Annotated in this window: 48 protein-coding genes and 2 pseudogenes (1 of these 50 running past the window's edge); 18 read left to right on the forward strand and 32 right to left on the reverse strand. The window is 35.5% G+C overall.

Going from position 1 to position 57,671, the window contains the following annotated elements; translation table 11 throughout:
* A pseudogene (locus ADA55_RS30850) lies at positions 1–421 on the reverse strand (DDE-type integrase/transposase/recombinase); the annotation flags it as partial.
* Positions 422–836: 415 nt separating this feature from the next.
* Between ADA55_RS30850 and mntA the strand changes: the two are divergent.
* The 4 genes from mntA to ADA55_RS25880 all read left to right on the forward strand — a co-directional run bounded on the left by mntA (position 837) and on the right by ADA55_RS25880 (position 3,802).
* The gene (gene mntA / locus ADA55_RS25865; protein ID WP_048689184.1) at positions 837–1,247 is read left to right on the forward strand and encodes a type VII toxin-antitoxin system MntA family adenylyltransferase antitoxin; all 411 of its coding nucleotides are present in this window, start codon (positions 837–839) and stop codon (positions 1,245–1,247) included.
* A complete protein-coding gene (gene hepT, locus ADA55_RS25870) occupies positions 1,237–1,641 on the forward strand; it encodes a type VII toxin-antitoxin system HepT family RNase toxin (RefSeq protein ID WP_048689187.1) in 405 nt (134 codons plus the stop codon). The genes mntA and hepT overlap by 11 nt, the downstream gene beginning before the upstream one ends.
* A 302-nt stretch (positions 1,642–1,943) precedes the next feature.
* Positions 1,944–3,071, forward strand: a complete 1,128-nt coding sequence (xerS, locus tag ADA55_RS25875) for a tyrosine recombinase XerS (protein WP_048689190.1) — start codon at positions 1,944–1,946, stop codon at positions 3,069–3,071.
* A gap of 299 nt (positions 3,072–3,370) precedes the next feature.
* Complete coding sequence (locus ADA55_RS25880) at positions 3,371–3,802, forward strand: ASCH domain-containing protein (RefSeq protein ID WP_048689193.1); 432 nt, start codon at positions 3,371–3,373, stop codon at positions 3,800–3,802.
* 174 nt (positions 3,803–3,976) lie between these two features.
* On the opposite strand, the gene ADA55_RS25885 is transcribed toward ADA55_RS25880, so the two are convergent.
* The 3 genes from ADA55_RS25885 to ADA55_RS25895 form a co-directional block, all read right to left on the reverse strand.
* Positions 3,977–4,300, reverse strand: a complete 324-nt coding sequence (locus tag ADA55_RS25885; protein ID WP_048689196.1) for a hypothetical protein — start codon at positions 4,298–4,300, stop codon at positions 3,977–3,979.
* A 40-nt stretch (positions 4,301–4,340) separates the two neighbouring features.
* Positions 4,341–5,378: an HNH endonuclease gene (locus tag ADA55_RS25890; protein WP_202815375.1), complete on the reverse strand. Its 1,038-nt coding sequence runs from the start codon at positions 5,376–5,378 to the stop codon at positions 4,341–4,343.
* Between the two features lie 514 nt (positions 5,379–5,892).
* The gene (locus ADA55_RS25895) at positions 5,893–7,326 is read right to left on the reverse strand and encodes a sigma-54 interaction domain-containing protein (protein ID WP_065421233.1); all 1,434 of its coding nucleotides are present in this window, start codon (positions 7,324–7,326) and stop codon (positions 5,893–5,895) included.
* A 246-nt stretch (positions 7,327–7,572) separates the two neighbouring features.
* Here ADA55_RS25895 and ADA55_RS25900 point away from each other — a divergent pair, with 246 nt between their 5' ends.
* From ADA55_RS25900 to ADA55_RS25910, 3 genes are all read left to right on the forward strand, one after another.
* Positions 7,573–8,868, forward strand: a complete 1,296-nt coding sequence (locus ADA55_RS25900; protein WP_081088647.1) for a M20 family metallo-hydrolase — start codon at positions 7,573–7,575, stop codon at positions 8,866–8,868.
* Positions 8,869–8,882: 14 nt separating this feature from the next.
* Positions 8,883–10,187 carry an ArgE/DapE family deacylase gene (locus ADA55_RS25905; RefSeq protein WP_048689204.1) on the forward strand — a complete coding sequence of 435 codons (1,305 nt, stop codon included), beginning with the start codon at positions 8,883–8,885 and terminating at the stop codon, positions 10,185–10,187.
* Positions 10,188–10,320: 133 nt separating this feature from the next.
* Positions 10,321–11,637, forward strand: coding sequence for an MFS transporter (locus tag ADA55_RS25910; RefSeq protein ID WP_048689205.1), 1,317 nt, complete (start codon positions 10,321–10,323; stop codon positions 11,635–11,637).
* A 1,015-nt stretch (positions 11,638–12,652) separates the two neighbouring features.
* Here the strand turns inward: ADA55_RS25910 and ADA55_RS25915 are convergent.
* Together ADA55_RS25915 and ADA55_RS25920 are read right to left on the reverse strand one after the other, a co-directional pair.
* Positions 12,653–13,870: a hypothetical protein gene (locus tag ADA55_RS25915; RefSeq protein WP_048689207.1), complete on the reverse strand. Its 1,218-nt coding sequence runs from the start codon at positions 13,868–13,870 to the stop codon at positions 12,653–12,655.
* 337 nt (positions 13,871–14,207) lie between these two features.
* Positions 14,208–14,726: a DUF1643 domain-containing protein gene (locus ADA55_RS25920; RefSeq protein ID WP_048689209.1), complete on the reverse strand. Its 519-nt coding sequence runs from the start codon at positions 14,724–14,726 to the stop codon at positions 14,208–14,210.
* Between the two features lie 92 nt (positions 14,727–14,818).
* Here ADA55_RS25920 and ADA55_RS25925 point away from each other — a divergent pair, with 92 nt between their 5' ends.
* On the forward strand, positions 14,819–15,460 hold the full coding sequence (locus ADA55_RS25925) for a hypothetical protein (RefSeq protein WP_048689212.1): 642 nt from the start codon (positions 14,819–14,821) through the stop codon (positions 15,458–15,460).
* A 358-nt stretch (positions 15,461–15,818) separates the two neighbouring features.
* On the forward strand, positions 15,819–15,977 hold the full coding sequence (locus ADA55_RS29750) for a hypothetical protein (protein WP_153246177.1): 159 nt from the start codon (positions 15,819–15,821) through the stop codon (positions 15,975–15,977).
* Between the two features lie 1,009 nt (positions 15,978–16,986).
* Here the strand turns inward: ADA55_RS29750 and ADA55_RS25930 are convergent.
* The 5 genes from ADA55_RS25930 to ADA55_RS25945 all read right to left on the reverse strand — a co-directional run bounded on the left by ADA55_RS25930 (position 16,987) and on the right by ADA55_RS25945 (position 24,478).
* The gene (locus tag ADA55_RS25930; protein ID WP_048689216.1) at positions 16,987–19,938 is read right to left on the reverse strand and encodes an Eco57I restriction-modification methylase domain-containing protein; all 2,952 of its coding nucleotides are present in this window, start codon (positions 19,936–19,938) and stop codon (positions 16,987–16,989) included.
* A gap of 27 nt (positions 19,939–19,965) precedes the next feature.
* Positions 19,966–20,118 carry a hypothetical protein gene (locus ADA55_RS29755; RefSeq protein WP_153246178.1) on the reverse strand — a complete coding sequence of 51 codons (153 nt, stop codon included), beginning with the start codon at positions 20,116–20,118 and terminating at the stop codon, positions 19,966–19,968.
* An 866-nt stretch (positions 20,119–20,984) separates the two neighbouring features.
* Positions 20,985–22,757: an ATP-binding protein gene (locus tag ADA55_RS25935; protein ID WP_048689218.1), complete on the reverse strand. Its 1,773-nt coding sequence runs from the start codon at positions 22,755–22,757 to the stop codon at positions 20,985–20,987.
* Positions 22,750–23,961, reverse strand: a complete 1,212-nt coding sequence (locus ADA55_RS25940) for a hypothetical protein (protein ID WP_048689221.1) — start codon at positions 23,959–23,961, stop codon at positions 22,750–22,752. The genes ADA55_RS25935 and ADA55_RS25940 overlap by 8 nt, the downstream gene beginning before the upstream one ends.
* A 262-nt stretch (positions 23,962–24,223) precedes the next feature.
* Entirely contained in the window at positions 24,224–24,478 is a 255-nt protein-coding gene (locus ADA55_RS25945; protein ID WP_048689223.1) for a hypothetical protein, read from the reverse strand.
* Between the two features lie 815 nt (positions 24,479–25,293).
* On the opposite strand from ADA55_RS25945, the gene ADA55_RS25950 reads away from it, so the two are divergent.
* Positions 25,294–26,388: a hypothetical protein gene (locus ADA55_RS25950; protein ID WP_048689225.1), complete on the forward strand. Its 1,095-nt coding sequence runs from the start codon at positions 25,294–25,296 to the stop codon at positions 26,386–26,388.
* A 962-nt stretch (positions 26,389–27,350) separates the two neighbouring features.
* On the opposite strand, the gene ADA55_RS25955 is transcribed toward ADA55_RS25950, so the two are convergent.
* Positions 27,351–28,601 carry a helix-turn-helix domain-containing protein gene (locus tag ADA55_RS25955; RefSeq protein WP_142398501.1) on the reverse strand — a complete coding sequence of 417 codons (1,251 nt, stop codon included), beginning with the start codon at positions 28,599–28,601 and terminating at the stop codon, positions 27,351–27,353.
* A gap of 345 nt (positions 28,602–28,946) precedes the next feature.
* Between ADA55_RS25955 and ADA55_RS25960 the strand changes: the two genes are divergently transcribed.
* Positions 28,947–30,104 carry a tyrosine-type recombinase/integrase gene (locus ADA55_RS25960; RefSeq protein ID WP_226990548.1) on the forward strand — a complete coding sequence of 386 codons (1,158 nt, stop codon included), beginning with the start codon at positions 28,947–28,949 and terminating at the stop codon, positions 30,102–30,104.
* Between the two features lie 334 nt (positions 30,105–30,438).
* Here the strand turns inward: ADA55_RS25960 and ADA55_RS25965 are convergent, their stop codons facing one another.
* The 4 genes from ADA55_RS25965 to ADA55_RS25980 form a co-directional block, all read right to left on the reverse strand.
* Complete coding sequence (locus tag ADA55_RS25965) at positions 30,439–30,636, reverse strand: tautomerase family protein (RefSeq protein ID WP_048689228.1); 198 nt, start codon at positions 30,634–30,636, stop codon at positions 30,439–30,441.
* Positions 30,637–30,986: 350 nt separating this feature from the next.
* Complete coding sequence (locus ADA55_RS25970; protein ID WP_065421227.1) at positions 30,987–32,234, reverse strand: iron-containing alcohol dehydrogenase; 1,248 nt, start codon at positions 32,232–32,234, stop codon at positions 30,987–30,989.
* A 437-nt stretch (positions 32,235–32,671) separates the two neighbouring features.
* The gene (locus ADA55_RS25975; protein WP_048689230.1) at positions 32,672–33,460 is read right to left on the reverse strand and encodes an N-acyl homoserine lactonase family protein; all 789 of its coding nucleotides are present in this window, start codon (positions 33,458–33,460) and stop codon (positions 32,672–32,674) included.
* A 420-nt stretch (positions 33,461–33,880) separates the two neighbouring features.
* On the reverse strand, positions 33,881–35,077 hold the full coding sequence (locus ADA55_RS25980) for an LLM class flavin-dependent oxidoreductase (RefSeq protein ID WP_048689235.1): 1,197 nt from the start codon (positions 35,075–35,077) through the stop codon (positions 33,881–33,883).
* 503 nt (positions 35,078–35,580) lie between these two features.
* On the opposite strand from ADA55_RS25980, the gene ADA55_RS25985 reads away from it, so the two are divergent.
* Entirely contained in the window at positions 35,581–37,521 is a 1,941-nt protein-coding gene (locus ADA55_RS25985; protein ID WP_048689238.1) for a sigma-54-dependent Fis family transcriptional regulator, read from the forward strand.
* 210 nt (positions 37,522–37,731) lie between these two features.
* Here ADA55_RS25985 and ADA55_RS25990 read toward each other — a convergent pair.
* The 11 genes and pseudogenes from ADA55_RS25990 to ADA55_RS26035 all read right to left on the reverse strand — a co-directional run bounded on the left by ADA55_RS25990 (position 37,732) and on the right by ADA55_RS26035 (position 47,593).
* Positions 37,732–38,307, reverse strand: a pseudogene (locus ADA55_RS25990) (IS6 family transposase).
* A gap of 147 nt (positions 38,308–38,454) precedes the next feature.
* Positions 38,455–38,985: an NADPH-dependent FMN reductase gene (locus ADA55_RS25995; RefSeq protein WP_048689247.1), complete on the reverse strand. Its 531-nt coding sequence runs from the start codon at positions 38,983–38,985 to the stop codon at positions 38,455–38,457.
* Between the two features lie 175 nt (positions 38,986–39,160).
* A complete protein-coding gene (locus ADA55_RS26000) occupies positions 39,161–39,661 on the reverse strand; it encodes a flavin reductase family protein (RefSeq protein ID WP_048689250.1) in 501 nt (166 codons plus the stop codon).
* Positions 39,662–39,745: 84 nt separating this feature from the next.
* Positions 39,746–40,027 carry a hypothetical protein gene (locus ADA55_RS26005; protein ID WP_065421228.1) on the reverse strand — a complete coding sequence of 94 codons (282 nt, stop codon included), beginning with the start codon at positions 40,025–40,027 and terminating at the stop codon, positions 39,746–39,748.
* 121 nt (positions 40,028–40,148) lie between these two features.
* Positions 40,149–40,307, reverse strand: coding sequence for an aspartyl-phosphate phosphatase Spo0E family protein (locus tag ADA55_RS28980; protein ID WP_081088650.1), 159 nt, complete (start codon positions 40,305–40,307; stop codon positions 40,149–40,151).
* A 762-nt stretch (positions 40,308–41,069) separates the two neighbouring features.
* Positions 41,070–42,530, reverse strand: a complete 1,461-nt coding sequence (gene gucD / locus ADA55_RS26010) for an alpha-ketoglutaric semialdehyde dehydrogenase GucD (protein WP_048689254.1) — start codon at positions 42,528–42,530, stop codon at positions 41,070–41,072.
* A gap of 43 nt (positions 42,531–42,573) precedes the next feature.
* Positions 42,574–43,788, reverse strand: coding sequence for a CaiB/BaiF CoA transferase family protein (locus tag ADA55_RS26015; RefSeq protein WP_048689256.1), 1,215 nt, complete (start codon positions 43,786–43,788; stop codon positions 42,574–42,576).
* An 80-nt stretch (positions 43,789–43,868) separates the two neighbouring features.
* Complete coding sequence (locus ADA55_RS26020) at positions 43,869–44,684, reverse strand: enoyl-CoA hydratase/isomerase family protein (protein WP_048689258.1); 816 nt, start codon at positions 44,682–44,684, stop codon at positions 43,869–43,871.
* 32 nt (positions 44,685–44,716) lie between these two features.
* Positions 44,717–45,781 carry an acyl-CoA dehydrogenase family protein gene (locus ADA55_RS26025; RefSeq protein ID WP_048689260.1) on the reverse strand — a complete coding sequence of 355 codons (1,065 nt, stop codon included), beginning with the start codon at positions 45,779–45,781 and terminating at the stop codon, positions 44,717–44,719.
* Positions 45,778–46,929, reverse strand: a complete 1,152-nt coding sequence (locus ADA55_RS26030; RefSeq protein ID WP_176702864.1) for an acyl-CoA dehydrogenase family protein — start codon at positions 46,927–46,929, stop codon at positions 45,778–45,780. The genes ADA55_RS26025 and ADA55_RS26030 overlap by 4 nt, the downstream gene beginning before the upstream one ends.
* Before the next feature lie 361 nt (positions 46,930–47,290).
* On the reverse strand, positions 47,291–47,593 hold the full coding sequence (locus tag ADA55_RS26035; RefSeq protein WP_048689262.1) for a YciI family protein: 303 nt from the start codon (positions 47,591–47,593) through the stop codon (positions 47,291–47,293).
* Positions 47,594–48,328: 735 nt separating this feature from the next.
* On the opposite strand from ADA55_RS26035, the gene ADA55_RS26040 reads away from it, so the two are divergent.
* The 6 genes from ADA55_RS26040 to ADA55_RS26060 all read left to right on the forward strand — a co-directional run bounded on the left by ADA55_RS26040 (position 48,329) and on the right by ADA55_RS26060 (position 53,296).
* On the forward strand, positions 48,329–49,555 hold the full coding sequence (locus tag ADA55_RS26040) for an LLM class flavin-dependent oxidoreductase (protein WP_048689265.1): 1,227 nt from the start codon (positions 48,329–48,331) through the stop codon (positions 49,553–49,555).
* 87 nt (positions 49,556–49,642) lie between these two features.
* Positions 49,643–50,431, forward strand: coding sequence for an N-acyl homoserine lactonase family protein (locus tag ADA55_RS26045; RefSeq protein WP_048689267.1), 789 nt, complete (start codon positions 49,643–49,645; stop codon positions 50,429–50,431).
* A gap of 203 nt (positions 50,432–50,634) precedes the next feature.
* On the forward strand, positions 50,635–51,612 hold the full coding sequence (locus tag ADA55_RS26050; protein WP_048689270.1) for a 3,4-dihydroxy-2-butanone-4-phosphate synthase: 978 nt from the start codon (positions 50,635–50,637) through the stop codon (positions 51,610–51,612).
* Positions 51,613–51,706: 94 nt separating this feature from the next.
* Positions 51,707–52,018 (forward strand): riboflavin kinase, encoded by a 312-nt coding sequence (locus ADA55_RS26055; RefSeq protein ID WP_048689274.1) that lies wholly within the window; start codon positions 51,707–51,709, stop codon positions 52,016–52,018.
* The gene (locus ADA55_RS31575; protein ID WP_081088783.1) at positions 52,008–52,100 is read left to right on the forward strand and encodes a riboflavin kinase; all 93 of its coding nucleotides are present in this window, start codon (positions 52,008–52,010) and stop codon (positions 52,098–52,100) included. The genes ADA55_RS26055 and ADA55_RS31575 overlap by 11 nt, the downstream gene beginning before the upstream one ends.
* Positions 52,101–52,531: 431 nt before the next feature.
* Positions 52,532–53,296, forward strand: coding sequence for an IclR family transcriptional regulator (locus ADA55_RS26060; RefSeq protein WP_048689277.1), 765 nt, complete (start codon positions 52,532–52,534; stop codon positions 53,294–53,296).
* Positions 53,297–53,647: 351 nt separating this feature from the next.
* On the opposite strand, the gene ADA55_RS26065 is transcribed toward ADA55_RS26060, so the two are convergent.
* From ADA55_RS26065 to ADA55_RS26085, 5 genes are all read right to left on the reverse strand, one after another.
* Positions 53,648–54,535, reverse strand: coding sequence for an NAD(P)-dependent oxidoreductase (locus ADA55_RS26065; RefSeq protein WP_048689279.1), 888 nt, complete (start codon positions 54,533–54,535; stop codon positions 53,648–53,650).
* Positions 54,536–54,639: 104 nt separating this feature from the next.
* Positions 54,640–55,545, reverse strand: a complete 906-nt coding sequence (locus ADA55_RS26070) for a hydroxymethylglutaryl-CoA lyase (RefSeq protein ID WP_048689282.1) — start codon at positions 55,543–55,545, stop codon at positions 54,640–54,642.
* 25 nt (positions 55,546–55,570) lie between these two features.
* A complete protein-coding gene (locus ADA55_RS26075) occupies positions 55,571–56,068 on the reverse strand; it encodes a 3-isopropylmalate dehydratase (protein ID WP_176474466.1) in 498 nt (165 codons plus the stop codon).
* Positions 56,069–57,331, reverse strand: coding sequence for a 3-isopropylmalate dehydratase large subunit (locus tag ADA55_RS26080; protein ID WP_202815376.1), 1,263 nt, complete (start codon positions 57,329–57,331; stop codon positions 56,069–56,071).
* A gap of 253 nt (positions 57,332–57,584) precedes the next feature.
* A protein-coding gene (locus ADA55_RS26085; protein WP_048689289.1) for a CaiB/BaiF CoA transferase family protein crosses the window boundary here: on the reverse strand, positions 57,585–57,671 show its 3' end. Its footprint extends 1,137 nt past the window's final position; the window shows 87 of its 1,224 coding nt (coding positions 1,138–1,224); its start codon lies beyond the right edge, outside the window; its stop codon occupies positions 57,585–57,587.

Here is a 57,671-nt window from a genome sequence, read left to right on the forward strand (position 1 = left end):
ATGAGTCCTAGTTTCTTTACTCGCCGTTGAAACTCAGGGTGTGTATAATGAACGCCTTGATCTGAATGAATCATCGCTTCAGGATGAAGCAGTTCATCTAGTGAATCGGCGAGTTTTTCCAATGTCCGATAGACGATGTCATCTTGAGGCTTCTGGATAAGTGATAGGCAACGATTTCCCGTGTAACAGCGTTTTTGACACAAGAAAGATAAGCTGGCTGTCCAGAACCCCAATAGACGTAAGTGATATCCGTAAGAAAAGTTTTCCTAGGTTCTCCTTGGTTAAATTTCCTGTTTAAGAGGTTTGGAACGACTTTATGCTCATGGGTGGCTTTAGCCATTTTCTTATAGGGATTCGCTTGGCGAATTCTTGCCTTCAGGTTGAACTTATTCATAAGACGCCGAATCTTTTTGTGGTACATCGTGTTATGGGGTCTTGGTAAAGGCTGGCTATCATAACCTATATTGACTGTTTTGAGGAACGCGATTGTATTAGATTAATATAATAGATTTTAACCTTCACTAAAAATTTGGGGCTTACCTTTATGGGTAGCCCTTTTTCAGTAATAAAAAGAAAAAAATATAGGATTCCATATCATGCAGCATATATCTCGTTAGAATATTTATTATAAATAACCACTGTAAATCTAAGAACGGTTCCTTTTGTCCCAAATGTACTGCTACTCATAATTTTCTTGATTCTGTCTAGATTTCATTATGAGGAGTGGGGTGATGGTAAACAACTTATCTTTGCGTAAAATCTCTGTTTTACGAACAAATGGACATAGGAATAGATGTTTGGTATAATATTCATATTATCATTAGGGAGCGTGTCTTATGAAAACAGAGATGTTTCAAAGTATTCAAGAATTCCTAATAGGCAAAATAGACCCTTCTTTTATTATAGTCTTTGGTTCTTACTCGAAGAACACTACACATAGAGACAGTGACATTGATGTGGCGTTCTACAGTCAAGATTCTTCACATTATTTTACATACGAGATATTTTTATTGGCTCAGGAACTAGCTGATATCCTTAAAATAGATGTGGACCTGGTTAATCTGAGGACAGCATCAACCGTTTTCCAGGCACAGATTTATACAACCGGTACTGTGATTTATTCTAAAGACGATAACCTACTTAAAAACCAACAAATGACTGCTCTAAGCATGTACGCTAAATTGAACGAGGAACGCGAAAATATAATGAAAAAAATAGGAGAAAGTGGGACCATTTATGAAGAATGATGTGATATTGAACAAAATCAGTGTAATAGAACGTTGCATGAACCGCGTTTGCGAAGTATATGCCAACGATGCTAGAAGTCTAAAAGACTTTACTAAACAAGACTCCATCATACTCAATATTCAAAGGGCATGCGAAGCGTCAATTGACTTGGCTATGCATATTGTAGCTGAACAGAAATTGGGATTGCCTCAAACCAGCAGAGATGCCTTTGATATGCTTCACAAGGCTTTAATTATTGACGAAAATACTGCCAAACGGTTAAAGGCCATGGTGGGTTTCAGGAACATAGCTGTTCATGATTATCAGACGGTGAATATAGACATTTTGCAGCAAATTGTTGAAAACCATCTTGGAGATTTTACCGACTATACAAAACAAATCCTTAAATTCTAATAAAGGGGTTTTATGATGAAATACAAAATCCGGGTTTATTATCTCCATACAAATAAAGAAACAATCAAGGTAGATGAAGTTTTTGAAACTAAAGATGCTGCTGAAGCTGCTATTGAAAATTAAAAACTTCAAAATCCAGAAAAATATGAGTATGTAAAAATTCCTGTGAAAAATTAATTGTTTTAGTCCTCCCTCACGTATGGGATGTTAATCAATGTAAAAACCATAATATTATTATGTAAACAATTATTCGTAAAAATTGAATTTTACGCATAGATTAAAGTGAAAAAAGGAGTAAAACAATGGCCAATACCAGACAACATCAAGTCCATGAGCAGAAATTGGAACAGCTGGTTAAGTCCATGCCTTTCTATATCGTTGAATATGTTGACAATAAATTGGATACCCGGTCCCCTTCCACCCTCCTGAATTACGTTCTTGATTATAAAATATTTTTGGAGTGGCTGATTGCGGAAGGCATTGCTGAGCAGGAGCATATTAAGGATATTCCCCTGTCCGTGCTGGAAAAGTTGAGGTTGATCGAAGCTCAATCCTTTATCAAATTTTTGGAACGGAGAAACATCCCCATCAATAAGCAGGAAACAAAAAAAGCGGAAAAGGTATCCGTCAATCGGAAAATTTCAGCATTACGTTCCCTTTTCAAATATTTAACGACACAGACAGAAAATGAAGATGGCGAACCCTACTTCTATCGGAATGTCATGTTGAAAATTGAAGTGAATAAAGTGAAAGAAACATTGGGGGCACGTGCTTCCAGAATATCAACAAAGATTTTCCACAATGATGAGGATGCTCGGTTTCTTGAATTCGTGAAGCATGACTATGAAAGAGAGCTACCTGAAAAGTCCAGAAAACTCATATACTTTAAAAGGGACAAGGAACGTGATTTTGCAATTTTATCCCTCTTCTTAGGAAGTGGCATCAGGGTGAATGAGTTATCCAACTTGAGGCTGCGTGACTTGGATTTCGAGGAAAAACAAATACATGTTTTACGTAAGGGTGGAAAAAAGGATGTAGTGGCAGTTTCTCCTCCGTCCATGCAGGACATAAAAGATTACCTAGCTGTGCGAACGGAACGTTATAGTGGTTCAAACGATGATACGGCTTATGTATTCTTGACTAGGGTGAATGATGGAGCGACCCCTCTTTCCAACCGAGCCATAGAGGCTCTAGTAAAGAAGTACACGAAGGCTTTTAAGTCCAATAAATCGATGTCGCCACACAAACTAAGGCATACCTATGGGACGAATTTAATGGAACAATCAGGAGATATTCATTTGCTGATGACTCAACTGGGTCATACGTCGACCACAACGGCTGCCCTCTATACAAACCCTGAACAGGAGAAGGCTAAAAAGGCTGCGAAACAGCTGGGTGAGAGAAGAACCAATTATCGTGAAAAGGATTAAAAAAGGAGAAGATTTCTAGTCTTCGCCTTTTTTTATTTTTCTTTGATTTATTTCATTATCAAGCCAATCTAGATATCCTGAGAAATCGGCATGTTCGGCCGAATTGCCTTCCCTTAAACTAATGGGCAATCGGCTTTTTCTATGTCTTCATACTTCCTAAAACAGCCATTTCACTGGTCATAACTCATGCCTCATAAATTGGATCTCCGTGAACTAATATTCTGCCTTTTGCTCATAATATTCCTTTAAAGGGAAACTCTATAATCAAAATAAACTTCTATAGGTTGGAGGCTGTCAGAATGAAGGTTTTATCAATGATCCAGCCGTGGGCAAGCCTTTTTGTCCTTAGAGAGGCAACATATGAAACAAGGTCATGGAGAACGAATTATCGGGGGCCACTTGCCATTCACACAAGTAAAAAAATAGATAAAGACGTCTCTAACCATATAGCCATAAAGTCGTTGCTTGGTAAGCACGGATACACACCAGAGAGTCTTCCAACTGGCCAGATCATTGCTGTATGCAAACTTGTAGATTGTTTGAAGATAACTGAAAACAATAAGACATGGGCCATTCTGGAGGATGGTCGAATCGTATCAGGGAATGACTATTTTATGGGTAACTTTATAGTGGGAGGTTATGCTTGGGTAGTTGAGGATATGCAGATGCTGGATGAATTTATTCCAGCAAAGGGAAAGCTAGGATTATGGGAGCATGTTTTAATTTTATAGGAGCTGATACATTGCACACGATGCGCTGAATCAGCTCCTTCAGGAACCCACTTGTCTATTTAGAACTTTATTAAACCAGTTATAGTCATTATATAAAGATTGGAATGAATTCCAATAGTGTTTATCTAACCTGCAGTAAAAGCGCTCCAAGTTAAATATAGAACGCTTTTTGATCTATCTGTGTTCTGTTTCTGTGTATTCCTTTTCTAAATCTAAATAAGAATTTATCAGATTACGGTCACCCAATTTAAAAAGAGACATATCAATACGACCATGCTTATTAAACCATTTTTGTACTTCATGGTTTTTTTCAAACTCATCCTCAATTTGGAGAATAATTCTTAGGTCAAAATACATTGACCCTAATATGCCCTCTAAGCTCTCCTTCACCTGAGCATAAAAATTATTAAGCTTATTATTTCTTTTTTTATATAAATATGCTAATGATGCTGCAACAATTGCTACCAATATAGGGAGATACTCTTTAGTTAAGGTCATAAAGTAAAAGCCATCACCTCGTCGCTAGATATTTCTTTATTCATTCTTGTTTAACAAGTTGTAGTTTTTTAATATCTTCCTCTAAAGCCAAGCTGTGCATTTTACGATGACAATTTGGACATAGTGCTACACAATTTTCAATGATATCTAATCCACCTTCTGATAACCATTCAATATGATGGCATTCTAAATAAGGCACACCAAATGAATCCTTAAATGGAGCATCTTGCTCACATAATTGGCATTTTCCATTAGCTAAAAGTTTTATATAAGCTGCTATATACTCATTCCTCTCATATACACGTGTTTTTACTACTTTTCGTTCAGATTGCTGGCCTTTTTTATTATTGTTATTCAGATTTATGTTTCTTTTTGAAGATTCTTCTGCTAATCGCTTAATAACTTCTTCATCAACAATCTGCTGTTTTTTTTGACTTTCTATCTCTGTATTTCGTAAATCAGGCTCTTCAAATATTTTTTCACCATTTACTACTTCCAAAGGAAATTTATAAACTAGACGTCCATTCTCTTTTTCAAAGTATTCAGGACCATTCATTTGAACAATACCTATAAATTTATGTAACTTTAATTTTCTTTTATCACGAATACTCTTATGCGTTTCAAACAGGAACACTTCCGTTAAAGCTTTACTATGGTATGTCTCTGCAAGTACTTTATTAGCATTCCCTTCAAGTATTTGATCACCTTCTTGTCCCATCCCTGTATAATGTAACTTTCCGTTAATCCAACGATCTTGATAAGGGTTACGGGTATTTGTTTTATCTGTGAATAAAGCAAGTGTACCTGTAATATGTGACCTTCTCATACCACCTTGACCTGAGCAACCTAGACGATCGACAATTTCTTGATTCAAATAGCTTTTTCCAACTTCGAATTGTTCTTTTGCTTTTTGCTGACGTTGTTGTTGCCATTCTACAACTCTACTTTTTGGGAAGCTTATTTCTTTTCCTTCTTTATTGTGTGGCATTCCAAACTTCATATATTTATTGACATCTGCACTTTTAATCGTGAATAACTTATAAATTTGTTCTTTTGTTAAATACCTGTTATTACTCACAAATATCATCCTCTTTTATATACTTATATATAATAATATTAACGAAATTCAAGGAAATTTCGCCTAGAATATGAATAAAACTATAAAGGAACTTTTCAAGAAACGAGCTTTCCTAATAGTTACTTATTTAAACAACCTAGTAAAACAAATATGTGGTTAACCTACATTAACCTAGTTAACCACATATCTCCTAATATTTATTTAGTTAACAATCCCTTATCTTATAATTCAAACCTTATAAACTTCAAGGGTTGCAGGGAGTTATTACATCATGCCGCCCATTCCGCCCATGGATTGTGAGGTGTCACGTGAGAACGTCATACAATCTAACCTTAATTAAAACCACATAATAGACCGTTTGTTCCATTCTAAATATTCACTCAACAATATATAAAAATATCCATATCGGTATCGACACCCAGGGTGTTTTCTATTAAACCAATCGTTATTAAAAAGCATTGAGCTTATTACACAAACGCGCCCTTTTCCGGAATACAAAAAAGATTACCACTACCTATTTCACAAAGGTTTTACTTTCTTCAACTACCAGCTGGATATTATACTTTCTTATTCTCCTCATGAGTAATGATTGCGTAACACCTAAAAATTTTGCGGCTTTTCTTGTGGAGTTTCCTTTTTCTATGGCATCTATGATCATCTTCTTTTCCATTTCTTCCAGTATCTCTGGCATAGTCGCTTTATTTGAATGATATGGTACACTGGAAGTGATGTTTTGTTTCATCATTTTCTGGGGTAGGTCTTTATCTTCAATTAACTCGTCCTCTGACAAAATCACAAGACGCTCGATTAAATTTTCCAGCTCACGCACATTCCCAGGCCAATCATATTGCAAAAATGTTTTGACAACCCCATCTGAGAAGTGCTTTTTTTTATTATATTTATCATTAAACAGATTTAAATAATAAATGGCCAGATCCTCAATATCGTTACGGCTTTCACGTAAAGCCGGCATTTTCACTGTTAATACATTCATTCGATAAAATAAATCAGAACGGAAAGTACCTTCAGTTACCATATTTTCCAAATCTCGATTAGTCGCTGCAATAATTCGTACATCCGCATGTTGAGGTTCTCTGGCACCAATCGGCAAATATGTTTTCGATTGAAGAAAATGTAATATTTTTGCTTGCAAGTGTAACGGTATTTCGCCTATTTCATCCAAAAATAAAGTTCCGCCTTCTGCGGCTTTAATTAATCCCGGTTTCCCCTTCGAAGTTGCACCGGTGAAAGACCCTTTTTCATAGCCGAATAATTCAGACTCCAGCAAGGAATCGGGTATTGATGCAGAATTAATCTCTACGAAAGGCCCGGTTCTTCTTTTGCTTAGCGAATGAATCCTTTCCGCCGTAAGACTTTTACCCGAACCAGTCTCACCCACGATTAAGGACATTGTGTCTACTGCGGCAATCTTTTCAATAATTTTATTAGCCGTAACGCGGCTATTGCTTTTCCAACCAAAATTGATATATTCAACTCCTTTCCTATTTTCTCTCACATTTGCAAGCTTTCTAATATAAGTACTGTATTTATCCAATAACTCTTCAATTTCCTGAAGCTTCGTTGCGTTTTTTACTACTTCTGTAATATCTCTGCTATGAGCGACAGCGGCAATGACTCTCCCTTCTTTATTTTTAACCAAATGACCTGTTGCAATATATCGTCTTCCTTCGGCAACTTCTTGTACAACACTAACATTTTTACCTTCTTCCAGGGCCTTACGGATTACAGATGGTTTATATACGCCTTCCCTTTCTAAATCCCTAACATTCCTTCCAATAATTACACTCCTCGGAAGACAGAACATCGTTTCACTCACGGTATTAATCCACAATGTTGTTCCTTCCTGATCTGTAATATAGATTGCATCATTAATAGATTCCAAAATGCCAATAAATAATTCTGGATTTTGATGAAATAAGTCAAACAACCTCTCCAAATCTATTCCTCCATTCCTATTTATTGAGTCTATTTCGATTCGACTATATTAGAATGGCAAAAATATTAAAAATAATCGAGTTGATAACGAATCAGTCGAGTTGATTTGTGAAAATTTTACCCCTTTTTTTCGAAATTTTCTATTAATTTTTCAAAAAAACACATGAAAAAACAGACTTATATCTTCTTTATTTTTGGCATGATTTTTGCATTTTTAAATGACAGGAGGTGATATGTGATGAAAACTGAGAAATTTCCAAATCGCTCAATAAGACCAAACATAAGGGAAGATTTTTACAAAATTAATAAAGAACGGCTCCTTTCCACTATAAATACGAGTGCTAACTATGGGGCTCTACCTAACGGGGGACTATGCAGATTGGCTCTTAGTGAAGATGATCGAAAAATAAGAGATATATTTATGGAATGGATGAAGGAATGCCGACTTGACATCCGCATTGATGATGTAGGCAATATGTACGGACGCCGACCGGGTAAGAATCCCGATGCACATCCTGTTGTATTGGGATCGCATCTTGATACTCAGCCAATTGGCGGAAGATACGACGGAATTCTAGGGGTAATGGGGGCACTCGAAGTAGTTAGGACACTGAATGATTATGGAATTGAGACTGAAAGACCTATTGAAATTGTAAACTTTACAAATGAAGAAGGAGCAAGATTTATACCATCCATGCTCGGATCAGGAATTGTAGCCAATGCCATTACACAAGGTGAAGTATTAAAGATTGTAGATAAAGATCATTTGAAATTTGTAGATGAATTAAAAACAATCGGGTATAAAGGTTCTTCTGAAAATAGGTTAAAAGAAATGTATTGTTATTTTGAACTGCACATTGAGCAAGGTCCTATTCTTGAAGCAAACCGTCAAAGTATTGGTGCCGTCACAGGTATTCAAGGTATCAGTACCCTTGAAGTCGTCATTACCGGTCGGACAAGTCATGCGGGTACGACCCCGATGGAGAACAGGAACGATGCCATGTTGAGTGCGGCAAAGATGATCCAAGATGTTTACAAGTCATATGAAAACTTTCCCGGATCGTTGATTACTATTGGTCAGATTCAGTCTCTTCCAAACGTCACGAATTCGGTAGCGGGTCAAGTGGTTTTCTCAATTGACATTCGTCACCCTGAAGATGCAATCAGGATGCTGATTACAAAGGAACTGAAAGAAAGGCTAAGTACAACGGCACTCATTAATAAGATGGATCTTCTTATCAAAGATCTTATGGAAGTAAAAGCCGAAAAATTTTCTGGAAAAATTGTACGCGAAATCCAATTGGCAGCGAATAAGCTCGGCTATAGTTCAATGAAGTTAATCAGCGGAGCAGGCCATGATGCCAAATTTATGAACCAAATGGCCCCTACGGGAATGATATTCATCCCAAGTATTGGCGGGGTCAGCCATTGTGAAGAGGAATTCAGCACAGATGACGATATAGAAAAAGGAGTACAGGTATTGCTTGAACTAGTACTTCGATTTGCAAACCGGAAAGACAGACTTCAAAGGTAAGGAGAAAGAACGGTATGAAAACAGAAATCGATTTGATATTTGAAAACGTATCCGATCAGATAGATAAGTCATGGGAGGAAGAAATCGGCTTTTTGCAAAAGCTTTGTCAATTCCCCTCAACGCTTGGCAACGAAGCACCTATCCAACACTTCATCGCTGATTTTTTGGAAAAAGAGCTAGATTTATCTGTATCAAAAGTGATTCCCGATCCCGAAAAGCTATCCTCACATCCTGGTTACTCGGAACCTGAATGGACATATGATGAAAGGCCTGTTGTCATTGGAGAATATCGTGCAGAAGGCGACAAGAAAGGTAAAAGTGTTATCTTTCAAGGGCATATAGACGTTGTCAGTCCAGAACCTGTTTCTTTTTGGGAACATGATCCATGGGGTGCCGAAATCGTCGGAAATAAAATGTACGGCCGTGGAACAGCTGATATGAAATCAGGCGTGGCTGCTATGATCTTTGCGTTAAAAGCGGTGCGCGATGCAGGAATCAAGCTTTCATCCAACGTCATTATCAAAACAGTAACAGAAGAAGAGTGTACGGGAAATGGTGCACTTTCAGCGATAGAAGAAGGATTTAAAGCAGATGCCGCCCTTATTCCCGAACCCGTACTTGGACAAAAAGGGCTAATCGCTCAGGTTGGCGTGATATGGGTCAGGGTTAAAGTCAATGGTTTAGGTGCACATACTGAAAAGGCTGACAAAGCTGTAAACTCAATTATTGAAAGTTATAAAATGATCAATGCTCTTCTGGATTATGAAAAAGAATTGAACAGCCAGAAAAGGCACAAGGATTTTGCTGAGCACCCTCATCCATATAACATCAATATTGGAAAAATCCATTCAGGAGATTGGCCTTCAACTGTTCCTTCCGAATGTACTGTTGAAGCAAGAGTTGGATTTCCGCCGGGGGTTAACCCGCAGGATGTAAAGGACAATTTAAAGTCATATTTGTTAGCTGCTGCGGAAAAGGATGAGTGGTTAAGTGAAAATCCGCCGGAAATTACATTTTACGGCTTTCATGCAGAAGGATTTTCAATTGATCCGAATCAAGAGTTATTTGATGTTTTAAACGTGGCGCATATGGCCGTTGAAGAAAAGCCGCTGGAAGTTGGATCCTTCACAGCCACGACTGATGCAAGATTTTATAACCTATACTATGACATTCCTGCCACTTGCTATGGCCCGACAGGAGAGGGGCTTCACGCTCCGAATGAGTGGGTTGACCTTGACAGTGTCAAAAGGGTGACAAAAACATATGCTGCCTTTCTGTTGAAATGGTGCGGTTATAGTAATGTTATTATTGAGAAGTGAGTAGCATCGGAAAGCCGATGAGTTAAGTCTTATAGTATTTAATATATATAGCATGATACTTTAATTGTATACGAACATTGGTATTATGAAATTTTTTGTAATAAAAATTTAAATAAAGTGACGGTGAGAAAAAATGGCAAATGAATTGAATTACGACAATATGACTGAAGAACAGCGAAAGAAGCAAGCTAAAAAAGCTGCCCTTGCCAGCATAGTTGGAACATCTATAGAATGGTATGATTTCTTTCTTTACGGAACGATGGCTGCTTTAGTATTTCCAAAATTGTTTTTTCCGGAATCAGATCCATACATTGGGTTAATACAATCATTCGCTACAATGTTTATAGGATTCCTTGCACGTCCGCTTGGAGCTGCTTTTTTCGGTAGTTATGGGGATCGCATTGGACGAAAAGCAACGTTAGTAACTACTCTTTTGTTAATGGGGATAAGTAGTACGCTCATTGGATTATTACCTACATACGAAAATGCAGGTATTATTGTATCTATTCTGTTAGTATTCTTGCGCTTTTGCCAAGGTTTAGGTGCCGGTGGTGAATGGGGAGGTTCAGTTGTACTATCTGTAGAATGGAGCTCTAAGAAAAGCAGGGGTTTAATGGGAAGTATGACACAAATTGCATCCCCCATTGCATTACTCCTATCTTCAGGAGTTGTCTCACTCACAATCTTTTTAACAGGAGATAATTTTTATACTTGGGGATGGAGAATTCCATTTTTGATTAGTATTGTGCTTGTTATGATCGGTTTTATTATCCGACGTGGGGTGGCAGATTCACCTCAATTTACAAAAATGAAGAAAGAAAATCGACTAGCAAATAAACCAGTTATAGAAGTTTTCAAGAAATATCCTAAAGTATTATTACTGGTTATTTTATCCAGTTTAGCACAAGGTATTCCTTTCTATGTTTTTACTACTTTTGCTATAAGCTATGGGACGGAATATCTACAATTAGATAAACAGTTTCTAACTAATACCATCTTATTAGTAGCAATAGTCGAGATCATCGTGATCCTCTATGCGGCACATTTATCAGACAAATATAATAGGAAAGTCGTATTTTATATTGGAAGTTTATTGACCATTTTAGTTGCATTCCCATTCTTCTGGCTTATGGATACAAAGATAACAGTATTGGTTGTTGTAGCAATGTGCGTATCTATTCTTGGTGCTGGAGCAGTATATGGACCTTTAGCAGCAATGATTGCAGAGTGTTTTCCGGCCAATCTAAGGTATAGCGGAACGTCACTAGGCTATCAGCTTTCAGCTGCAATCCAAGGTTTATCTCCATTACTATGTGTGTATTTATTAAATACCTTTAGTAGTTCTGTTCCGATCAGTATTTATCTTATTGTCGCTTGTCTAATTTCTATCGTGGCCGTTTCCATGTTAGGGAAGAATACAAACCAAATAGATATGGATAAAGCTAGTTAATTTAAACGGAGCAAAACAAAAATTCCCGTGAGTTCACTTCTAACATAGGATTCTATATTTGAGAACGTTTAAAGAAAATTTCAACCAGGGAAATACCAAAATTAATACCTTTTCCAATCCATGGGGCTGTTTAAAAGGCCCCTTTTTTCTTTAACAATTTTACAAAAACCAAATATGAACAGCTCTATCCCTTTTTATCTTCGTCCTTTTTTAACAACTTCATAGTACACCTCTTTAAATTAATGCTACTATTATTCCATGGAGGTGAGGGGTAATAGTTACGGTTATTCATAGTTTACAATTTATTTAGTTTACATAAGATAAATTATAAGAAGTTAATAGTACACAAAAAAATCTGTCTCAAAACTACAAGTAATCTTTTGACTGCCAATATGGAAGAAAAGGCCTCCCAACAGTTTAGCAAACTGATGAAAGACCTTCTCCTATAGTTAACTTTTTGTCATAGGTTGCCATGTTTTTTATAAAACGAGGACAAATCCGAGGACAAGAAAAGCATATTATCATTTTAGACGTTGATATAAAAGGTTTTAAAACCCTAATTACATCATGCCGCCCACAGTCTTCTAGAGTGTAATATTGTTAACATTAAGTGCGGAAAGTGCGGTAAATCAACGTTTTGGATGTTTTTGGTTGTAACATCTTTAACGGGGGTTTACCGTTTTTCGGGGGAGGACGTTAGCAAAATGTTAGCATGTTGAGAAATACACTTTAGACTAAACAACTTTATTTAACTTTATTTAAACCTGAAATACGAGGCGCGAAACAAGAATGTCAATTAATTCATGCTGAGTACAAAGGCATGATATCAGTAGGAGAGCTGATTGAAGATTTTGTTGATACTGGTGATGAAATTATAAACAACTTCATCTAATGGTAGCAAAAATTTAAGAGTGCGATATTGGCTATTTTCACACTCTAACCGTATCGCTATATTTTCAAATATATATTGCCAGTCAATGCCCTACTATACCTTAGAACAGACTATCTTATGTAATTATTTATACTTACTTTTTAAGAACTCACTTTGTTTACCCAGCCGCTTCCTAAAAAGATTCATTTCTGTTTCTGAGACAAATTTTCCTAATTCAAGTAAATTATATTCTTGAACCATCGACCATACTTCAACTTCATCTTCTACTACTGCGTTGTTTAATGAACTGCGAATACGATCTCTATCCTGTTCATTAAAATCCTCCAACAATTGTACAAGTCTTTCAAGTAGAATTATTGACTCTTCATCTAGCCCCTCAAATTTTTCACTTAGCTCATCTTGGATAATGTCTAGCTTTGCCTCTAAAATTTTTAAATCAAATTCAGCAATTTTTGCTTGGTTTTCAGAAAGAATGCTGTTAGGATTTTCCTCTTCAAAGTCAAGACTTTCAAGCCCATTGATTTGCTCTTCCTTATCTAAGATAAGTTCCTCCAGTTCTTCCACCTCATTGATAAGCAAATCTCTTCTCTTAATCTCCTGATTTAGTAGTTTTTCTAAATCACCGGAGATACCTGTATCAATTTCCCATGTTCTTTCATCATATTCTATGATATTAATAACTATTTTCTTAATATAAATAATAAAATATAATAGATAATTTCCTTTATTTAGTGTATTTTCTAATTTACTAATAACCTCTTTAATCTCGTGAATGGAATTTTCAATATTACCCCAGACTCTTTTCGTAACCTCTTCTTCTAACATTTCATCATTAATTATTGGTTTCATTACAGTTTCATACTCTAAATTTAGTTCAGGTCCCTTAATATATGTAGAATAATTCATTAAGTTTTCTAGATAGCCATGTAATTTCTCAGATAGTAGTGAATTTGACTCTAACACCATCCCCGCTTCAAATTTAAAATATGATCCAAAGTTTGCAGAACCAATATAGCAGAGCTTGTCTGTTGCTATTATTTTGGAATGATTTATTGGACAAAGGTATAAAGTCATTCGGAATTTAAATTCATCGGGTAAAATTTTCTCCAATAATCCTAGTTCCAATGTTAAATTATTAACAACTAAGTGAACTTCAGCCCACGAAGGAATCTGATTCAAATATTTTAACATTTCTTCAGTCATACTATATGTAAAAATATAGATTTTATTAGACTCCTTAAAAGTAGATAATACCTTCTCTATATTTTTAAAATTTTGAGTGAATATTATATTACCTTTTATTTCTTCAAGTGCAAGGCTTTCATTAACCTTTTTTATCATGATATCCCTCCTATTGATTTTACTCATGAGAGTGCGATAATGTTAATTTCGCACTCAAGATTATTTTAGAAACAATTTAAATTTGGAATATAAATTTCAACATGACATCGTGCGCGCCGTAAGTAAATTAGATTGTGTAATGTCGTTAACGAGAGGTGCAAAAAGTGTGGTAAATCAACGTTATGGATATTGCTAGATGAATATCTTGATTGGGGATTTACCGTTTTCTATAAGGTCGCGTTAGCAGAATGTTATATCTGGACGGTTTCTTTACTTCAAAGAGAGTAAGTAAATAATAAGGATTTATTTTTTCCAAAAAAGCATCTCAGAAATTATACTATTTTAAATAGTCTATCAGTTCCAGCCCTTTTCTCAAATAAAGGGGATGTCTTGGATGACCCTTTTTAGACTTAATAATACATTTGGGTTGGTACTCTTTCAGCCTATCAATAATAAATTGATCCCTTCCATAGAAATGACCATAGTCTGCTCCCCATGCAAAAACAATCTCATCTGATTCAGGTATGATTATATCTATGATTTCATCATTCCTCTCACCAACAGGATCATTAACTACTAACAGTTCATCTGGATTGGGAGTAATATACGCAAATAGATTTAGGATAGTCATACCCCCAAACCCCCATCTTTGTGCAAAATCCACACATCGATTGAGCGTTGGGTCACAGATTTCATAATCAGCAACGCTTGGATTGAGCATGATGAAAGTAACTATCTTTGTATTAGGTTTCCAGATACACTCTAGGACGTATCTATATTTAGGATTATTGTCATCATCAAATACCACTTCAACCAATTCATCTTCCTTCCAATACCGATGACCGAGTTTCAACATAATAACTCTCCTTCCTTTATTACCAAAATACTAAATATTTGCTAAGCTAAATAAATATAATAAGTTGTGTTATAAAAGATAGTGGTTAACTTTTGTTTATCAGGAGTTGCGTCCATACACAATCTATAAACCACCCTCCAAAGGTTTGCAGTTCTGTAGATTTAAAAGCACATAATCAAAATCAAGAAAAACAAAGTCCAAATGGTTCGAAAGGTTCCTGGGAAATCGAAACTGGAACGCAAGAAGTTGCTTCTTCAATTGAACAAGAATTGGCACCACAACAACAAGAAGAAGGGCAAACAGGAAGAGGAAAAGTAATGGGATTACATGATCAAATGGCTCTGAATGGTGTCTCCGTTAATGGAAAACGGAGTGCAGCTGTAAACAGTCCACACTCCATTTCATTTGAATCGCCAAGCCAAATGAACAATGGCTATATACAAAAAAATGAGAAAATGTCAGGTGACTACGACAGTCCCAGTCCTTCATCACTTTCCTTTACACAATCAAATTCCCCTTTGGTTTCATCTGAAATGCAAGGAGAATCTAATATTAAAACACCAATACAAGAAAAAAGAACTGATCAAGAAACTCGTCATGTTGGAAGCATAATTTCTGATAATGTGCGGAACAGTCAATCAGTAAAAACGGTTAAACGCACCTATCAAATTGGTCAAAATACAGGCGAAAGTCTAAGAAACAACATTGCTAAATTCCGTCGAAAAAACCAATAAAAAAGTGAAATGAAAGAGAAGATTCCCTTCTCTTTTTTTAAATAACATTCAATTAAATAGGGGGACGCGAAGGGGACATTGATTAACATTTAGTGATATCACTAAATAACAGCTTTTTAATTATTATTTAAGACCCACTTCAGTCCATCTGAGAAAGTTCAGATATCCCACGTCAGCCCACCTATATCAATCAGGAGTCCCATCTCAGCCCATTTGAAAGAAATTAACGATATCATATAAAACACTAGGCTTTGCCTAGGATATCACCCTTGGTGATATCAATTTTTCCTTATGCTCTTTCTCACTCTATAGCCTTTAAATCCATATTTTGAGTTTTACCAAAAAGGAGAGTTAAACAATGGATATTTTTTTAAGAAAAATAGACCCAGTAGCAATGAAAAAAATCGATGAAATGGCAAAAAAAAAATCAATATCAAGACAAGAGTTTCTTAAATCAATTGTAGAAAAGGTAGCATATGAAAAAGAACAAAATGAAAAAGAGATGCAATGGAAATGATTATTTCAAAAAACATTTTAGTCATGGGGAAAATGACAGAGGCTGTTGAAAGGCTTGAGAATTTAATGTACGAACTCATGGAAGAATAATCAGCAATTTAAATCCTCTACAGAATCTGAATTTTGGAGATCCGATAAAAGTAAAGTTGTTTATTTCTTATTTAGCTAAAGGCGTAATATGTTTCCATTCTTCTCTTAAATTCCCCCCTAATTTACGAGGAAAATATAAATAAATGTATAAATATAATTAAGTATAATTTTGTTTACCTTGATTGGTTTTAGCCAGTCAAGATTTTTTTTAGATTGAAACATTTATGGTAATTTAAAATAAAGTTATTAAATAAGCGCTAATAGTTTTCAGTGTAGCACTATGTCCTTCCTAAAAATCCATGAAGATGTTTAAACATATGAAACAACTCTAACTAAACTATTTCCCCTTCGAATAGTTTAAAATCATCCTAATTGGACTTTCGTAAGATGTTAAAGTAAAGAACAGCCAACAAGAAGAAAATTTAAAACATTGTTTTTGTAAGCTGCATTCCACAAAGGCAGAATCATTATTTTTACTCCCTCTTATATCTTCCAAATTAATTAACCATTTCTACTCTTACCTAATTATATAAAATTTTTCATAAAAATCTTCCAGCCCTAATTAGGAAATTTATTATCAATAATGCTGTTGAAAATCATAGAGCTTTTTATGTTTTAACTATGAGAGAACATATTTCGCTCTAATATAAAACGTTTAATAATTTTAAACATTTCGCCTACTAGGTTTACATACTCTTCCAACTTCAAACGAACGACTTCTCGCTGTATTTCTTCTTTTTATGCTTGAAACATTCCCCCTTTTTTAGAAAAATCCCCTCCCAGGTAGACTGTTAAGAACATTTAACACGCTCTCTTTTTTCTCTGTCTACCTGTAGGGAATACCAACTAAACTTACACATAATAGGGTCTCTTGTTCTTATCAAATGTATAATAATATTAGCATCGTAGTGTTATTACGATTAAAACAATGAGGATTCATTTTTATATTTTTTAAAATAGTCATTGATGACTTCCGTTTCAGCTTGATTTATTGAATACAATGAATAAATCAGATCATCCAACTCATTATCTAATGAAATTATTTCCTGTTTTAATCTTGCAAGTTCTGCTTGCATAGGAATGAAGAAATCATATAGCTCGGATTTTGCCTTAAAATCCATTACAACTTTTAAATTTTTTAATTCATCATATAAAATTTGTATAGGATAATCATAAAATTCATTAATTTTATTAGTGAGTCTTATAAGACCATATTCGCTTCGTAATAAGTTCATTGCCTTATCTCTTGTCTGACTAAAAGTACTTAAGTTATTTATTATGTTATTTACCTTATCACCTATTTGTTCTTGTGTCTTGATATCAACAGTTTTAATTGGAAGTTCACGAAGTTCTGTCATTGTTGTTTGACGATAGTCATCCTTAGTTGCGATACTTGAGAAATTAATATAAATATATGAAAGCAGTTTACTATTTAGGAGAGCTAGGATATACAACGGATGGAAACTTTTATCAACTAATATAAATGGATTAATGTCCTTTTTAGTGACCAAATCTTCATATATTATTGTCGCCATTAGCCTATCCTGTCGATTAATTATTCGCCTCATAAAAATTTTCGGATTCCCTATATAATACTTTATTAAACTTTTTTTGTTATTAAGATCAATATAATTTTTCTTAAGTATATTATGTGAGTATCGATAGGTTTGTCCATCTTCTAAGAAAGGGAAACAATTTTCGTTAATTGGTCTATTGTAATATGTGTACTGGCTTTTAACGGGCCCTTGTGTTGATATAGTAATATCTCCAAGCTGTTTAAATTGGCGCGAATTTCTTAGCTGTTTCTTTATTTTACCATATAGTTTATAAGCAGAAAGTCTAGGGAAGATTTTAAAATTATCATGTCCGATATAATTTATCTTGCTGATTCTATCCATTGTTATATCATGTAGTTTAATTTTATTTAGTCTTTCTCTTTTTTCATATTGATAACCAAGATATTCGTTTGAATCAAAGTTCTTATTTGCAACAAAAATACAAGTATCTACATATGCATCGGGAAACATATTGAAAGGTAAATTAATAAGTCTTTCTAGAGAAAGATTTTCACTAAATAATTTACTTCTATAAGTAATATAGTTTGGTCCGGTTTGCCATGTTACTGGGATAATAAGAGACAAATATCCATTTTCATTTAGAAGTTCCGAACATTTTATTATAAAAACGGAAGACATATCCCATTTACTTGTTAAATAATTTTGATACTTACTTTGTAAAAAAGCTTTTTCTGATGGAGGAATAAATTCAATAGGAATATAAGGTGGATTGCCAATAACGACATCAAATCCTCCATTTTCCATTATTTCTTTGAATTTTTCACTCCAATTAAAGGCTCTGTCCTTAACAATATCGTTATCATCAATAACCGAGTTTCCAACTAAGATATTTTCATTTAAAGCAGTTAAAGGCTCATTAATATTAGCTGTTTTTATCCATAAAGAAAGTTTTGTTATTTCAACAGATTCTTTGTTCAAATCAACACCAAAAATATTATTTTTTAGTATAGATTTATCAATACCAATTAGTTCAGTTATTTCAATGGTCTGTTCGAGTGATTGGTCCTCTATAATAAATTCTAGTGTTCTTATAGTCTTAGATACGTTTAAATTTTCTGTATATAAATAATCAAAGGCCTTATTTAAGAAAGCACCGCTGCCGCAAGCTGGATCAATTACCTTAATATTTCTTAGAACTTCTCTATAAGCAACCCAAAAATCAATATGATCTTGAATGTACCTCTTTCTCCAACCCTTATCTTCTGTTTTATCCCAATCTACTAGGTTATTTATACCTAGCCTATTTTTTTGGTTTTCTAGCCATGTTCCAACAGAATGTTCCACAATGTATTCTGTAATAAAATCTGGAGTATAAAATATACCTTCTAGCTTCCTTGTACTACTTGTTTCTTTTTTTAGCTCTTCGATATCATTAATTGATTGTTCAAATATGTGGCCTAGAATATTTACATCAAGGTCCGTAGTGAAGTTATAATCAAAAATACCTTTAATTTCTTTAAATATGCTATTTGGTACATTTAAATAATCTAAAATAGGATCATTTTTAAATAACTCACCATTAAATTTGTTAATTTTAAATTCAGTATTACCACGATCAATGTCCCGAAATAAATTCTGCAAATAAACCCAAATTGATACCCTTACTGCCTTTTCTCCTTCTTCTATTGAGTCGCTTAAAGTAGTGGGTGGTAATAAAGATAAATCTTCACAAAAACGTATAAAAAGTATTCTATCGAGAATCTTTTGAGCTTTTTCCAACAAAACAGACTTATCGTATGTAGGATTATTTTTTATTAAACCTATCCAAAGGTTTTTACGTAATACACTATAAAAAGTATAAAATTCATTTGTTATAAATTGCTGTTGTTTATATCTTATTTCTCCCAATTCGTCAACTTTTGATTTTGTTTTATTACTTTCTGCTAAGAGATTCCTTTTCGTCAATAAAAAATGGAACCTTTTAAATTCAAATTCTAATTCAGCTAATTCACTTAATATGAATCTTTCGAAGGTAGCCTGTGAACGTCCATATTGAAAAACTCTAATTTCATAAATATTAGAGACAATTATCCATTTGCATCCTTCATATTTTGATGCATACAAAAATGCTTGATCAATTGGTGTACCATAACTCTTATTACCTCTTTTTTGGTTTAAGTCGAGTTTTGCTTTAGGTCCTTTTAATTCAACTACAACAGTGGTAGATCGCTGATCTTTATTGAACTTTCCTAAAATGGCATCAGGAACAGTGGAATCTATTTCTGTCGACTTTTCAATTTCGATTTCCCAATTTTCTTTTCCTGATGTAACTGCGGAATATCCTAAAATATCCACGAATATATCATTTAGAAACTGACTTTGTTATTCTTTTTCAGATAATGTCATGATAACTTCTTGATTTTTTATCCAGTTCCTTATTAACTCCATGGATTCTTCCATCTTTTCTGGATGATAATATTGTAATTCTTTATTTATTATCCTAGGATCGAATAACAATGTTTGATTTCTTTCCATATAACTACCCTTTCTAATACAGAACTTTGTTTATATTTTACCATTAAAAACACTTTTTAGTTTATGCGTTAGTTAAATGTGAATTTTAAAAGAATAGGCAGTTAATTATTTGAAAATATTACAACGCTTAAATGCATTGATAAGTTCATTTGGAAATGGAGTATCAAGTTTAATCATTAGAGAAAAAGTAGGGATAATAAGTCCTCTTTGCCATTTGAATTTCTTTTACATTTATATTCCTAGCAATTGAGAGAAGATGGAACCTTTTTTAGTAGCTCCTAATTAGAACAATGCTGAAATGGCAGTCCGTTCGCCTTAAGCTTAATAATGGCGTCAGTTATCGAAATACCTTCTTCAAAGTGAAAATCACTGACTTTGAAATAAAGGTCTTTAACATTATTTTTAGCACGTACCACTGATTTAGTCTTTAAGTCATTTGTATATTATCAACTGTTTAAGGTGGAAATATTTCAATTTATTCTTATATCACCAGGAGCCGAAACAGCACTAAATGTGCTGTTTGCAATGAATTCCTAGTTCAAGCTTTAGGTAATTTCCTATTTTAAAAAATCAGAAGGATGTAGGTAATGTCCCTGTATTTTCAGAAGAAATCATGCCTATAAATTGATATAATAAATTTTTTGATAAATTTACGACAACAACCTTCCATACTAATTCTCAAGATGTTTCTCCACCTTTAAGATTATATTCTGGCATCTCATAGTAGATACATAGCTGCAAAAGCCAAAGGGAGTATCTCTCATCCTTTAAGTATTTTATAAATACTCCCTTTTCTTGGAGATTAATTACTCTAGTTAATGGACTGCTTGTTTTATTATTTATAAAATAATTAATATTTTAATTATCTATTCTATCCCTTCTTCTTTGCGCCAACGTCTTAGAATTTCTACAAACGAAATTTCTTTCCATGGTTTTTGCCACTCATTAAAGAACTTTACACTTTGGGATTTTGGTTCTGGATTTGGTTTATCAAGTTTTATAATGGTTGGCATAATAATCGAATCACCAACTACAATGCATTCTCCAGAAGATAAACTGGGTAAGATTTGTGTTATATTCTTTGTGCTATCCGGTAAGAGGTTCTTTATAAAATTTTGGTCATTACTATTAGTCAAACGCAAAGAGACAAAGTTATTACACTGAGCAAAAATTGTCTCTGATACTTCCGCAGGTCTTTGACTAACAACCATGAGGCTTAATCCGTATTTCCTTCCTTCTTTAGCAATTCTTTCTATTGATTTTTTTGAGGAATTATACTCTGCTCCACCTGTTCTAGGGATATAATTATGTGCCTCTTCACACACAATCATTACTGGTATATCATTTAATAAATCATCATCATGCTGCATTTTAGAATAGTAAAAGCAAAAATCAAAAACTAATCTAGACACAAGACTTACTGTAATACTTAATACTTCAAAAGGTATGCCACTAAGGTCTACTATGGTAATATTTGATCTATTTAAGTATCCTAAAAACTGTTGCATTATTTCTTCAAAATCATGTGTTGAGTATATACTTCCATCTTCTTTATGAGGATCTAATATGAATTTTAATCTTTTATCACTTATTGTAGTCTCAAACCTTGATGTAAATCTATTGAATTCCCCACAAAAGGGACCGTTTGATGCCTTTGTTGCTGCAGCTGTTGATTGAGGAACAAATTCAAGTAATGTATCAAAATAATGCTCTTTTCTATCATTAATTAGCGTTCCATTCAATAGTTTAGGACAGTTTTCCCCTGCCAATTTCCCAATGACTTCTCTGTTCATATTTTCTATATAATTAAAAACCTCTTTAATGCTAAAATAAACTGGTGTATCATAAGTTATCTCATTGACACTTGGGTTATGTTTCTCTTTATTAAGAATAACTGCTTGCTTAAACATAGATATTTGATTATGAGAGTTATTTTCGTTACTTTCAATAAATAATGATTCTAACTCTTGAGAATTCATTAACCAATACGGAAGCTTTAGTTTATCTACTGACAAATTATTCAAAGTAAATTCTTGTTCTTCATCTAAAGTAAAAGCAGACTTATATTCGGAATGAATGTCAAAAATTAGTATATGGGAATTCTTCCTTTCTCCAATATTTAAGTTTTTAGCATCATTTATTCCCACTGCATTTTGTATTATCCTAGCAACAGTACATGATTTACCTGAACCCGTAGATCCTACGATAGCTACATGTTTTCCAAAAAATTTATCCCCATCTATTTTTACCTCTATAGCCTGATTCTGTGAGAGTACACCCATAGGGAAATTATAATCACCATTAGCCTTAAAAATCCTATCCATAAGCCCATCATTAAGAATAAATACCGGTTCAGTTGGTACGGGTAAGGATTTAGTACCTCTTAAAAACTTATCTTCTACTAGGCTGCCTATTGGCTGGCTCTCAATTATTAATTTGAGATCATCTTGAATATTGTAATCTAAAGCTCTAATATTATTTATAACACATATTATAAAATTACTATTACCATCAGATACCTTAAGATACTGTCCTATTTGTAATTTATCTTTGTTGTCTTCAAGATTTTTCAGACTATTTATACCTATTAAAATTAAGTCAGGTGAACTTGAAATTACAGATCCAATGTTATTATTCATATGATTCACTCATTCCCATAATATATCTGATTTGCTTAATTTCATTTAAATCGACTTGTTCAAGATTTATATCCTGAAGATCTAATTCTTTTGGAACATTCCCCATAAAGACGAAAAAATCATCACATTTATTCTCGTTAAAAATTTCTAAGATATTGTTATCATATCGCTTTAATTTTAAAAAGAATTCTGTGTATAAGGATTTTCCAATTTTAGTCCTTACAGGGTCAAGTGAAAATTTGGTTTTATCAAAAAATGTATCAGTCACTAAACCATCATTAAATTTTATATTTTTTCTATGAAGTCTAATTCTTATACTATGAAAAATTTCCTCGCTACAATCTAAACAAAATATTGGAGTTTTATCGTGTACTTCTTTAAAGTGATATTTATTTAAATAATCCGTAATAAACGTTACTATTTCTTCATCAAAATTATCAACAGAAGATTCAGAAACTAAAAAATAACGTAATCTTGAGTTTTTTGCTAAATTTGAATTTAACTGCTTCTTTTTTGTTTTTAATATGATGTCTAAAGTTTTTAGGGACCTCGTCCACCTAGTTACAGCAGTTTTTCTAATGTGAAGCAAATCTTTAATCAGTTTTGAGTTTTTTATTTTCCTCAGGTCCGAATCATGAATGATACTTAAATCTGCAATAATTTGAATAGCATTAGGATAAAATAATTCATCTATACTGTCTTTTGGTAAGTCATTACTACATAATGCTTCCTTTACATCTTCTATTAAGTTCGTTAAGGGTAAACCAAACTCGAGCGTAAATCTTTCTAAGAATAGAGCTATATCAACTTTACCTTTTAACTTCTCTATTAATTTTCTATACTTTTTATCAGTAGACTCAAATATTTTTTTCACTTGTTCTTCAGTTAATTTAATTTCCGTTCCGGAATTTTCACTTGGAAAATGGGCATATAACCTATATTCTATGCGACTTGTTGTATTTTCATAATAATGATCCATCATTTGAAGTATTGGTTTATATACTGTACTGAGTTGAAATTTTTCACTTGCTTCATGATATTTACATTGTATTGCTTTAGTTACTAGAGGAGTCTTCACTTCAATGTCTTCTACTATACCTTCAATGGATATCATAGAATCGTCTTTATCATTTAGAATCTCTAATAACGTTTTATTAAATTGGTAAATAAATCCTTGTATTGTATAATCCGCTGTTCTCTCCAACAAAATTCCCCTTTCTAATTACTCACATCATTATACTATTTTACTACAAATTACCTATTATTTTGTGAAAATAGAAAAAAATCATTTTGAACAATATATTTTTAAAATTTTCACTTTTAATTTTATTAACAAAGAATGATTTCCGCTCAAAATTTTAAATCCTTCAATAATTCAACAACCTGGCTCACTTTGAATAAAGATTAACAGCAACAAACCTACCCTGTTATCTCCATAAGTAATTCAACAAGACCTCTAACAGAGCCTATAAATAAAAGGCAAGCCTTTTGATTTCCCAAAAAGCTTGCCTTTCAAGAATACCTTTAAACCTATTGAATAAGATAAAATCACCTTCACCTTGAGATTTCCTCCCACTAGATGATTGGAGCTTTATCCATCTAAATGAGTGTATAACTAGCCAATTATCGTTCAAATTCTTTTGGAGTGAATCATAAATTCTTCGTTCTCCTGAACTACCGGTATCATAATAATCAGGAGATTTAGGTAATATTTCTGCCATACAATATCCCTTCATTATTAACATTTGTTGTATTTTAAATATATGTCTACTATAGTTTTGTCTATTTTCCTATTATATTTCATTCTACAAAATCTTCTAATCCCCTGCAATTACTATAGGTCTTAAGTAACCCTTGTTTCTTATTTTTAAAAGGTCCCCCTTAATTAATCCAAATTTTTCGCAGTTACTTATGATACGATTCCCTTCGATTAATCCTAAATAAATCTACTTTAAAATTTATCCTCAGCCATTTTTGTTGCTCTTTCAACACATCAACATTTATTCGGTTAATAAATAAAAGGCAACCTCGAAAATCCGACTTTTTTCCATAGGAAAAGCCCATGCGGCTCAAGCACTCACCGCATGGACATCACCGTTTCCATAGTTGCTCACTACTATATAACGAAAAGTTTTCCCATAGATACGAAATCAATATGTAATACTCCCTGACAAACTCCTTTTAGATTTTGCTTTCTTTCCCTCTCTCAGTTAGAATTTCTATCCCCTTACTAAGCATTGACTCCCTAAGCTTTTGCTGGTCAAACTCGAAAGGTAGCATGATCCTCCTTTTTTGTGTCCAACTTATTGACTTAAATCCACAATGGCTTGAGTGGTGATCGCAGATAGAATAATGTAGTAGTGTTTACCGTTTATAGTTATGTCCACCATCTCTTCCTTATAATAAAAATGTTTTACTCAGTTTTCCAATTTTGTAACATATCTATTGCGCATATTGTATAATTTATTTTATTTAGTTCATGATCCAGTAGAACATTCTAAAACAAAAAAGTTGGACATTGAAAGGGGGTGGTTATTTGAAAGGGATGGATTTAAGTATATTATTTGGTATCACTGGTGGGTTGTTATCTCTAGTAGGACTTATTGCAATATTTGTTACAATGAATGCACAGCAAAATATTGAGAAAGCACGTGAAGTTCTTTGGTCACTTCAATCCTTTTATTTACAGCATAGATCTATCACCCTAGATTCTGAGAAGAAGCTTTCGTGGTATTACAATCATTACCGTGATTTGACTCGTACAAAGTTTAATTTCACACGAATTCTTGTAATATTACTCGCATGCTTAACTATAGTATTTGTTGGCTTTTCCTGGTTATATTTCATTTTTCGACATCATTACACCTGGAAAGTGCAGGCCTTTGCTATCATAGCTTGTTTTATCCTTTTTTTATTTGTTTTATTGCTTCTTTGGTTAATAGTTATTCCTAAAGTAGGAAGTTTACCTACTCATGAACAGTTATTTAGTTTAAACCTTGATAGTGATAGGGATCATAAAATAACAAAAAACAAACTAAAAGAAATTCATTCTATTGATATGGAAAGAATCTTTGCTGAAAACATCCATTGTAAGGTAACAGGGACAATATTAACGGGTTTTTCTGAGGCTGATTTTAACACTTGGTATGATATTGAGATTAGATTGCCCTTTCCAGTAGATTATAAGCAAGTAGAAATGAAACTAACTGCCTTAGGAGCTGAAGGGTATCATGAACAATATGGAATTCTAAACCCTACCATTGATGAACAAACAATTAAATGTCATTGGGTTTCGGAAAAAATAGTAACAGATGAACAACTAGAACTAATAAAAAAAGAACATTTAAAAAATAAAGAAGAAAATGAAAGTAAGGATTTTGTTAAGTATAGTTGGGAAACTATTCATATTTTTTCAGTTACCTTACAAATTGACAGGTTAATTTTAAACTTCTATTCTGGTAAGTTCCGCAAAATGAACATAGATTGTCATGAAATCGAATCTACTGTTTTAGCTGGATTTGAAGTAGGATATGAACAATATACAGATAATTATAAATACCTTGAGTCTAATAATTTAACAAATAAACAACGAGATTCAAAAATTAAGTGGGTTGAAAATGAGGATAGTTAATAATGGATAGAGGGACAAGTAATTTGTCTACATTATAGTTTTATGAAAGGCCCTAAGTACTCAGGGCCTTGCTTCTTCTAATAAGACAAATTGCTTTTTATATTCTATGCTTTCACCACTTCCCAAAACAATCTCTCCAGAAAGCAGATGTTTTCTATTTTCAAAAATCCTTTAAAAGCTACTTCACAATGAGTTGAACGGGCAACATGACAACACCCGTCTGGGTAATAGGTATTATCCATTCAACAATTACTTTTATAAAAAAGCCCTCTTTGACGGCTAACCAAAGAAGGCTATATTTTATATTGAGCATACCATCACATCTCAAAATTTTACTGTTTCCTATACAAAAAATACAGTTTTCACATCAAATTACTGGTCACTCACTGGCAACATTTTGGTCACAAACTATAGAAAGCCACCGGAAATTACAGTTCATTTCAAAACTGATAAACACCTCATAAACCATGATATAAAGCCATGTTTGGATGCTTTAGTAAACTATAGAAAATTATCCTTACTACGCTGGCAGTGTAGAGGTCAGCGGTTCGATCCCGCTATGCTCCATTCAAACAACAATTTCTTCGAATATTTACATTAACTAAAAAAGAGACTTCCATATTTCAGGAGAACTCAGATGAAAAAAAATGTTAGCGAACTCTTCTAAGTATTCTTCGCTTAGCATTTTACTTGTAGTATATCTTTAATGGAAAGGCTTTTTTTGTTTTATAGTGAATAAAACTTTAATATTCATCCATTTTGTTATGAAGTAAATAAATTACAGAAAGTTGGGTTACCTGCCTTCTTGTACCTATCATTTTTGCTTTCCGGAATTTAGATAATGCCGACTCTGTACCTTTTCCGAAGTCAGGATCAAATCATTCAGGGCCGTAAAGTTTAGCCTGTAGGATCCAGATGAGATTGCCTTTGCACCATTTTCGCTATAAAAAACTTTTATATAGTTATTTTATTATCGAAGATAATTTTTGCTCAACCCATTTACTGATACTAATCCCTTCTTGTTCAGCTAAATCTGAAATTGTTTCTAACAATTCGATAGGTAACTCCAAACTAGTTTTTCTATTGGAACTACGCAATATCAAAATATCATCTTCATGATGTATTTCTCCACTGATTAAATACGGTAAGAGATCTGCAATACCAAACACCTCAGTTTTTAACGGCTTTTCCCCTGCCTTGATGTAGAGTAAAACTGTTTCACTTTGTTCTCTAAGTCGAATGTTTTCTACTCCCCAAATTTCATATAAATAGTCAAGGAATGGATAAAATACAACTTCATTTTTTGGGACATGAAGCTCAACGTAGCCTTTATAATCCAAAGTAGTCTGATGGATGGAGTATGATGGCTTTAAGGCATAATTATTAATTCCTTCTTCATATGTCAACAACTTTTGGATATTGGGTAGGTAAAAACCAAATACATTTTCTTCATTACGAACCACACGTGCCTCTGGTATTTTGGACGAATGAAATCTTTGAAACAAAGCCATGTCATTTTTCGAATCATAATATTCATATTTTTTTGGACGCTGTGTTTCAGTTGGTTTGAGTGACTTCTCTGCTTCCTGATAGGCTGTTTCCGAAATTACATACGTGATTCTTTCATCACCATAAGGGACAGCCTCGGCTTTTATTGATCCATCTTGGATATACTTATAAACACTTTGTACAGATAACCCCAATTTCTTTGCAACCTCATTGGGACTCATACCAGTAGGGAAAGATTGCTTTTCATAGACTAATCGATCCACTTCCGCTTTTTCATAACGGGCCTCTTTATGTAAACGATGTGGATCCAGGATTTTAATGATTTTCTTCTGCTTTCCATAATGGTAGACCGTTGCCTTGGATACGCCTAATAAATCAGCTACTTCTTTTTGTGTATACCATTCCACTTTACCCCCCTCCCATCCTTCTTGATTATCCGTTCCTGTTATGGGAACATCTTGTTGGTTCCCATTCGTCAATTCCTCATGATACAAGACTGCTTCCGCTTGGCCAAATTTCACACGATATTGGAGACGTGGGTGTTCGATCACTTCCAAAATCACGCCTTCTTTTTTTTCAAATTGTTTAAAGTAGTAAAAACTCTCTGGATCTTCTTCTTCCGTACATGTTTGGAGAACATAAACAGATTCCTCAATTTCATAGGATACAGTCGGTGTGTTTTTTTTATGGTTTAGTTTATTCATAATTCGTCTATTCACCTTTTATCTTTTATTGTTATATGCCTGCCCACTCAAGAGTTACTAATTATTTCATATATCTATCATAATACATAAAATCGATTTACATAAGTATATTTATAAATTCATCTTATATAACCATTATGATTTAATAGTTGAATTCAACAATATTATTATAATTTGTGAATCTAATTATAGAATAATTATCGTGCACCTAAATAAATATAGAATTTATTTAGGTCTCCCATAATTTATTAACTCTTGTAGTTTGATATAATATAATGAGCAACTATAAAAAAGAAAAATAATAAATTTAGACTTTATATTATTGGTAGGTGGATTATAAAAGTTATGGTTACAGGTATGCATGAACTGATAGATAAAAAAAAAGAGATTCAGAGCAGTGAGTGGAAAAAAAGTTTGTCAGACATTTCAATCCACACGTTACAAGAACGATTAGATACGGCAGAAAAGGATGGGCATCATCCTTTTTCAGACTTTAACGATATAGACATGCTACAGTGGTATCTTCATAGGCGAGAACATTTAAAACGGCAACATGAAAAGTCCACCCGCACCGTCCAATCCTATGAGCGAGAACTTACTCAATTTATTGAACAATTACTCACTTATTCGGTGGAAATCAGTATTGACTTGGAAAAAGTTGTGGAGGGCTCCCTCTTTAAATCTTTATCTACCCGGCACATTCGAAGATATCAGGAATGGTTATCAGAAAACAGCCCCTATGTCTTAACAAAAGGAGCGTATTCCGTTGCCACATTATCCAGAAAGACAACCATCATTAAGAGTTTTTTGAAATTCCTGTTCGAATCAGGCTATATCACGGAACCCATTCATGAAGGTTTCTTTAAGATCAATATTCGTAAAGATGATCGGCCGAACCGTGATTTGGGACCAAAGGAAGTCATTCAGCTACTTGATTACTTCAGAGAAATCAACCACCCCATCGTTTTTTCGATCATTCATATCCTAACGATGACAGGCATGCGTAATGAAGAGTTTACAAGACTCCGAGTCAAGGATCTTCAATATGATTCCATTACCAGTACATACTTTTTAGAGGTCCTAGGTAAAGGAAATAAAAAAAGGCAAATCCCACTGAAAGAAAAAGGAATGAAAAGTATTCGCATGTTCCGTTCAGCTAGAGGAATCGACGATATAGACGCAGCGGAAGGAGACGATCCGCTCTTTACGACCAATACTGGCCGTGCCTACTCTCCCTCTTATTTGTCTCAATACCTAACAAAAGCCATTAAAGAGAGTGGATTGCCTTTTTTGAAGTTTCGTTCTTCTTCCATTGGTCCTCATACCTTTAGGCATGCTTTTGCCATCATTTCTCACTTAAATGGAGTGGATGTCTATCAGATTATGAAGAGTCTGGGCCATGAGCAGCTATCCGCTACAGAAATTTATTTGGAGAAGGTTTTTGAAAAAGAACGCCATGCGATTCATTTGTGGAAATCAGATGTGTTTGGAGAGTATATATAATAGAAGAAACTCGTCATATATAGAGAAGTTTTACTGAATTTTGGGCTTAAGTCCGGCGTTGCTGGAGCAGCAATTGTGTGGTATTTTCATAAAATAAGGGATGAAAAGGCCACACACAATGTGAGGCCTTTTTGTATTGGCTTTATGATACTTCTTAAATGCATATATTGTGTATCTATATGGCTAAATGCTCGGTTGTGCTCCTATATCAAACATAATTTCCGATCCCGTCATGGACGGTACGAGATTAGAGGCAAGCGACATACGAAGGAAGCAATCTCATCTAGGTTACCCCTTTTACCAAGAGTAATTGAGAAAAGAACTATTTTTTCTACTACTGTTTTCTACGAGCAGTGATTGTTTCTCCTCCAATACCCCAATTGTCAGTATTAACCTCATCAATTACCACGAAAGTCGCATTGGGGTTCTTATCGAGTACGTCCACTAGAAGCTGTGTTACCCCTTTAATCAGTAACGCTTTTTTCACTGGATCCACCTTGTCATTGGTAATTTTGATATTTACGTATGGCATAATAATTACCTCTCTTCATATTAATTTTAAATTTCTTCTCAAATTGAATGCATAGCTCAAACTAGTTTTACACTTGCTACTTCTGGCAAAGTAACAGTAAATTCCTAACATTTGTTGGACCTATTATTTGGCCATGCGTTGTTGCAAGTGTGAAGATGTAATTCTCCGATAATTACTAGTGTTGGTGTGACAATCCACTTTCCTGTTACATAGTCAAGATAGGTCTTTAGATTTTATCAATCACTTTCTGCTATCTAAATGCCTTCCTTCCCTCATTCGAATTCTCGAAAGTTCGTCAAATTCTGCTACAACAGTCACTCTCACAGTAAATCTTATAGTCAAACGTGATTTTAGATCTCAATCCTCTGTTTTAAGTGGGAGGGAACCTTCGAATCGAGGAATGTTTTTGGGGAGCTAGTTTCCGATTCTTTTAAAGTGCCGTAATATGCTCTCTCAATAATTAATTGAATATCTTCAGCATTTGTAAGTCTAGGATTTACAAATACATTTCCACTTCTCATGGCATCCTCCACCAATTTCGGTACATATTCCAATGAGACACCAAACTCTTTGATATTAAGTGGGATATTCATGGATTGATTCATTTCAATGACCGTGTCAATTGCCTTTTCAGCTGCCTGCATAGTTGATAAACCAGCAACATTATTTCCCAAAGCCAATGCTATATCCTTGTACTTATCTGGACATGCACGGAGATTAAACTTCATTATAAAAGGCAGCAGAGCTGCGTTCGCGATTCCATGCGGGATATTAAAGACTCCCCCAAGCGTATGAGAGATTGCATGTACATTTCCTAATCGTGACTGTGCAAATGCCGCCCCAGCAATCATGGATGCGACAAGCATATTTTCCCTGGCTTCAATATCTGTCCCGACAAAGTAGGCTTTTGTTAAATTCTCGCCAATCATTTTAATGGCTTGAATCGCAAGTGCCTGACTAACAGGGTTAGCCGCTTTGGATGTATAAGATTCAATTGCATGTGTTAGTGCATCCATACCAGGTGCTGCTGTTAACCCCTGTGGCAGTTGTAGAGTAAGTGCTGGGTCCAATATAGCTAAGCTAGGAAATAAATATGAACTAATTACACCAAATTTAAACGATTTTTCTTTATTAGTTACAACCGTAGCATTTGTTGCCTCGCTCCCTGTCCCAGCCGTTGTTGGAACTGCTATGATTGGAAGTGGAGGAATACTAATCTTCTCTACTCCTTCATAATCCAATATATTTCCGGAATTTGTCGCCATCACAGCTATTCCTTTAGCGGCGTCAATACTGCTCCCGCCACCTACAGCCAGTACAGCATCGCTATTATGAAGACTAAGGTACTGGGTACCCTTATGAATCGTTTCAACAGAAGGATTCGGTTCCACCTCATCAAAAATATCATAGTCTAAGTTTACAGATAGGAGTGATTTTTCAATTCCTTCTAAAAGGTTGGCTGCCCGCACTCCTTTATCTGTTACGATGAGTACTCTGGTAGCTCCCAATTCTATAATCATTTCCCCTATCTTTCCAGATATCCCATTACCGCACTCCACTCGCGTCGGCATAAAATACGAATAAGAAATTAAGGACATAAATTAATACTCCCTCTCTACTAAAGTTTTCCTTTGATTTGCGTTAATTAATCTATTTAAGTATCCTTTAATAAGACATTTCCTTAGTTACCTCTTTTAAGCTACTTTCTACATCATTGATAATTGTTTCAAAAATATACGCTGGAAAATGTATAACTTAATTTATTGTCATCAAAAGATTAATTATTCTAATTTTTAATTATCTTGGAAATAGATGAGAGATAATTAGGTAAATACCCCACAAATCATGAATAACCTTTAACTACTTTTATAATTTTCATCTTAATATCGTTTATTTTAGACAAATAGTTCTTTTATCCTTTTCTGTTGCTATTCTATCCCTCTTTATCTAGTGTGTTACTACACTGTTTCAAAGAGTTATATTTGAATTAAACAGTGTAGTAATAAAAATGAGCATTTTCTTCTTCCTCTGTTAATTAATCTGCCCAATTACCGTTATTTGGAAATTCATGAAAGTCTTTAGGTTCATGTGAAAGATAAATTGGTATACCTGCGTTCTCAATAGCACGAACCTTCATATAAGAGTTGGTAAGAATTTCGGTGTTCCAATCATAAGGCATCGGGGCCAAGTTTGTGTATGCCTCTTTAAGATGAGCCACATCCGCACCCAAACATATAGGACCTCGATTCTCCAATCGAACAATCGCAGCTTGGTGTCCTGGTGTATGTCCTGGAGTCTTGATAAGTTTAATGCTTCCATCTTGAAATAAGTCAATATCTCCTTCGATTTGTAAAAAGTTATATCCTCTCGTATCCTTATAATCGTTGTAGCAATACACTATTCCTGGCCATGAATCAGGCCACCACGCATAACGCAGTTCGCTCTTTTGCACGACAAAGGTTGCGTTCGGAAAATGACACATACCACCCGCATGATCTAAGTGCAGATGAGATAAGATGACGTATTTTACATCATCCAACTTATATCCCAGTTTCATTAACTGACGATCAATGGCTTCATCACGTGTCATACTGCAACCTAATGCGTCACGCTTACCCGGTCCCCAATATTTTTCCGCTGCTTCAGGATCCGCCACATTATAGTTGACCCCTGTATCAAAAAGGATTACACCTTTATGTGGATGCTCGATAATCCAAACGCTTGTCGGTACAGTGATTTTTCCTTCTGCCCCAGTCATAAGTATCCCTTTATTAATATCCAAACGACCACTATCCACCACAGTCACTCGTACACCCGTTCTCATATCATTACCCCCTAATTCTAAATACGCTTTTCATACTTACTTTAATTTTTTAATATCGTAACCATGAATTTCAATTTATAAAGTGATGTTCTCTCAATACGGGTAAAATCTATTTAACTCGCCTGATAAACTGGATTAATCTTCAAATCGGTTATCTGTTTTTTTAATATTGAATATCTTTTGGAGAATTTTCTGAAGTTTGACTCATCTCATTATCTGAAAATCTTCCTGCATATTCTATGCTGTTTTCCAGAAAAGTGGGTCCGAGCTACTTTAGTAACCGCTATGGACCCTGCTGTTTCTTGATTTAAAAACTGTAAAGAAGAAAGTTCTTAAACAATGTTTGGAGATTCTATCTGATAAAGATACGCCTGTATTCTAATTGAGGCTGGTAGTATGAAAATCAGGAACCGTTGATCTTTACCTTTGTGTAATTTTTACTTTATCTTCGGTAAAATGAGGCATTACTTCTGTACAGAATAACTCTAGTGAACGCATTACTTTTTCCTGTGGAATCGCTCTAGTAAAATTGAAGAACATCAAATGTTTCACGCCTGTTTCTTTTATTAACTGCTCGATTTGTTGTCTTACTTGCTCCGGTGTTCCGGCTATACAGAAACCACGTTCCAAGAGTTCATCATATTCCCCTGTTAGTTGATCCACTGTTTCTCCTTCACGCAAGTTACACGCATTAAATCCATCCGGAGCGAACCAATCTTTCCAAATGAATCCAGCGCCTTTTGATTGCCAATGTTTTGCTTCTTCTTCGGTATCGTAGACGAATACATCGCGTATTAACACAATCCGGTCACCACGCTCGCGATTATACCCACTTTTATTCGCTTCTTCATGGTACACATCGAATAAATGATTAACTAATTTTGAATTAGTGGTCATAACAACTGGTTGTGCACCACGTTTTGCACACCAACGGATCGTTGATTCACTGAAGGAAAACGGATGCCATAAGTCAACTTCCTCTTGATAAGGAAGCGGCGCGATACCAACTTCTTCAAGAATTCCATCTTCATTTAAACCTTCCTGGTGAGTCTTGTAGCCATAATCAACTGGAACCGGGATTTGGTACTCACCTTCATGTTTGAAGGTGCCGCCTTTCCATGCTTTCTGAACAATATTGAAGTAGTCTTCAAATACTTCTTTATTACGTTCATCCTCATTAACATTGTTATTTGAAATACCAACATTATTTTTCTGACCTATTGTGCGTACCCAGCGATGTTGATAGCCACGGGCGAAAGCGGCAAATGCCCTGCCTTTTGTCATTTGATCAAGCAAAGCAATATTCTCTGCAAGACGAATTGGATTATGTGTCGGCAATACATTTCCTAACTGGCCAACTTTTATTCTTTCCGTTTGCAGACCGAGATAAAGGTCAAGCATAATAGGGTTGGTGGAAACTTCATAGCCTTCAACGTGGAAATGATGTTCGGTTATGCAGAGCGCGTCAAAACCCATTTTATCGATGTATTGCGCTTGCTCAAGAAGATCTTGAAGCAATGATTGATAAAGTTCCCGATCTTGTCCAGCCAATCTTCCTCTTTGCCTAACATCTTCTTCCTCTGCGATTGCCGGTAAGTAAAACATAGAAAATTTCATTTTGTATTCCTCCTAATTTTTAGTGGTGGGATGTTACTTGTAGAAAAATTATAAGTTTTGTTTCATACATCTTTAATTAAATTGTTCATTACACTTAACAAAGATTCATTTTTCATTGAGGTCCACGAAGGGTTTTATTATCGATATCGCTTACATTTCTATTTAGTTTAAGAAAAAAGTATGAGCATTCTCGTTTCCGTTATGAGACCCCCTTTTTCAATTTATAGGTAACTGCACTCTCAAACTAATACAATGCAAGTATCGTACCAACAAATATAAAATAAAAAAAACCAATTTAAAGCTATGAAAACATAGATTTTATACTGTAAAGCAACTAAGATTTTAAGATTGAGTGTTTAATTTCGATACAATTGTTTCATTTTTCTGAACATTACCTCTAAATATGTTGTTGAAAATTATGAATATTTAGATTAATATAAAGGCAAGCAGCGACCAACTAACTCCTGCTAAATTATTAAAGCGCTTTCAAAAGGAGAATGGTCATGAGTTCTTTTAAATTTAATCCTAAATCTAAAAATCCATTGGAGTTGCGAAAATCCTGGGAACTTTTTATGGAGAAGGATATAATTAGCCCCCATATACCAAAGGTTATTTCTGAATCTTGGAAATCACACAAACATAAAAACATTGACCCCTTTCGACCAAAAGTAGACATTGATCTCCATACATATGATCAATATATGAATAATAATGAATACATTATTGAGTCCTCTACAGATATTATAAAGGATCTTGGCGAATATTTGGACTATACGTCGGTTGAACTCTTTAATGCAGATGCTCTTTTGGTGAAGATGTATGGAGATCAGAAAATAATAGAACGTTTATCTGAAATCAATAATGCGCCTGGAGGAATACACGATACTCAAGCCGGAACAAACGCCGTAACCCTTGCTTTAGAACATAATAAACCTGCTTTTGTAGCTGGAGCTGAGCATTTTTGTAGTATGTTTCATGAGATAAGCTGCTTGGCCATGCCAATTTTTAATAAGAACACTAATAAGGTACAAAGCGTGATTGATTTTACAGGACCGCTCGAGGTTTTCAACTCTCATACATTTGGTCTATTACACTCAACGAGAGTTGCTATTCAAAAAAATTTAGATAATCTTTATTTAGAGCAGTACAATATTTTATTGGATCATTTCCAAAATCAATTTCTGAACGGTTCAGCATCCGCTCTTATTATTAATAGTGATAAGGTAATTATCAGATGTTCTGAAAAAGCAGCTCATTTACTTGGTGCCTATGGAAAGGATTGGAATAGATACTCTATTTCATCCTTGGGTATTCCCAATTTAGATTTCCATTTGGAATTAAATGAAAATGAAATAGAATTTTACAGTACATTGGGCCATGATCTTGATGTTCGAATTGTATTAAATCGTATTTTTCATAAAAAGTTATTTCAAGGGTGGCTTATGCGATTGATTCCAATAGTAAAGACTGTTCATGAGCCTAAAAAGAAAAGAAAACTCTCATTTAATGACTTGATTGGCAACAGCGATTCATTCCAGGTAGCAATCAATACAGCAAAAAAAATAGCATCCAGTCAAGCACCTGTGCTTATTTTAGGTGAAACAGGGACCGGAAAGGAAATGTTTGCAAAAGCTATTCATAATAGTAGTGAAAAACCATTCGTCACAATAAACTGTGGAGCAATTCCAAAAGAATTAATTGGCAGTGAATTATTCGGATATGAAGAGGGGGCCTTTTCAGGAGCAAAAAAAGGGGGACAAAAAGGAAAGTTTGAGCTGGCAAACGGAGGTACTATATTTCTTGATGAAGTTGGAGAACTAACACTCGAGCATCAAGTTTATTTACTAAGGGTATTGCAGGAAAGAGAACTTTATCGCTTAGGCGGTAAAAAACCTATTCCGTTAGATGTTCGAGTGATCGCAGCTACTAACGTAGAATTAAGGGAATCCATAAAGAATAATACATTCAGAGAGGATTTATATTTCCGGCTTAATATTTTAAGTTTGCGCTTACCATCATTACGAGAAAGAGGCAAAGAAGACATTATCCGGCTGATAAACTTTTTTGTCATTTTATATAATCGTAATGAAGGGAAAAAAGTGTCCCTAACTAAAGAAGCACTGGATTTAATGGCAAGTTATCAATGGAAAGGTAATGTGAGAGAGCTTGAGAACAGTGTTTACAGACTAATTGTATTAGCCGAGCACCAAAGCATTTCGCCCGAAGATGTCCGTCTAATATTAGACGAACCATTCGTGGAAGAAGTAGATAGTTCGGTTAAACCGGTGTCGATGAATGAAATTGAAAGAAATGGAATTTTGCAAGTACTTCGACATCACAACGGCCATTTAACTAAAGCCGCAAAAGAACTGAATATTTCCAGAGCCACTCTATATAGAAAAATGGAAAAATATCAAATTAATATAGATAGAATTCTAGAATGAATTGTTAATACTTGGAAGTAACAGAACTAGAATAGGAGCTTGAGAATTCGCTGTGTCTTCGTATATGCAGGTCATTTGAGTATGCCTTCGTGTTACCGGTTGTGGTGCAAATATGAACTTTTAGAAACATAGAATTTCAATATCCTTTTCATCTATGAATTATGAGACTATTCCAAATAATTTATGTTTCAATCTCGCTTTGGACAGACTTCATCCCTTGTTGAAGATGTCCTTTTTTTGCATATGCATATCCTCCACTCCACAAATGAATTTGGCAGTTCGAAACGTTTTTAATCCTAGCATAGAACGGACTTGCTTCTTTAAAAAGCGATGATCTTGCTTCACTATGTTATTCAAGTTCTTCTGAAATCTAAGTCGTATACCATCAGGTATGCTTTTCTCTTTCTTCAACACTTCAATTAATATAGGATAAGCCCCATTCTTATCGACCGTTATGACACGCGGCTTAGAAACATGAAAAAACCGCAAAGCTTTCTTAAAGAAGTGCTTTGCAGCCTTTTTGTCTCTTGTTTTACTAAGATAAAAATCAATCGTGTTTCCTTTGGAATCCACTGCACTATAACAGATACATCCTTGACCTATTTACTTTGATATACGTCTCATCGACTCTCCAGAAGTCATTTGTTTGGCTTAAGGTGACAAATCTAATTCCGGTCCATGTTGATGAACCCAACGCATAACTGTTCTTTGAACCATCGATAAGCTGAGTTTTTCCATTACATTACGAAAGCTACCGCAGGTACCATCTCACAATAACAAAATCATGTTAGGCTGATAATGTTTCCCCTTGAATAATTTTGATTTTCCATACTGAATCAGCACCTTTTTTAGATTAATAGTATCTGTACGATTTAGATATTAACTGCAATTATTGAATTTATTGCACCAGAACCCTTATTTTTATAAGAATACTTATTGTAATAATTTTTTCATATTTATTATATCCCTGGAGAAATCAGTTATTTGATCTAGTATATCTTGATTAGCAATATAGTTATTTTTAAAATCTTCGTTGTGAACGAATACGTAACTAGGGGCTACATGTGCTCCGAAATAACCTGCGATTGGTTTGAGTTGATTTTCAACCATTAAGTAATGTTTATAGTTACCCCCTACAGCAGTGAACCCGATTACTTTATTTTTCATAACTTGAGGCGAGATTAAATCAAAAAGGTTTTTCAACACCCCACTATAAGTCCCATGAAAAATTGGTGTAACGATAATATATAAATCTGCATTCGATATAAGATTTATGATTTGTTTAGTATCTTCGTTATAATCTCCCGTGTCACGGCCATCGCAAAATTGAATATCGAACTCTTTTAGATTTAAGTGTTCAGTCTCCATACTAGGGTCCATTTTTGCAATATCTTCTAAAATTTTTTCTGTGACTATTGCAGTTTTTGAACCTATTATAGTCCCGCTTATACCTAATAATTTCATAAAGAGTATTCTTCCTCTCATTTATGAGGGAATCGGTTCCTAACCGCACCCATCAAAAATTAATTTTAGTTTTCTATTAACTAAAATAAAGTTAATATCATTGTTATTTCTTTAGTTTTGATTCTTTTATGAATAATCTTAAATAGTGTAGTTGAATCATTTAATAAGATAGTTATTAATTAGTTACATAAAACTCTGGTGGAATTGATGCAAAATGTCTTCTGTGGTATAGCATAGGTTCCCTTTTTTCAATCTGAATATCAATGACTTCACCAATTAAAATAGTGTGATCTCCAGCTTCTATGGTCTTAAACGTTTTGCATTGAAGAACTGCAAAAGCCCCATCGATGATAGGAAGGTTCTGTTCTGAAAGCTTCCATTCGCATGTGCTGAAACGATCAACATTTTTACTAGAAAAGTTCTTACATAAATCTTGTTGACTACTAGCTAAAATGTGTACAGCAAATTTCTCTCCATTAATAAAAGAATTAAGATTAGTAGCTTTATTATCTATTGACCAGAGTAGTAGAAGAGGCTCGAGTGAAACAGAAGCAAATGAATTTACAGTTAAACCAGCAGGATTTCCATCTTTGTCAGTTGTGGTTACCACAGTTACTCCAGTTGGGTAATTCCCCATGACTTCTTTGAATAAAGTTTGATACTTTTCATTTGACATTATTGATTTCCTCTTTTCTCATTTATTTTATCGAGACTCTCCTATTTCTTGTTCAACACTCATTCACCTTGGTTCTTTGTTTACTTATTGAGCAACTTTGTATTGACACCAAAATTTTTTTAATAGTTGTGTTAATCCCCCATGACCAAACTTTATTTTCCCATCGCTTTTTTGACACGTTCTTACAAATAGAAAAAAACTCAGAATTGCCTCTCTGCGTTGTAGAATGTTATGGACCTCTTGATCATAAAACCACTTTTCTACTGTATTGTATACACCCCTATTCACTTTATATTCTTCTTCGCAAAATCTAACAAAAAGCAAATCCGGCATATGAAGATGTGTGTCGGTCTGAAATTTTTCCATAAATACTCCTTTGTCTTTTGAAAAATTCGTTATATCACACATTGTTATATGGTTGAGTAATCTCATAGCCCAGCTTTTCTTTTCAGCCTAAAGAAGAGGTTCGGTTGACAAAAGGTAAATCTTATATAAATAATTTTTGCCACAGGAGGATTTCACTATCTAATTTTTGACTGATTTTTATTACCTCCGGATTAGTTATGCCTTTCTTTACTGCCAAATCAAACATGTCCTGACGATATTCATCAATACTCTTCCTTAGAGCCAATACTCTCCAATCCATTCACTTTACTCCTTTCTAGCTTATTTGAAGAACTATTCCCTTTCTTCTTGGATCGTAGGAGTTTTCATCAACTCCATTAGGCGGTTCCAAATCACAGGTAGGGCAGGTATAAAAAACTTAAGTCGCAAGCCTCATCTAAAAATTCGTTGACAACTAATTCAATCAAGAGAGTAAATGTTATCGTATTTTGTAACTCCATTCTTTCTTTGTTCTTGTATAAGACTTAAGGTAATTTCGTGCCCTTAATCTAATAAAAGCAAGAATCATGCCAACACATATTTAATAAATAAATCTTTTAAAAGGCTATAAATACGGAAAGTTCAGTACCCCTCTCTGGAGAGCAATTTAGATTTTCTAAAACGGAATGTTTTATTTTGATACAAATGTTTCATTTTATATATTGAATCGATAATATGTAATTTTTCAAAGTAGAATTTTTTAAGCAAGGGTGTGATTAGATGATAGATTTACCAAGAGAATTACCAAAGATAGTTGGGTTGAAGGTTTTTATGATTATAGATTTTATAATTTAATAGATAATTCTAAAAGTTATGAGTTATGCTAAAGTATAATAATTCATCGTGCACCTATTGCAAGTAATTAGTCCAACCAGCTTTACAGAAGAGGGTGGAAATAGAAGAAGAGATTATTGTCCAACACACCCTCTAGTTATATTTGGTTGATTCCCAACACAACAATTAAAATTGTTTACTTACTTCACAGCTACTAAGTCTTAGTGGCACTGCTACTTGCAATCGTGCATTATGATTTAATTGTTATTGTTTTAATCGAAGTAAAGAATTCCATTGCAGCCCTTCCTAATTCTCGAGCTTGCGTGCTAGAATCTTTTATTCCTCCAAATGGTGCATGAATCTCAAGACCTGTAGTTTCCCCATTAACCCGAATCATACCCGCTTCCACTTCATTCATATACTGAAATACCTCGTCAAGATGGTTTGTAAAAATAGATGCACTTAAGCCATACTTAACATCATTAGCTACCTGTAAAGCTTCTTCTAGGTTTTCCACTTTAATTAAAGCTAATACTGGTCCGAATATTTCCTCCTGTGCAATAGACATACTTGATTCAACTTCATCAAATAATGTTGGTTCAATATAGTATCCATATGCTAGTTTTGGATTTTTAACCGTGTTACCTCCTAATACTAGACGAGCCCCCTCTTTAACCCCCTTTTTAATGGCTTCTTGAACACTGTTAAATTGTGTAAGTGACGATACAGGACCCATATAGGAACCAGTTTGAAGAGCATTACCTACTGTTATGTTTTTTATTTTTTGAATTATTTTTTCACGAAAAGGTTCATAAACTTCTTTGACTATAATGGCCCTACTAGTTGCCGTACATTTTTGACCAGCTGATTTCATACTTCCGTTAACTGTCATTTCTGCCGCTAAATCGAGATCTGCATGCTCGGTGACGATTACAGGGTTCTTCCCCCCCATTTCTAATTGAAACTTAGCTCCTCGCTGTACCGCTTTTAATGCAATAAGCTTACCCACATCGTTAGATCCGGTAAAACTTATGGCTTTGATATCGGGATGATCACATAATGCGTTGCCGATTGTGCTTCCTCTACCGCTGACTAAATTCAAAACACCGTCAGGCAATCCAGCATCTTTAAAACACTCCATCACTTTTATCGCAGTAATTGTAGTTTCAAATGCTGACTTTATAACTACTGTATTCCCATAGACGAGAGCCGGAGCTATTTTGTGAACAGGAATTGCAACCGGGAAGTTCCATGGGGTGATCAAACCCACAACCCCCACAGGTACTCTGGAAGTAAAAAGGAGAGCCTCACTATCACCTGAAGGGATAACTTCTCCGATTGAACGGATCCCTTCACTTACATAATAGCGAAGTATATCTACACCTCGTAGTGTCTCGGCTTTCGCCTCTATAAGTGTCTTTCCCATTTCACGTGTAAGTGTTTCGGCAATATCATCCACCCGTTGTTCTAAAATATCTGCCGCTTTACGAAGATATTCACCTCGAGCCGTTCCAGGTAGTTTTCTCCAAGTTTGAAAGGCCTGTTTGGCAGCCTGAACCGCATCATCAACATCACTTTTTGTAGAAACTGGAACATATCCAACAATATCTCTATTGTCAGATGGATTCACACTTTCCTTAAGTTCCCCAGATTGCGGGCTGACCCATTCCCCATTGATTAAATTCTGATAGGTTCTTGTTTTTACTTTCATCTTGGGCATTCTCCTCTCGATTTTACAAAACATACTTAACTTGTCAGATACTACTCTTAAAATCCTTATACTCACCCACTATATGCTTTTGTTTTAACTGTTCAATATCATCAGCAAACAATCCCAGTTCACTAAGAATTTCTTCAGTATGTTCTCCGAGGAGCGGAGGATGCCTTTTCAAACTTGCAGGCGTATCCGATAGTTTGATTGGGAAACCTGCCATTTTTAGATTCTTCACAATTGGATGTTCTACTTCTAATATCATTTCTCTAGAAAGTACATGTGGGTGGTTCACAACTTGATCAATAGTGTGAATAGGTCCACACGGCACACCAGCAGCATCAAGACAAGCAAAGATTTCCTTGCTTTCTAATAAGGACAAGCGTTTACTAATAAAATAAACCAACTCATGACGGTGAGTGACACGGTCTTCATTCGTTTTGAATCTCGGATCTGTTAATAAATCCTCCCAGTTCAAAGCTTGACAACATTTTGCCCAGAGTCCATCGTTAGGAACAGCGAGAATAATATCCATATCTTTTGCTGAAAACGCTTGGTATGGAACTATGGTGGGATGTGCAGATCCCATGCGTCCGGCTGGTTTACCTGTGGCAAAATAGCTTGTAACTAAGAAATTTAACAAGGAAACTTGGCCGTCTAGAAGACTAGCATCTATAAACTGCCCCTTCCCTGTCTTACCACGGGCAATTACAGCAGTCAAAATACCGTATGCAGCAAAAATTCCCATTGTTAAATCGACGAGGGACATGCCAGTTTTAACTGGAGATCCACCTGTCTCTCCTGTAATACTCATTAATCCACCATACCCCTGAAGCAATAGGTCATATCCAGCACGATTTTTTTCCGGCCCAGTTCGTCCAAATCCAGAGATGGAACAATAAATTAGCCGTGGATTAAGTTTCTTCAATTGTTCATAACCAAGTCCCATTTTTTCCATAGCGCCAGTTCGGAAGTTTTCAATAAACACATCCGATTCTTTTGCCATTTTATAAATAAGCTGCTTGCCCTCTTCTGATTTCATATCAATTGTAATACTTCGTTTATTTCGGTTAGAAGCTAAATAGTAAGCGCTTATACCATCCCATTTTGGAGGGGTGAATCGTCTTGTCTCATCCCCTGTTCCAGGCTTTTCAACTTTGATTATATCTGCTCCCATGTCTCCGAGTAACATGGTACAAAAGGGACCCGCAAGGGTTCTGGACAAATCCAACACTTTTAGACCTTCTAAGGCTTCCATATTAAATCTTCCCTTCTTCCATTCTCATTGTTTTTATTTTTTGATAGAAAGAGATTTACCTACACCTCCAGAAGTTAGGCTTATTCGAAATTTGGTTTTCGCTTCTCCAAAATAGCCCTTACCCCTTCTTGATAGTCTGGTAGTTCAGTGACGATGCCCATGGCCGAAGAAATCATATCCAGGGAAGTACGAAGATCCATATTAAGCCCTTGGTACACAGCCCTCTTTGTAAAGCGTAGGACATCCTGTGGACCATCAACAAGTCGTTGGATATAGTTCTCAACAAATTCATCGATTTGGTCGTCTGCAACCACATGTGTAACCAATCCTAACAGTTTGGCTTCCTCAGCAGAAAGCACATCACCAGTCCAAAGCAACTCTAACGCCTTATCAACACCAATAAATCGTGGCAAAAAGTAAGCTCCTCCATCACCAGGAACAATCCCCGCTTTTACATAACTCTCTGAAATTTTGGTGCTTTTAGCGGCTATCCTTATATCGCACGCTAGAGTCATATCAAATCCAGCTCCCAATGCGACTCCTTGAATCACCGCAATCACGGGCTTGTCAATTTCTTGGAGGAGAAGAGGAATCCGCTGTACCTTTTTCCATAAAGTGTTCTTCCTAGCTAGTGCAGTAGTAACCATATCCCCGACCCCTGTGTTGTTATAGAGCATACCTTCTCCGCTTGTCATAGATTTAACGTCCCCTCCAGAACAAAAGGCACGACCGTTCCCTGCTAGAACAACTACCCTTATTTCTTCATCATCACGTATCATCTGCAATGCATCAATCCATAGTTCAATCATTTCGGTACTAAACGCATTCAATTTGTCCGGACGATTCAATGTAATCCTTGCTATCCCATTATCTACAGTAAAAAGTAAATCACTCATCTACACATTCTCCTTTATTAAAATGACCTGACTTATTTGTCCGTAAGAAATGACCAAATTCCAGTCTGACCTTTTTCCATAATTTGTTCAGCTAATTCCATTCCCCATTCTGTCTCTGTTCCAAATTCGTCACGCCATGACCACAAACGACGTGTATTTTGATGAAGGATATGCTCATAGGTAAAACCAATGGCACCATGAATTTGGTGGGAGAGGGTTGCTGCATTTCCCGCCGCTTCATTGATTCTTATCTTAGCCATGATAATTTCTTTAGATAATTGCCCTTTCTGAAAGGCATCGACTGCATAATCACTAGCAACTCCTGCTGCAACATATTCCCCAGCTAAAAGGGCTAATTGTTGTTGGATAGCCTGAAATCGATGAATGGGTCTGCCGAATTGATTTCGTTCTGAGGAATACTTACCAGTAAGTTCAAGTACCCTTTCAAGAGCTCCAGCCATCAAGACAATTCGGGTCACGGCTAAGCTATACCTTAGCTGTTTCATTACCCAATCAAGGTCAATTGGTATTACCTCACAATTTTCCATGAATACGCTTTCAAATGTTATTGTATCCCTTGCTTCACCGGCTAGGTTTTGACGGAAGGCGATTTCTCCGTATTCTGGTTTGATCAGGGCTAAAGCGTGTTCAGATTCAGTTTTTCCGATAACCAACACTTGTTTGGCAAATCTTGCCCATGGAACAGAACTGGCTTTCCCCGAGATAATCCATCCATCCTTGTTTTCTTTGAAGCTAAATAATTCATTTCTACTAGGCAGTGCAATAGTTAGTGGCTCTTCCGAAATATCTGCACCCAGCTGATTCAATAGCCAATTTGCTACGTATGTTTCAGCCAGTGGAATGGGGGCAGAGTACTTTCCTGCTAACCGAAGGATGCTAAGGGCATCTGTGTACTCTCCGCCATTACCACCTCTTACTTCGGGAATGGCTACTGTAATCATCCCCGAACCCGCCAGCATATCCCACAAATCGGCAGCCCATCTCCCTTTTTCTGATTCGTTTACAAGTTCTTTTGTGCAGATATCTTTCATGATTCTATTTGTGGAGTCAATTAGCATTTCCGTGATATCGTTCATTTTGCAATTACCCCCTTTGAAACAATCATTCTTAGAATTTCAGTAGTCCCCCCTCTAAGAGTAAAGCCAGGAGAATGGAGAATTGCTTCCGACATTAGTTTTTCAATTTGAGGTGAGAAGGCTTTGTGGGAAGAAGAAACTAATAGTCTAGCTAATTCAGCTACCTTTTTCTCTAATTGAGTACCTAAGTCCTTCACCAACGCAGCAGCCACATCAGGTGTAATCTCATCTTCCAACATTTGAGCAATGCCCATAGACATATTCCGCAAGGTCCAAAGCTGGGATACCAAAGGACTCAATTGACTGATTAACAATTTGTCACCGGTCGATTGTAGGGCGTTTACCAGTTCTTCTAAAAGCGGGAACGTACTAAGAAAACGTTCAGGACCACTTCGTTCATAGGACAGTTCTGCCATACCCTGCTTCCATCCATTACCCATTTTCCCTACCAACATTTCGTCTGGCAAAAATACATCCTCAAAGATAACCTCGTTGAAATGATGTTCGCCGGTCATTAGATAAATTGGTCGAACAGTTACACCCGGTGCAGTCAAGTCTACAATAAGCTGACTCATCCCATCGTGCCTATTTTCTTGGTTCATTGGGGAAGTTCTGCATAGGGTTATCATATAGTGGGCATAATGTGCGCCGCTGGTCCAAATTTTACTACCATTCAGTATCCATCCATTATCTACTCTGGTTGCCTTGGAGTTGATAGCTGCTAAGTCAGAACCGGCATTTGGTTCGCTTAGACCGATTGCAAAGTAACATTCTCCTCTTGCAATTTTAGGGAGAAACAGTTCACGCTGATATTCTGTTCCAAATCGGAGAAGTAGAGGGCCGGTTTGTCTGTCGGCAATCCAATGGGCAGCAACCGGCGATCCCGCAGCTAACAGTTCTTCCGTTATAACATATCTTTCGATAGCTGAACGCTCTTGTCCGCCATAGCATTTCGGCCAGGTCATACCAATCCAACCGCGCTCTCCCAGCTTGCGGCTAAATTCGGGAGAATAACCACTTAACCATGAATCGCATTGAGGTTCAAATGCTCCGATTTCTTGCTCTGTCTGAATGAAATTACGAATCTCCCGTCTTAACGCTTTTACTTGTTCTGATTGTTGAACAACAGATAATTGCAAACTCTTCATACGAGGATCACCTCTATAAAATTTTCTATCAGGTATTTTACAAAAACGTACCGGTAATTAACATCGTATACCTGTAATTGAGATAATACAATATTCTAAAAATTTAATCAACAATATTTATTTGCTAAATTTAACAACATCATTTTATGTATGGATCAAGTAACACTATATTAAAAATGATATAGCCATTATTAAACTACGCCTCTTCTTCACGACATTGACGAAGCGTCAATCAGCCTTTGATGATTTTAGCGAAGATAAACTAGCTATAGACTTGGATGTACGTACTGGTTTATTTAGAATTCAAGATTGTATAATAATGGAAAAATAATTGTGTTTTAAGGAAAAAAAAAACAGGCTGTTATGCCTGCTCCCCATCCTCTATAAAAACTTTAAATTTCTCATCAAATTTAGTAGGTAAGAATTCGATGACCTCATATTCGGCAATTTTTCTAAAATAAAAGGGATCCTCTTGAATGATAGCCTCCATTTCTTGTGATGTATTTACATTTGCTAAAATTACACCACCAATTCTGGGGTTTCTTCTACCTGAACAAACAAATTTTTTCTGTTCATAATATTTGTTTAAAAACATCACATGGTCTTCCAACGAGTTGTCTACTTCTTCTAAGGGTTTAGTATACGTTACCAATACTAAAAACATATTATTTGCCCCTTTCTAGGTTCTAGGCTTAAACTAAAAAATTTACTAAAACTGATTGAGAATAAGAAAATTCAGAATGTTACAAAAAAACATTGACAGGCTTTTTAAAATAAATTACTATGATCGTATCGTTAATCAGTATAGATTAACCGATAATCGGTACGACTTAAACTAGATAAACGAATGGAACATGTTTTAGAAACCTTAATTTTAGATACTCGTTGACCCCTTAAGTATTTCGACCAAAATACTGTCTTTCCTCCATTGAGTTGAATAAGTTAATTTTGTGTTAATCCAACCAGAAATGGATCATATGAATTTAATGTCATTCAAACCGCACCTCCAGCAAAGGAATTATTTAAAAAAAGATGAATTTACCATGTAATAAAAGACAAACACACTCCATCATGTAATAAATTCAAAAGTTAAATTTTCTATGGAACGAATGTTGTGCCAACTTCAAAGGTTCTTGTTTGTTATTGTATTAAGCCTTAGTTTGAAAACGGTTACAAAAAAAGGGGGTGATTTTTATGTAGCTGAATGGTCATTTGATGAAACCAATGTATCTGAGCGAATTCAAACAAATAATTTTTCAAAGTTATTACATACTGATTTAAGACTTCATTGGATTTATGTATTTGTTTCGCTAATTTTTTCACTTTGAAAGCCAAAGAAAAAATAGAGTAGCAAATTCGTATGAAATAAAAACCATTAAAAACCAGGAGGGATTTATTAATGAAATTTGTATTATTTTATTTACCTACTGTAGGTACTCGAAAACAAATAGAGTCTGGAATGTTACCAGGACAAAATACGCAAGCTTACCAATCCATGCTTTATCAAATATCTGAACAAGTTAAGGCAGCTGATCAACTCGGTTACTATGCCGCGGCATTTACTGAACATCATTTTCATATTGAAGGATTAGAAGTATCAAATAACCCAATAATGTTAAGTTTGTACTTAGGTATGCAAACTAAAAACATCAAACTTGCCCAATTAGCAAATGTTCTACCATTCCACAACCCAATTCGGTTAGCGGAAGATATAGCAATGCTTGATCAAATGACAAATGGACGTGCGATAGCTGGAATCGCTCGCGGTTATCAAAAAAGATGGGCAGACGTTCTCGGCCAGGTTTATGGTGTTGGAGCAACATTCTCTGATAAGACGGAAACAGACGCACGTAACAGAACCCTTTTTAATGAACACTACGAAATTATAAGAAAAGCATGGGCATCAGAAACGTTTTCACATAAAGGTGAAATCTGGAATATACCTCCTGAAAACCTTAAATTTGACCATAGTGCGGTCGGTGATTATGGAAGAGGAATGGATGCGGCTGGATATATAAAAGAAATCGGAATTGCTCCCAAACTTTACCAGAATCGTGATATAGAGGTTTGGCAACCATTCTCTCATAGTGCAGATACATGGCGTTTCTGTGCAAAAGAAAAGATTGTTCCCTTTATGTTGAACACGGATGATACAGCAATGCAGAAATTGATTAGTGCATATCAGGATGAAGCTGTAAAGGTCGGTCGTGAAATTGCTAGTGGGGATGGTATTGGAGTATTCCGAGATGTCCTAGTTGCTAATTCTGATGAACGCGCACATGAATTGGCTGCAGATGGAAATGGATTTGTATGGCCGCATTGGTTTGGTGAGTTAGGATTTAATGAAGCATTACGCCGAGAAGGGGAAACAGGAAAAATTAAAGGAGATTTTAAAGATTTATGTGACCGTGGCTTTGAATTTATAGGAACTCCGGATACCGTTAATCGAAAAATTGAGCAATTGGTGAAAAAACACAATCCTGAGTATCTGTTAATGTGGCAATATCCTGGCTTGGTTCCACATGAAGATATGATGCGTCATATTGAAATGTTTGCAACACAGGTAATGCCAAATTGGACAGACTCTAAAGAAACAAGCGCTTCCGCCCTTTCCTATACACCTTGATTTTAGAAATATGTTGATAACTTCGAATATTATTTACGAAATTAGGCGTTCGAGAACTAAATCCACTGATTAAGGGGGGAATTGTATTTGGGAGCTGGTGTACGAGTGACAGCCGTTGATTGTGGTCCATTGAAACTGGATAAAGGCATATTTGTTACTGGTGCAAGTGGAATGATTTCTGCACCATCAAGTGTTTGGATAATTGAACATCCAAAAAAGGGTGTAATCCTATTTGATACAGGGATTAACTATAATGTCGCTGACCCTGAAAGTGCAATAAAACATTGGGGTCCTGGAATGCGTGAAGCATTTGGTTGTTGTATGACACGCGAACACGCTATCGATCGCCAATTAATTAAACTTGGCTATAAACCCAATGATGTAAAGTACGTCATATTATCACATATGCATTTGGATCATGCAGGCGGAATGTGTCACTTTCCTAATGCCACCTTTGTTGTTCAAAAGAATGAACTTCGGTATGCATGGTGGCCAGACCCTTGGACGGGATTGGTGTATTGCTTGAATGACTATAAAGACACAAGGGAATATAATTTTTTACAGATCGATGGAGATATAGATTTATTTCAAGATGGAACAATTAAATTATTTACTACTCCAGGGCATTCTCCAGGACATCAAGCAATGATTTTACGATTGGAAAATCGGGGTCCCGTATGTTTGGCCGCCGACACAGGACACCTTAAAGAAGCTTATCGAAATTTTACTCCAATGCCTTATGACTGGAGTACCGAAAAGCACATCTCTTCCTATATGAAATTACGGACAATTGAAAATGCAGGTACACCTATTTATTTTACCCACGATCAACAAGATTTTGATGAATTCCCGAACAATGGAAAGTGGACTGATTAATATATAAAGAGAATCGTATCTTCATTTTATTTTACCCTAGAAATTGTTTTTATTTCGAACTAGCGTTGCATGAACCTTTAAGGATTACTGAAAATACATTTAAATAGGATCATCTATGTATCAACGGAAAACAGAACTGAATGTTGGATGGTTTTCTTAAATTTTTGTAACGCTAGATTTCATTTAAACGGAGGAATTTCTGTATGGATAATACATTGAATGACTGCATAGTTGCGTTGAATAGTGGCGAAATGATTCTACTTATCGATGACTTTATCGAAGGAAAAGAAATAGGTTATTTCTATTTATTATCTGATTTTGTAACCCCCTCTTCTATTAATTTAATGGCCACCCATGGAAGAGGTTTAGTTTCAGTTGCTTTAACAAAGCAAAGGGCAAGCGAATTAACACTTCCGATGATGGTTAACAATAATGAAAACCCCCATAAGTATTTCACGGTTTCTGTGGATTATACAAATTGCAGTACTGGAATTTCTGCTTTCGAGAGGTGTGAAACCATCCAGAAGCTAACTGAAAAAAATAGCGCTCCAAATGATTTTACAAGACCTGGCCACATTTTCCCAATTATTTCTAGTGAGAGAGGACTCCTAGAGCAAGTAACTATTTCGGACGCCGCAATTGATTTGGCTCAATTATGTAGTGCTAAAAGTTTATCAGGTGTTGTTTGCGATGTATTAAATAAAAAAGGAATGATAGCTAACAAACTGGAATTGGAAAATTTGTCTATGGAATTAAACCTAATAATGGTTTCAATGAAAAATTTAGTCGTACACCAATTGAGGAACACGGACTTAATTCTACGTCAAAAGGAAAATACTGTTCCGACGAAATATGGCGAATTAACTTCAATAATTTATACAAACCAATTGGATGACAGTAAAATTATAGTGATTATGAAAGAAAAGAAAAATAAGACATTACCTCTTCCTGTATATATTGATTCTGTTTTTTCGATTGGGGAAGCCTTTGAAGAAAAAAATATAGAGAAAATTACTATAGATGGATTTGGTATTTTAATATACAAATTAAACAGTTCAAAAGAATCAAGACTAGACAGCAGAAACCCGTTTCAGTTAAAGGAATCTTTCGGAATTTTTGTAGAGCAAATTTTAAATGATATTAATATTACTGATCCAGTCATAATTACGAATGTTGCATAAACATTTTATCATTACGAATCTGATATTTGTTTATTAATGAATTTCCCGATATTCCCCCATTGTTGAGTCCAAGAAAATTGAGGTGAGTAATGATATGCACTCGGAATCAATTCCAAAGCAGATTATCCAGCTAAAAGGAAAGGTAATTCATGGTGAAGGCAGAGGTGGAAAAATAGGCTTTCCAACTGCAAACATAGATTTTACAGCCACTTGGTTGGAGACAGGGGTTTATGGAGTACGAATAAGGTTTAATGGTCAAAAATATTTTGGAGTTATGAATATTGGAGTTAGACCTACTTTTCATAAAAATAGCCCTAAAAATATAGAAGTACACATTCTTAATTTTAATGAAGTTATCTATGGTATATCCATACAGGTAGAAGTTCTGTTTAAAAATAGGGAATGAACAAAAATTCCATTCAGTTGATGACCTGAAAACTCAGATAAAAAAGGATATAGCTAATGCTAAAAGTAATTTTATTTTATAGAGGAAATAATAATAATAATATCAATTATACATTACATTTTCCAGATATTTTGTCTGTGCGATTTTATCTAAACATTACGCATTAGATTTACAATACCATAGATTTATAGTTTTATAAAAAAGGCTTTTCTAACATATTGTTAACCAAAGACAAATTATTTTAAGTTTCCTGCAATTAGTTGCTTGTAAAGAAAGGAAAGACAGAATAAGAATTTTAACTATACCACTTAAATGCTATTTTAATTTTACTTTCAAAAAAAATGCATAGGTTAAACTTGTTGTTGAATAGACTATTTCTCTCCTAGTTATCTATTATTTATTGATAAATTTGAAAATTGGTTATATTGCTAGTTTAGTGCTCGATTAATATAAATGTTAGTGATATAATTTGCTATATAGTTTTGGCAAAGATTAGTTAAGAAGGGATTAAGAATGGAAAATTCTATGCAAACAATTACTCGGGCCATACAGATTCTTAAGTCTTTTTCAATAAATCAAAACGAACTGTCCTTAGCCCAATTACACCATGAGCTCGGTCTTTCTAAATCAAGTCTTCAACGGATACTCAATACATTGGTGATGAATGGACTACTTGAAAAAGATAACAAGAAAAAAACATATAAATTAGGGATGGAATTATATTATTTAGGAAAACTTGTTGAAGATAATTCCCATTTGTTAACAACTGCAAAACCCTATCTAAAAGCTCTACGAGATAAATTGGGGGAAAACGTCTATATAAATATCATTGAAGATAATCAACGAAAATGTATTGCTTTTGAAGAAGCAAAGCATGCTTTGATGACCATTTCGCATATCGGTCAATTATCTCCCTTGTATATGGGTGCATCAGCAAAGTTATTGTTAGCCTTCCTTCCTCCAGAGAAAATTAATACATATCTTGAGGAAACAGATTTTATACCTTCTACAGAGAAAACTATCCTTGATAAGGGGACCCTACAAGAAGAATTAAAGACTATAAAAGAAAAAGGTTATGCAGTAAGTTTTGGCGAATTAGTTTTTGGCGTATTTTCTGCAAGTGCACCAATATTTGACAATCGGAATAATGTAGTGGCTGGTATAGCAGTTTCTGCCCCATTGGTTAGAGTTGATGACTCTACAATTGATCACTTCATTAAATCAGTAAAAGAGATTGCAGGAGAAATAAGTGATAAACTAAAGTTTGGTAACGTTTAATTATAATGTTGACAAAACTTGGATTTATCCTTACTTCTTTAATACCTGTTTAAAGCCGCTAAATAATCAGTCGCCAAGGCTTTTTCATCAGCTTATGGCCACTTGGTTTTTTCTAGTTTCTCCTTTTTTGCTAATACAATATATTATTGGTTTGGACTACTTCCCTTTATCACTTATGCCAAAACACATAAAATACTTAAAGCTACTCAACATGACTAAAAACCCCTAACACGCAGCGAATAGAAGAAACGAACTGTCTTAAACCGAAATGTTTGTATGGTGACTCCATCTAAAAAAAGTCTCCTAATTATAGGAGACTAAAAATCACCGCCATAAAACTACCCATTCAAGTTATTCTAGTCCTGCCTCTTCCGAAGCTACCCTTGCAAGTGCGGACCAATCATGTGTTTCTCGTCCTTTTGCTATAGATGCTAATAAGCGATCATGCAATAAGCTGGCTAATGGCATCGGTGTTTTGGTAGAGTTAGCCTCGTCTAAAACAAGATTGCAATCTTTAAATCCTAGCGATAACTGAAAGCCTGCTGGTTCAAATGATTTTTTTGCAATCATCTGACCATACCCTTGGTAAACGGTGCAGTTAAATAGAGTGGATGCATACACTTCTGCAGCTAACTGACGGTCAATCCCATTCTTCTCTGCCAGATTAAAGGACTCGGCCATGGCCTCCATCGCCGCCATGATCATAAAATTCCCGCCTAATTTAATTACATTGGCACCACCAGGTTCTTCACTGATATCAAAGACCTGCTGACCAAGTGCATTTTGTAAAGGCTTAACTCGTTCTTTAGCATCACGGTGACCCGAGGACAACAAAAACAGTTTTTGCGCTGATGCTGCCTCCGGACGACCAAAAACTGGAGATGCGACATAATAACTACCCTGCTGTTCATGGTAGGAAGCCAGTTTACGCGAGGTCTTTGGTGAGACGGTACTCATTGATAGATGAATGCCCCCTACCCCTAGTTTTTTACCTATTCCATCCTTTTCAAAAACAACTTCCTCCAGGGCCTTATCATTTGATACCATAGTAATCACAATTCCACCTACTGTTGCTACATCTGCTGCACGGTCCATCTGCTGAGCCCCAGCAGCCACGGCATCCCTAGCTTTTTCAGGAGTTCGATTGTAAACCTTCACCTTTAAATTTGATTTTAACAAATTTAATACCATGGGTAGGCCCATGCTCCCAAGACCAATAAATCCAATTTCTCTATCCATTCTTTCTACCTCCTGCACTTTTATTTCACTCATCCGTTACTTATAAAAATAAAAGTAAAATGGGACGTTAACAAAAAAGGCTAATGGATGAAGACCCCATTTAATTATGTGTTTTGATATACGTTAACTTTATGAAAATGGCCTGTTAATTCGCGTATAGTTAAAGGTCGGACCAACTCAACGCAAGCAAGGAGTGACTGAAGATCAATCCCTGTCTCAATCCCCAGCTCTTGTAACATAAATACCACATCTTCTGTAGCGACATTTCCGGCTGCCCCCGGCGCAAACGGACATCCTCCCAAACCTCCAATGGAAGTATCAAACCGCGTAACTCCTGTTTGAAGAGCTGCTATAATATTCGCTTGGGCTAACCCGTAGGTATCGTGAAAATGTGCGGTTATCACCGCTTTATGTTGCCTAGAAGAAATTTGTTGAAATAAGTCATACACTTGAGCAGGATTCGCCCGGCCAATGGTATCGCAAATTACAATTTCATCCACACCTAAACGATCAATACGCTCCACCATCTCAAGTACGACACTGGAATCCACCTTTCCTTCATATGGGCACCAAAAAGAAGTTGCGATATTGTAGCGAATGAAAACCCCGTTTTCTATTGCCTTATCTATGATGCTTTCAAAATTTTTGATGGAATCTTCCCTGGTCATTTTCACATTTTTTAAATTAAAACTGTCACTGGCACCAACGACTAATGATAAAGCTTGCACGTCATTTTCTATCGCAAGCTCATAGCCTTTTGTGTTCGGAATCAATGCCATATATTGAATGGAAGGGACTTGTTCAATTCCTTCGAGAACCTCTTTTGCGTCCTTCATTTGAGGGACATATACAGGATGGACAAATGATGTCGCTTCCATTCTTTTTATTCCTGTTTTATTTAATGCATTGATAAGGGCAATTTTCTGTTCTGTTGGAATAAAGTTCGCTTCATTTTGAAGGCCGTCCCTGGGGCCAACTTCTATTATCTCTACCTTCTTCGGCAGTTTCATCTTTCTCTCCCTCTCTTCCCATCTATTAAGAGTTCAGCAATTTTTTAACAAGGAAAGGCTCTAACCCGCCAAGCTTAACCATTTCGATTAGATGCTCCGGCAGCTTCGTTCCCTGATATTCCGTACCTTGAGTATGATTCATGACTTTACCTTCAATTAAGTCAATCTCAATTTCATCTCCCTCTTGGATAACAGATGTATCTTTCATCTCGACAACAGGAAGACCAACATTGATTGAGTTCCGATAAAAGATACGAGCAAAGGAGGTGGAGACGATTGCTCCAATTTGATGGTGTTTCAGGACCATTTGGGCTGTTTCCCGGCTTGAACCGGAACCGAAGTTATGACCCGCCACGATAATATCCCCAGGCTTCACCTTTTTTGCAAAATCTGGATCTATCGCCCCCATCGCATGTTCTGCCTGCTTCTCTACAGGCTGACTCATATATTGGCCTGGTGAAATAATATCGGTATTAATGTTGTCCCCGTATTTCCATACACGCCCTCGAATCATAAATGACATCTACCTGACCCCCTGTAAGAGATATTTCCTTGGATCTGCAATTTTCCCCTCAATCGCTGTAGCAGCCACGGTTGCTGGAGAGCCTAGATATACTTCTCCATTTGTACTTCCCATTCGCCCCCTGAAGTTCCGGTTTGACGATGACATGACCACTTCCCCTGCACCGATAACGCCACTGGTAAAACCGCCGCATGCCCCGCATGAAGGCATGTTTATAATACATCCTGCTTCCGTCAAAATGTCTAAGATTCCTTCTCTATTTGCCTGCATCCAAATGTGCTGCGAGGCTGGTACCACTAAACAACGAATATTTTTGGATATCTTTTTCCCCTTCAGGATTTGAGCCGCAATCCGAAGATCACTCAACCGTCCATTTGTACAGGAGCCTAGATATACTTGATCTACTGCTTTTCCTTCTACTGCGCTTACAGGATGAACATTATCGACTTCATGCGGACAAGCTACCTGAGGTTCTAATTCAGATGCATTATAATGTAAGGTACGAATATAGGAAGCGTCCGAATCACTAGAAATCATATCAACCTCATCGGTTACCCCTTTTGACCGTAAAAATTCAACCACTTTTTCATCAGGCTCAATCAGACCTGTTTTTGCTCCAGCTTCAACCGCCATGTTCGATAATACAAACCGTTCATCTATAGACAAATCTTTAATAGAGCTTCCTGAAAATTCAAGGGATTGATAGGTCGCTCCTGCATGCCCTAGATCTTTGATGGTTTTGAGAACCAAATCCTTTGAAAAGACTCCATGTTGAATTTTTCCATCCCAAACGACTTTAATGGTCTCTGGAACCTTTAGCCATGTTTCACCTGTCAATAAGACACCGACCATTTCTGTAGAACCAATTCCAGTCGCAAATGCTCCTAAGCCCCCTGCCATACAAGTATGTGAATCCGTTCCAAGAATCAATCGACCCGGACGAACATGACCTCGCTCTGCTATTACCTGATGACAAGGTCCTTCAAACTCATAGTAGTAAGAGAGGTCTTGTTTACGCGCCCAATCACGGGTGAACTTTAAAATATCCGCTTGCTGGACAGTCGCAGGTGGAGTACAATGATCAGACACCACGACTACCTTTTCCTTATCAAACAACTGCCCGCCCAATCGATTGAAAGCTCCATCAACTAACCAAGGTCCCAACAAGTCATGCATCATGGCAATATCAACTTTTACCCAAGCGATATCACCTGCTTTCAAATCGGGCTGTCCAGAAGCTTTTGCCAGGATTTTTTCTGACATGGTCATTCCCATAATAAATCAGTCCCTTCTAGATAAACCTCAATTTTTCACTCTTGAATTTTCCTATCTAATAGAATATCTCTCTCTGAATGTAAAAGAAGAGAAGTGTTGCTAGAGCCTTTGTGAGTCAGCAATTTCGATTTAATTATTTTATTAGTTTGATAAAATAGGATTACTGTAGATGATATTCTGTCGACTGTTTATGAATAAACGACTCCATTTAAAAGAAGATAACATGGCCACATTCTATGTTTCAATTGCGACTCCTATTTGTTACGTTTCCGATGATTCCCTGATCTATTAGTGCTTCGATGTCTTCATTACTCAAATTTAAGGTATC

Source organism: Bacillus sp. 220_BSPC, from assembly GCF_001054655.1.
Taxonomy (GTDB): domain Bacteria; phylum Bacillota; class Bacilli; order Bacillales; family DSM-1321; genus Peribacillus; species Peribacillus frigoritolerans.

What these genes read in the sequence shown, in the direction of transcription:
- mntA (WP_048689184.1), top strand. Translation starts at nt 837, where the DNA reads ATGAAAACAGAGATGTTTCAAAGTATTCAAGAATTCCTAATAGGCAAA.
- hepT (WP_048689187.1), top strand. Translation starts at nt 1,237, where the DNA reads ATGAAGAATGATGTGATATTGAACAAAATCAGTGTAATAGAACGTTGC.
- xerS (WP_048689190.1), top strand. Translation starts at nt 1,944, where the DNA reads ATGGCCAATACCAGACAACATCAAGTCCATGAGCAGAAATTGGAACAG.
- ADA55_RS25880 (WP_048689193.1), top strand. Translation starts at nt 3,371, where the DNA reads ATGAAGGTTTTATCAATGATCCAGCCGTGGGCAAGCCTTTTTGTCCTT.
- ADA55_RS25885 (WP_048689196.1), bottom strand. Translation starts at nt 4,300, where the DNA reads ATGACCTTAACTAAAGAGTATCTCCCTATATTGGTAGCAATTGTTGCA.
- ADA55_RS25900 (WP_081088647.1), top strand. Translation starts at nt 7,573, where the DNA reads ATGAAAACTGAGAAATTTCCAAATCGCTCAATAAGACCAAACATAAGG.
- ADA55_RS25905 (WP_048689204.1), top strand. Translation starts at nt 8,883, where the DNA reads ATGAAAACAGAAATCGATTTGATATTTGAAAACGTATCCGATCAGATA.
- ADA55_RS25910 (WP_048689205.1), top strand. Translation starts at nt 10,321, where the DNA reads ATGGCAAATGAATTGAATTACGACAATATGACTGAAGAACAGCGAAAG.
- ADA55_RS25915 (WP_048689207.1), bottom strand. Translation starts at nt 13,870, where the DNA reads ATGATAAAAAAGGTTAATGAAAGCCTTGCACTTGAAGAAATAAAAGGT.
- ADA55_RS25920 (WP_048689209.1), bottom strand. Translation starts at nt 14,726, where the DNA reads ATGTTGAAACTCGGTCATCGGTATTGGAAGGAAGATGAATTGGTTGAA.
- ADA55_RS29750 (WP_153246177.1), top strand. Translation starts at nt 15,819, where the DNA reads ATGGATATTTTTTTAAGAAAAATAGACCCAGTAGCAATGAAAAAAATC.
- ADA55_RS29755 (WP_153246178.1), bottom strand. Translation starts at nt 20,118, where the DNA reads ATGGAAAGAAATCAAACATTGTTATTCGATCCTAGGATAATAAATAAA.
- ADA55_RS25935 (WP_048689218.1), bottom strand. Translation starts at nt 22,757, where the DNA reads ATGAATAATAACATTGGATCTGTAATTTCAAGTTCACCTGACTTAATT.
- ADA55_RS25945 (WP_048689223.1), bottom strand. Translation starts at nt 24,478, where the DNA reads ATGGCAGAAATATTACCTAAATCTCCTGATTATTATGATACCGGTAGT.
- ADA55_RS25955 (WP_142398501.1), bottom strand. Translation starts at nt 28,601, where the DNA reads ATGAATAAACTAAACCATAAAAAAAACACACCGACTGTATCCTATGAA.
- ADA55_RS25960 (WP_226990548.1), top strand. Translation starts at nt 28,947, where the DNA reads ATGGTTACAGGTATGCATGAACTGATAGATAAAAAAAAAGAGATTCAG.
- ADA55_RS25965 (WP_048689228.1), bottom strand. Translation starts at nt 30,636, where the DNA reads ATGCCATACGTAAATATCAAAATTACCAATGACAAGGTGGATCCAGTG.
- ADA55_RS25970 (WP_065421227.1), bottom strand. Translation starts at nt 32,234, where the DNA reads ATGTCCTTAATTTCTTATTCGTATTTTATGCCGACGCGAGTGGAGTGC.
- ADA55_RS25975 (WP_048689230.1), bottom strand. Translation starts at nt 33,460, where the DNA reads ATGAGAACGGGTGTACGAGTGACTGTGGTGGATAGTGGTCGTTTGGAT.
- ADA55_RS25980 (WP_048689235.1), bottom strand. Translation starts at nt 35,077, where the DNA reads ATGAAATTTTCTATGTTTTACTTACCGGCAATCGCAGAGGAAGAAGAT.
- ADA55_RS25985 (WP_048689238.1), top strand. Translation starts at nt 35,581, where the DNA reads ATGAGTTCTTTTAAATTTAATCCTAAATCTAAAAATCCATTGGAGTTG.
- ADA55_RS25995 (WP_048689247.1), bottom strand. Translation starts at nt 38,985, where the DNA reads ATGAAATTATTAGGTATAAGCGGGACTATAATAGGTTCAAAAACTGCA.
- ADA55_RS26000 (WP_048689250.1), bottom strand. Translation starts at nt 39,661, where the DNA reads ATGTCAAATGAAAAGTATCAAACTTTATTCAAAGAAGTCATGGGGAAT.
- ADA55_RS26005 (WP_065421228.1), bottom strand. Translation starts at nt 40,027, where the DNA reads ATGGAAAAATTTCAGACCGACACACATCTTCATATGCCGGATTTGCTT.
- ADA55_RS28980 (WP_081088650.1), bottom strand. Translation starts at nt 40,307, where the DNA reads ATGGATTGGAGAGTATTGGCTCTAAGGAAGAGTATTGATGAATATCGT.
- gucD (WP_048689254.1), bottom strand. Translation starts at nt 42,530, where the DNA reads ATGAAAGTAAAAACAAGAACCTATCAGAATTTAATCAATGGGGAATGG.
- ADA55_RS26015 (WP_048689256.1), bottom strand. Translation starts at nt 43,788, where the DNA reads ATGGAAGCCTTAGAAGGTCTAAAAGTGTTGGATTTGTCCAGAACCCTT.
- ADA55_RS26020 (WP_048689258.1), bottom strand. Translation starts at nt 44,684, where the DNA reads ATGAGTGATTTACTTTTTACTGTAGATAATGGGATAGCAAGGATTACA.
- ADA55_RS26025 (WP_048689260.1), bottom strand. Translation starts at nt 45,781, where the DNA reads ATGAACGATATCACGGAAATGCTAATTGACTCCACAAATAGAATCATG.
- ADA55_RS26030 (WP_176702864.1), bottom strand. Translation starts at nt 46,929, where the DNA reads ATGAAGAGTTTGCAATTATCTGTTGTTCAACAATCAGAACAAGTAAAA.
- ADA55_RS26035 (WP_048689262.1), bottom strand. Translation starts at nt 47,593, where the DNA reads ATGTTTTTAGTATTGGTAACGTATACTAAACCCTTAGAAGAAGTAGAC.
- ADA55_RS26040 (WP_048689265.1), top strand. Translation starts at nt 48,329, where the DNA reads ATGAAATTTGTATTATTTTATTTACCTACTGTAGGTACTCGAAAACAA.
- ADA55_RS26050 (WP_048689270.1), top strand. Translation starts at nt 50,635, where the DNA reads ATGGATAATACATTGAATGACTGCATAGTTGCGTTGAATAGTGGCGAA.
- ADA55_RS26055 (WP_048689274.1), top strand. Translation starts at nt 51,707, where the DNA reads ATGCACTCGGAATCAATTCCAAAGCAGATTATCCAGCTAAAAGGAAAG.
- ADA55_RS26060 (WP_048689277.1), top strand. Translation starts at nt 52,532, where the DNA reads ATGGAAAATTCTATGCAAACAATTACTCGGGCCATACAGATTCTTAAG.
- ADA55_RS26065 (WP_048689279.1), bottom strand. Translation starts at nt 54,535, where the DNA reads ATGGATAGAGAAATTGGATTTATTGGTCTTGGGAGCATGGGCCTACCC.
- ADA55_RS26070 (WP_048689282.1), bottom strand. Translation starts at nt 55,545, where the DNA reads ATGAAACTGCCGAAGAAGGTAGAGATAATAGAAGTTGGCCCCAGGGAC.
- ADA55_RS26075 (WP_176474466.1), bottom strand. Translation starts at nt 56,068, where the DNA reads ATGTCATTTATGATTCGAGGGCGTGTATGGAAATACGGGGACAACATT.
- ADA55_RS26080 (WP_202815376.1), bottom strand. Translation starts at nt 57,331, where the DNA reads ATGTCAGAAAAAATCCTGGCAAAAGCTTCTGGACAGCCCGATTTGAAA.